The sequence below is a fragment of the Roseicyclus mahoneyensis genome, assembly GCF_003148775.1.
Taxonomy (GTDB): Bacteria; Pseudomonadota; Alphaproteobacteria; order Rhodobacterales; family Rhodobacteraceae; genus Roseicyclus; species Roseicyclus mahoneyensis.
This window is the reverse complement of the sequence record NZ_QGGW01000002.1, coordinates 223,981-280,595: the sequence shown is the minus strand read 5'-3', so window position 1 is coordinate 280,595 and position 56,615 is coordinate 223,981. Positions and strand designations below refer to the sequence as shown.

Below are 56,615 nucleotides of genomic sequence, written 5' to 3'. Positions count from 1 at the left end.
ATTCGTGTGCGTAATGCCGCAGCTTATCTGTCGCGCCGTGGGCGCCTTGGACAGATAGGAAAACAGCATCGGATCGTCATCAGGCGCCTGCATGTCCAGGCTGTCCCAGGCGATGCTGCTGGACCTAAGCCGCGGCGGCGTTCCGGTCTTGAGGCGGCCCAGCGGCAAGTCGAGGTCGCGCAGGCGTTGGGCCAGCCGATTCGACGGACGGTCGCCCATCCGGCCCCCTTCCAGCTTGCGATCGCCGATGTGGATCACCCCGCGTAGAAACGTGCCCGTTGTCAGCACCACGGCGCCAGCACGAAGCTCGGAACCGTCACTCAGACCTACGCCTTCGATCCGCCCGTCCCGCAAGATCAGATCAGCAACCTCCCCCACAAGGATGGTCAGGTTTGGCTGTTGCCCAAGCAAATCCTGTATGGCGGCCTTGTAAAGCGCACGGTCCGACTGCGTGCGCGGTCCGCGCACGGCCGGGCCTTTGCGCCGGTTGAGCAACCGGAACTGGATGCCAGACCGGTCGGCGGCCAGTCCCATAATGCCGCCCATGGCATCAATCTCGCGAACAAGGTGACCTTTTCCAAGGCCCCCGATCGCCGGATTGCACGACATCACGCCGATCGTGTCCGCCCGCATCGTCACTAGCGTCGTGCGCGCACCGGCACGCGCAGAGGCATGCGCTGCCTCGGCCCCGGCATGGCCGCCGCCGATCACGATGACGTCGAATGGCGTCTGTTTCACGTGAAACACTCCGTCACTTTCCGATGCAGAATTGCGCAAAAATCTCACCCAGCACAGCCTCTACATCCATGCGCCCGATCAGCGAGTCAAGCGCGCGCGCCCCATCGCGCAGATGCAAGGCAAGGATCTCGGCACCTTCGATGCCCGCGTGAAACACAAGGTCCGCTTCAGCCAGCGAAGCCCGCGCCCGCATAATTGCCTGCCTATGCCGCTCATGGGACGCGATGGCCGTATCGGAAACACGGTCCGCCAGCGCCGCCGACACATCGGCAAGGAGACGATCGATGCCCTCGCCTGTGAAGGCGGAAATGCCACGGCCTGTGATGTCGCTCTTGGTCTCATACCGAAAATCTATTGCTACGCCGGGATCGAAACCATGCGTTGGCTCCACGCCATCCTCCAGCAAGATGCGCAGATCTGCGGCCGCCGCCCGTTCCCGGGCACGGGCAACGCCGATCTTTTCAATGACATCGTCGCTATCCCGAAGCCCCGCCGTGTCCAGAAAAGTTACCGGCAAGCCGTCGAGATCGACACGCACCTCAAGCACATCGCGGGTCGTGCCGGCAATTTCGGATGTGATCGCGATATCGCGTCCTGCGATACGATTGAGCAAGGTAGACTTGCCCACATTGGGCTGGCCGATGATCGCAACCTCGAACCCATGCCGCAACCGTTCTGCCCCACTGAACCCGGAAATCTGTTCATCAATCGCACCCAAGACGCTGCCGATCAAATCGCCGACCTCGGGCGAAACATCGACCGGCACTTCCTCGTCGGCGAAATCGATGGTCGCCTCGATCAAGGCCGCCGCGCGCAACAAATCAGCCCGACAGCGATCCGCAAACTTTCGCATGCGGCCGGAAAACAGACCTTGAGCCTGCTGACGCTGTGCCTCGGTTTCGGCGGCGATCAGATCCGACAATCCTTCGACCTGCGCAAGATCAAGATTGCCGTTCATCAGCGCGCGGCGTGTAAACTCCCCAGGCTCTGCCACACGCGCCAGCCCAGTCTCGGCTATGGCGCGTTCAACGGCGCGAATTACAGCGATACTTCCGTGTAGCTGGAGTTCAACCGTATCCTCCCCAGTAAAGCTGCGCGGTGCGTCGAAACGCAAAACAAGCCCCTCGTCGAGCAGCAGCTCTGACGCGTCCCGCAAGGTCCGAAGCGCAAACTGACCCGGTCGCGGCAAATCGCCCGCAAGGCACGTTGCGACCTGATGCGCATCAGGACCCGAAATGCGGATGACGGCGACGCCCGACTTCCCCCGGGCCGTCGCCAGGGCGAAAATCGTCTGCATCGCCGGCGTCCCTTATGTGTTCATCGAGTCAAAGAACTCGGAATTGCTCTTGGTCTGTTTGAGTTTGGAAATCAGAAACTCGATCGCGTCGGTCGTACCCATCGGGTTCAGGATGCGGCGCAAAACGTAGGTTTTCTGCAGATCGACCTTGTCGACAAGCAGCTCTTCCTTTCGAGTGCCGGATTTGAGGATGTCCATGGCAGGAAAGACCCGCTTGTCGGACACTTTGCGGTCCAGCACGATCTCGCTGTTGCCGGTGCCCTTGAATTCCTCAAAGATCACCTCGTCCATCCGGCTGCCGGTGTCGATCAGTGCGGTCGCGATGATGGTCAGTGATCCGCCTTCCTCGATGTTGCGGGCAGCGCCAAAGAAGCGCTTGGGACGTTGCAGCGCATTGGCATCCACACCACCGGTCAGGACTTTGCCCGACGACGGCACAACCGTATTGAAGGCGCGGCCCAATCGCGTGATCGAATCGAGCAAGATCACGACGTCGCGCTTGTGCTCGACAAGTCGCTTGGCTTTTTCGATGACCATCTCGGCCACGGCCACATGTCGGGTCGCAGGTTCGTCGAAGGTCGAGGAAATCACTTCGCCCTTCACGCTGCGCTGCATGTCGGTGACTTCCTCAGGCCGTTCATCGATCAAAAGAACGATCAAGTAGCACTCCGGGTGGTTCGTCTCGATCGAATTGGCAATGTTTTGCAAGATCACGGTCTTGCCGGTGCGCGGAGGTGCCACGATCAGCGCGCGCTGGCCTTTCCCGATCGGCGACACAAGATCGATGATCCGAGCAGTGCGATCCTTGATCGTCGGATCTTCGATTTCCATCTTCAAGCGCTCATCTGGGTAGAGCGGTGTCAGGTTGTCAAAGGCGACCTTGTGGCGGGCCTTTTCAGGGTCTTCAAAATTTATATTTTGGACCTTTACCAGAGCAAAGTAGCGTTCATTGTCCTTGGGTGCGGTCATGACACCATCGACCGTGTCCCCGGTCCGCAGGGAATGCTGCCGGATCATGTCGGGCGACACATAGATGTCATCGGGCCCAGGCAGATAATTGGCCTCGGGCGAGCGCAGAAAGCCGAACCCGTCTTGCAACACTTCCAACACACCGTCACCGATGATGTCCCAGCCTTCTTCTGCTCGCTCACGCAGGATCTCGAACATCATCTCGCCCTTGCGCATGGTCGAGGCGTTCTCGATCTCCAGCTCTTCGGCCATGGCCAGAAGATCCTTGGGCGACTTGGCTTTCAGTTCGGCCAGCGTCAGCGTTGTTTTTGTCATGGAACTGTCCCGGCACAGGGGCGCGAGGCCATCCCGTGTTTCTGAGCAAGAAAGGAAAAACACCCCCGGACGGAGGCAAAATGAGCGATATGCGCCATCGCCGCCCCTGTCAAGCTTGGCGAAGTCAGTCACGTCACCCATAAAATAAAGAAGATTTATAGAAAGGGTGTAGTTGTCTTTAGGGGACTGGATAAGCGCGTGATGGTGGGTCCAGCGCCATCCATCCCCAGAGGCGCCAACAAGAATAATTGGTTCAGAAGGTTCTCACAGCAGAGCAAGTACACCTAATAAATGTATACATTACAGTAGTTTGAAATTGTTTCATCCATGAGTAATCTTGTGGAGACATGTGGAAAAGCCGCGAAATCGCATGTTCGGGCCGGCAAGCGGTGGAAAACCCATCCCCGTGGACAAGTTGCCGCGACGGCATCGGTTTCTTGGCCAAAGCTCCCCAAGGCAGCGCGCACGGAAACCACCAACACCATTGTCCCCGCCTCTGCCCCTCCGTTATGCACATAGCTATGGACAAGCTTTCTCCTCAAACCATCGCCACGCTGACGCTCGCATCGGCGTCTGACATCCGGCGACAACTCTTGTTACAGGTCGGGATCAGGCATGTCGTCCGTCCGGTCCGTCTTGACGAAGACGCGATTCGTGCCGCTTTGCAGGCCGAGGGCGTGGGAGCGCGCGACATGGCGGATGCATTGGCAGAGGCAAAGGCGCGTAGGGCCGCGCGCGACGGATTGACGCTGGGGTGTGATCAAATCCTTGCCCTGAAATCCGAAGTCCTTGCCAAACCCACTGACCGTGCCGATGCGCAGGCGCAGCTCGAACGTTTGTCAGGGCAGACCCACCAACTTTTTTCCGCTGCCGTTCTCTATGAAGACGACAGAGCCGTCTGGCGCCATGTCGGTGTGGCAAGGATGACCATGCACAGCCTAACCCCGGCGGAGATCTCGACCTATCTGGACAGTGCCTGGCCTGGCGTAGCCTCATCAGTCGGCGCGTATCAGGCGGAAGCTCTTGGTGCCCGGCTGTTTTCCCGCATCGACGGAGACTGGTTCAGTGTGCTGGGGATGCCATTGCTCGACATATGTTCCTATCTGCGTCTGCGCGGCTGGAGGTTTGAATGATCCGCCCCACCATCCCGTTGGCCGGCGTCATCGGTGACCCGATCAGCCATTCATTGTCGCCTCGCTTGCATGGCCACTGGCTTCGGCGCTACAATCTCAAGGGCCATTATGTGCCCCTTCACATCAACCACGCCAATCTAGCCGACGCGCTGCGACTTTTGCCTGAGATGGGTTTCGTTGGGGTCAACGTGACCATTCCTCACAAGGAATACGTTCTTTCCCTCGCCTCGCATGTCACTGACCGCGCGGCGCTGATCGGCGCGGCCAACACTCTTACCTTTCTGGGCGATGGTCGGATTCAGGCCGACAACACCGATGGGCAGGGATTTTTGTCGAACATCCGCCAAAGCCTTCCCGGTTGGACGGCTGCAGCGGGCCCGGCGCTTGTTCTTGGGTCTGGTGGCGCGGCCAAGGCAATCGTGTCGGCGCTGATCTCGGACGGCGCGCCTCAGGTCTTTGTCGCGAACCGTACACGGGCGCGGGCGGAAGGCCTCAAGGAACAATTCGGCGCGCGCGTCGCTCCGCAGGACTGGACGCATTTGGGCGCTCTCGTGGGCAAGGCTGCCCTGATCGTGAACACCACCTCGCTTGGCATGACCGGCCAACCGCCTCTCGAACTCGACCTCTCGCGCCTCAGGCCGCCGACCGTTGTCACCGATATCGTCTATGCCCCTTTGGAAACCGACCTTTTGCGTCAGGCACGCGCGGCGGGATGCGAGACTGTCAACGGTCTGGGCATGCTGCTGCATCAGGCGGTGCCGGGGTTTGAGCGCTGGTTTGGCTACACGCCGCTGGTCGACGAAGATCTGCGCAAAGCCGTTCTCGGGTCATGAGTTTTCGCCTCGCCCTGACCGGTTCCATCGGGATGGGCAAAAGCACCACAGCGGACATGTTTCGCAGTCTTGGCATTCCTGTTTGGGATGCGGATGAGACGGTGCATCGACTTTACGCCCGCGGTGGCGCGGCCGTCGGTCCGGTGGCGGCGCTTGTTCCTGATGCACTGCAGGACGGAATGATCGACCGCGGCCGTTTGCGCGCGGCGATCCGGAAAGACCCTGACCTGCTTGTAAGGCTCGAATCCATCGTGCACCCCCTGGTGGCTGCGGACCGGGGGGCCTTTTGCGCCGAACATGCCGCGGCACCTTTGATCTTGCTCGATATCCCGCTGCTGTTCGAGACTGGCGGCGAGGCGGCCGTGGATGCTGTCCTTGTCGTCAGCACAGATCCGCAAACTCAGCGTGCGCGGGTTATGGCGCGTCCCGACATGACCGAGGATCTGTATTGGCAGATTCTGTCCCGGCAGGTGCCCGATGCGGAAAAACGCAGTCGGGCGGATTACCTGATCGAGACGAACACTCTAGAACAGACACGCACCTCCGTGGCAGAACTGGTCGAAAGATTGACGTCAGGGGGCGCGCAGGATGCGTGAGATCGTTCTTGATACCGAAACCACAGGTCTTGATCCGTTCGACACGCCCGCGCACCGGATCGTGGAAATCGGTGCGGTCGAATTGTGGAATCAGGTCCCGACCGGCAAGACCTATCACCAATATATCAACCCCGGCCGCGATATGCCGCCCGAGGCCTTCGCGGTTCACGGCATCGGCGAGGAGTTTCTGGCCGACAAGCCGCGCTTTGCCGAGATCGCACAGGCTTTTGTGGAATTCATCGGCGAAGCCACGCTGGTGATACACAACGCCAGCTTCGACATGCGGTTTCTGAACGCGGAACTGGAATGGGTGGGGTTTCCGACCCTGCCGACCGACCGCGCCATCGACACGCTTGCCATCGCGCGCCGCCGGTTTCCCGGATCACCGGCATCATTGGATGCGCTGTGCCGCCGCTTTGGCATCGATAATTCGAACCGGACCCTGCACGGCGCGCTTCTGGACTCGGAGATTCTGGCCGAGGTCTATCTGGAACTGACGGGCGGTCGTCAGCCCGATTTCGCGCTGGCCCCACAAGGTCAGCATGGTTCGGGCGCGGCGTCGTCCGGCCAAGCGGAGTGGCGACCCCGCCCCCGGTCCATACCTCTGCCCGCGCGTCTGAACGATCAAGACCGGGCCGCCCACGCGGCCTTTGTGGCCGAACTGGGGGACGGTGCGATCTGGTCGCGGTTCGACTGACCGCGCCTCAGGCGTCTGCCTTCCGGGTGGTTGCCCGCTGGGCCAGCTGCTGACGATAGAGCGCCAGGAAATCGATCGTATCGAGGTTAAGCGGCGGATAACCGCCATCGCGCGTCACGTCCGACACGATGCGTCGCACGAAGGGAAACAGCATCCGCGGGCATTCAATCAACAGGAACGGATGCATCTGTTCAGCTGCGATATTCTCGATCTTGAAGATTCCGCCGTATTCCAGCTCCATAAGAAAGATGGCTTGGGGCGTTGCTTCCCGTGTCTTGCTTTCGATCTTCAGCTTCATGATGACGTCGTACTGGTCATCGGCCTCCCGCTTGCGCGCGTCCAGCGCGACCTGCACCTGAATGTCCGGCTGAACCTGCGCATTCACGGATTTCTGTGCGGCAATATTCTCGAACGACATGTCGCGCACGAACTGGCCGAGGATCTGCATCTTGGGCAGGACGGGCTGTGTCGCCGCGCCCTCGGGTTGCACGGGTGTTGCGCCGCCATTGGTCTCTGACATCGGTTTCTCCAAAGCTCATCGAAAACGTTGGCCGGGGTCTATCAGCCCCGGCGGCCTGCCTCAATGGCATGTGTCCCCCGATTTCATCGCTGTGTCCAACCCGAGGGCCCGCGCGCCTGCGCGTCGTCGCCCTCAACTGTGTAGGTCGTGTCGATCACGTTGTCGGCATGGGTCGGGGCATGATGGGGCGGTCTGTGACCGAAGGATTGCACCGTCACCCGTTTGCGAATCTGGCGCAGCAAAACGGAGCGCACCGCCGGAACCAGCAGCGCAAAGCCCATTGCATCGGTGAAGAACCCCGGCGTCAGCAAAAGCGCCCCGGAAAACAGGATCATCGCGCCATGGGCCAGCGGGATGGTCGGATCGTTCAATGTATCAAAGCTGCGGCGCAGCTGGTCCAGCGCTTGCGCGCCTTGGGACCGCACCAGCATCGTGCCCGCAATCGCGGTCACCACGACGATGGCCAGCGTCGGCCATAGCCCGATCAGGCCGCCGACCTGAATGAACAGCGCGATCTCGATCAGCGGCACCAAGAGGAACGCGAGAAACAACCACATGCCGACGGCTCCTTTCGAATACGGACGGTTTGGCGCGGCCTCGGTCATGGACTTGACCGCACCCCTGCCTTACATATGTGCCCTGCGACCCCGAATAGAACCCCGTCCGCGCGTGCGAGGATTTCCGATGAATTCGTCTCTTCTGTCCCTGCTGGTTCTGGCCGGCATCGCGATCTTCCTGATCTTGCGCCTGCGCAGCGTTCTGGGAACCCGGGAGGGGTTCGAGAAACCGCCCGTGGTCCGCGCCGCCGCCCGTCCGGATCCGCGCCGTGATTTCGAGGTGATCGAGGGCGGGCCCGACCGCGACATCACCGATCACGTCGATGACGGCACCGAAAGTGCCAAGGCGTTGGCGGCCATGAAGATGGCGGAGCCCGGCTTTACCGTCACCGAATTCCTGCAAGGCGCCCGTGGTGCTTATGAGATGATCCTCATGGCCTTCGAGAATGGCGATGTCGACGATCTGCGGCCCTTCCTGTCGGCCGATGTGCTCGAGACCTTCGAAACGGTGATCCGCCAGCGGGAAGAACAGGGGCTTACCATTATGGCCTCGTTCATCGGCATCCGCGAACTGGTTCTGGAAAGTGCCCGCTTCGACCGCGCCACCAGTGTGGGCGAAGTGACTGTGCGTTTCGTGGGCGAACTCACGTCGGTGGTCAAGAATGCCGCGGGTGAGGTGGTCGAGGGCGATCCGAACGAGATCAAGCGCCAGCGGGATGTCTGGACTTTCGCCCGCCATATGGGCGCCGACAACCCGAATTGGGAACTGGTGGCTACCGACGGATGAGCCATGGATGGGCGGGGCGCGATCCTTGGCCTTTGTCTGGCCGCACTGAGCTGGGCCGGGCCTGCCGTGTCTGACGAACCCGTCACCCTTCTATCGTTTTCCGATCTCCACGGCTGGTCCGACGATGACCACAGCGCTGCCCTTGCGGTCTTTCGAAACACTTGCGCCGACATGGAAGGTGATGATTGGCAGGCGCTTTGCGCCATCGCCGACACCGCACCTGACGCACGGACGTTTTTCGAGCTTTTCTTTCGCCCGGTCCTGATCGGCGGCGACAACTTGGCCTTGTTCACGGGCTATTACGAGCCGGAACTGAACGGCTCGCTGCGTCGGACCGGTGTCTACCGCTACCCGCTTTACCGGACCCCGCCCGAGGCGCAATCAGGCGTCTGGCGCAGCCGCCGCGAAATCGAAGAAGGCCGCCTGCTGGAAGGGCGCGGCCTGGAAATCGTATGGGTCGATGACCCGGTTGAGCTTTTTTTCTTGCAAATACAAGGCTCTGGACGGGTCAGGTTGCCCGATGGGTCAGTGATCCGGGTGGGGTATGGTGGGCGCAATGGCCACCCCTACCGCTCGATCGGGCAAGAACTTGTGCGCCGAGGCGTCTACCAGCCGCATCAAGTCTCGGCGCAGGTGATCCAGAATTGGGTCCGCCGCAACCCGTCCGAGGGGCAGGAGCTATTGTATCACAACCCGTCCTATATCTTCTTTCGCGAGGTGCAGATTTCCGACCCCTCCATCGGGCCTCTGGGTGCGATGAACCGATCCATCACACCCCTGCGCTCCATCGCCGTCGACCCGGCGTTTACCCCGCTGGGCGCGCCTGTCTGGATCGAGAAAGGCGGCGCCGGCCCCATGCACCGGCTGATGATCGCCCAGGACACCGGTGGCGTGATCCTCGGCCCGCAGCGCGCAGATATCTTCTTTGGCTTTGGGGATGCTGCGGGCGAGGCCGCGGGAACGATCCGTGATCCCGGCCGGATGGTGGTACTCTTGCCGATCGAACTGGCCCATCAGCGCGTTCCGGACGCCTGAGCGATGGCGCGACGCGGCAAACGTGGCCTGAGTGCCGAGGACAAAGCGTTGTGGGACCGGGTCAAACAGACCGCCTCGCCGCTTGATGCCCCGTCCCGCAGCCTTGTGATGCCGCTTGATCCCCCACCGCAGACACGCATTCCCGATCTGGTCGGACCGCGCGACAGGTTGCCTGCGTTTCGCATCGGGGAACGCGCCGGACACAAGCCGCATCCGCCGCACCCGGAGCAGGATCTTTCGGCGCGGATCGCCCATGCGCCGGTGCGGATGGACCACGGCGCCTTTCGCAAGATGCAGCGCGGCAAGCTGAAACCCGAGGGGCGCATCGACCTTCATGGTATGACGCTCGCACAGGCCCATCCGGTGCTGATCCGCTTCATCCTTGACGCACATGACGATGGCAAACGGCTGGTTCTGGTCATCACCGGCAAGGGCAAAGACCGTGAGACGCCCGACCCGATCCCGATCCGGCGCGGTATCTTGCGCCATCAGGTGCCGGGCTGGCTCCATGCGCCACCGCTTGGGTCGATCGTGCTTGATATTCGCGAGGCTCACCAGCGTCATGGCGGAGGCGGCGCCTACTACGTCTATTTGCGAAAGCCGCGCTAGGGCGCCAAAGACAGCGGTTGCAAGATCACCTGTGTCGCGTTGCGCACCGTCAGGACAGTTCCGGGCAAGAGCCCGAGGTTTCGGGCCGCTTCGCCCTGCAGCGACAGATCCACGGCGGCAACCTGTTGCAATAGCTGGATCATCGCGGGTGAGGTCGCGGCTGCGAAATGGTTCAGCCCATCCCGCGCGCCGCCCCTGAATTCCGAGATGTCGATGAGCGTGACTGCCAGATCGGCCACATCCTCCACCGTGCCCAGATTGCCGAGCCGCGACCGCTGCCCCGTGATCGCGGCCGAGATGCGCAGCGCCCGGTCGCGCTGCGAAGTGAAAATGACGAAGGGCTGCGGTAGCGGGTCGATGCGCATCGCCTGACTGCGGAACAGGTCGATGTCGATGTCGGGCGACATCAGGATAACGCCAGATATCCGGTTCAGCACATCGGTGTGGCCACCGATCCGCAGTTGACGCAGTGCCTCCATCGTGACGGATGACCCCAGAGAATGGGCGACCAGAACAATCCGGTTGGAACCGGCTGCCACGATCTCGCGCAAAAGCGTCTCCAGCCCGTCTCGGGCAAAAAGTGCGCTATCGCGGTCAAAGGCATAGCCCAGCGCGTTTCCGGCGCTGGGCCAAGCGAAATGCACGGCCACGCCGGGAATGTTGAAATCATGCCGGATCTGCGCCGTGCGATACAGCCCATCGGCGAAGGTATTGTTGAAGCCATGGACAAAAACCATCACCTCGCGCTGATCGGCGGGGCGCTGAGCCAGTTCGCGTCGCAGTTCTGCTCCAAAGTCCGAGGGCCCTGCCAGGGCCTCGGCGCGTGTGACCATGAATTCCGTCATCGGATCGGGGGTAGCCCGGCTGCGGGCGCGCACCGGTTCCACCGCGCCAAGTTCGCGCTCGGGGGGAATACTGACATCGAAGCTGACGAAACTCAGCCCTTCAAGCCTGTCATTGCCCCAATCGCCATTCTCAAACACGCGCGTGCTGGCTACCAGAACGGGCTCGCTGGTACCGACCCCGGCCGCGCCGGGCACCAAAGCGATCATCGCCCGACCGGCGCATCCCGCCAGGACAAGGCAAAAGATCGCAAGGGCAATCGGACGAAAGGCGGCGCTGCGCATCATGTGCCGTGCATAGCGTGATCCGTCACAAAACGTAACGGCTCAGATCAGCGCTGCGCGTCAACTCGCCGAGGTTCGCCTCGACAAATGCGGCATCGACCACCACAGCCTCCCCCCCCCTATCGGGCGCGGTAAAGCTCAGCTCTTCGAACACGCGCTCCATCACGGTGTAAAGCCTGCGCGCGCCGATGTTCTCGACGCTTTCATTCACCTCGGCCGCGATCTTGGCCAGTGCCGCGATGCCGTCCTCGGTGAAACTCACGGTGACCTCCTCGGTCGCCATCAGCGCCGTATATTGCCGGGTCAGCGCGTTGTCCGTCTCGGTCAGGATCCGCACGAAATCCCCCTCGGTCAGCGGGCGCAGCGTCACCCGGATCGGCAGACGGCCTTGCAGTTCCGGCAACAGGTCCGAGGGCTTGGCGATGTGAAAGGCACCGCTCGCGATGAAGAGGATATGATCCGTTTTCACCGGCCCAAGCTTGGTCGAAACGGTTGTGCCCTCGATCAAGGGTAGCAGGTCGCGCTGCACGCCTTCGCGGCTGACATCGCCGCCCCGCACGTCTTGCCGTGTCGCCACCTTGTCGATCTCGTCGATGAAGACGATCCCGCTTTGCTCCACTGCCTCAAGCGCGGCCTTTTTCACCGTCTCGTCATCGAGAAGATTGTCGGCCTCCTCATGGATCAGCAAGTCGTAGCTGGCCGCCACGCTCAGCCGTTTGCGCACCATCCGCTGCCCGAAAGCTTTGCCGAAGATATCGCCAAGGTTCATCATCCCCCCGCCCATGCCCGGCGGCTGACCAGGGATCTCGAAACCCTGCATCGGGTTCGAGGTATCGGCGATCTCGAGTTCGATCATGGTGTCGTCCAACTCGCCCGCGCGCAGCTTGCGGCGGAACATCTCGCGGGTCTGGTCGCGGGCGTCCTTGCCGGCCAGCGCCTCGATCACGCGGTCCTCGGCGGCGGCATGAGCCTTGGCCTTGACGTCATCGCGCATCAGGTCGCGCACCATGACCTGGGCTGCATCGACCAGATCGCGGATGATCTGTTCCACGTCACGACCGACATAGCCCACTTCGGTATATTTCGTGGCCTCGACCTTGATGAAGGGCGCACGGGCGAGTTTTGCGAGACGGCGCGAAATCTCGGTCTTGCCCACGCCGGTCGGCCCGATCATCAAGATATTCTTGGGGTACACCTCTTCGCGCAGGTCATCGCCCAGTTGCTTGCGCCGCCAGCGATTGCGCAGCGCCACCGCGACGGCGCGTTTGGCGTCCTTTTGCCCAATGATGAAGCGATCAAGCTCCGAGACGATCTCGCGCGGGGTAAGGTCGGTCACAGCGGGGACTCCCGTGTCATGAGGTCATAAGGCGGCAAGCGGTCCTTGCCGGGAAACCGGGGCAGGGCGCGCATGACGCCGCGCCTGAGCGCCTCCCATTGCGCGCCGAGCAACACGAGGCCCGCGCCCAGTATCAAGATGATGAAAAACGCCTGCCCTTCGGCCACCGTGATGGCCAGCGCCACGACATAGCCGACCCCGGCCACAAGGAACGACCGCCGGTCGATCACCACGGCAAACAGCGCCATCAAGGCCAGAAACCCGGCCAGCAGCAGCTGCCCGCCGATCCCGCCCGCATCGAACAACGTCAGCGCAACCGTGTTCACGATGGCAGGCGCCGCGATCACATGCAGCCAGAACCCCGAGGCCGCCCGCCGTGTCACCCGGTGCGGGTCCGACATGTCGAAGCCAAGTGCGATGATCAGGCCGATCAGACCCAGAACGATGGTCAGAACGGCAAAGGGGCCACCCGCGCTGAGCAAAAAGATATCGCGCAGGCTGTCGGGGAAAGATCCCCCCAGCGTGGCGAGGCCAAAGGCGGTGGCAAAGACCGCCAGCGCAATCAGCGCAACGGTGAAGGGCACGCGGAACATGAGGTAGTATACCGACAGCAGCACCGCCACGATGGCTGCCGCCGTGGTCAGGGCTCCGGGCGTGTTCATGTCGAGCATGGCGGCGAAGGCGAACCCGAACTGACCCGCCAGCAGGCCGGACATCACCGACAGCGCGATGGACGGCGCGACCATGCGCCGTTTGAGCGTGAAATACCGGGCCAGCCCGATCACGGCGCCCATGCCGACGACGGCATAGACAATGCCGAGGATATAGCCCTGTGTCGTGCCCAGCAGGGTCATCCCCGTAACCCCGGCATAGCCGAGATAGAGGATGGTCAGGCCGACCACGATAAAGATCTCGTTGAATCCCTTGAACAACTCGAACGGCTCGTCCAGCCCGTCGATATGTTTCCGGACCCCGGAGCGGTGTTCGGACAAGACCACCAACGCAGCCGCCTGCGCCTCGGTCATCACGCCCGCGGTCACGGCCGCGCGGATATCGTCGCGGGTCAAGCCGGTCATCTGGCGATCCGTTCCACCGTCAACCTGCCGTTGGTGTAGACACAGATGTCGGCCGCAATCGCCATGGCGGCGCGCGCGATGGTCTCGGCGTCCTTGTCGGTGTCCATCATCGCTCGCGCGGCGGCGAGCGCGTAGTTGCCGCCCGACCCGATGGCGGCCACGTCATGTTCGGGTTCCAGCACGTCGCCAGCACCCGTGATGATGTAAAGCTCGGCCCCGTCGGTGACGATCAGCATCGCCTCCAGCTTTTGGAGGTATTTGTCGGTGCGCCAATCCTTGGCCAGTTCCACGCTTGCGCGCTGCAACTGGCCCGGCGTCGCTTCCAGCTTTTTCTCCAGCCGTTCCAGCAAGGTGAAGGCATCAGCTGTCGATCCGGCAAAGCCCGCGACCACGTCATAGCCGCCGGGCGAGAGCCTGCGCACCTTGCGCGCGCTGCCCTTGATCACGGTCTGGCCAAGGCTGACCTGCCCGTCACCCGCGACGACCACCTGACCGCCCTTGCGGACGCCGATGATCGTGGTGCCGTGCCAGCCGGGGAAATCGCTGTCTGCCATGGGGCCTCCGCATGCTTTCGGACCTATATGGAGGGCGGGTGCGCGGCTCGCAACCGCGCTCCCGTCACAGCCACCCCGGCCAGCCGCGCCGCCTTGGCACGCGTACGGCGAGCATCGGCATCAGCCATGGCCCGCGGAACCTGTCCAGATCAAGCGCCTCGAACACGCCCACGGTCTCCTCGCCGTTGATCTGCGTCTTCACGGCGGCACGATTGTAGAAAGGGGCATCCAGCATCGCCTTGACCTGCCGGGGTTGATAGCCGCTATCTGCCCGCGTTTCGCGCCGGACCATCCAGCCGGGGCGCTTAAGCTTGGCCTTTGGCGGCATGGCGATGGCGCGCGGCGTTCCGTCCTCGGCAAAGCCGATGGCGGCGGCAAGCTCGGTGCCGTCCCGGCGCTGCGCGTCGTAGAAACAGGCCGCGCCGTCCTTGAGAGGAAACCGTCCCCAGGTCCAGTAGCTGAAATCGGCTTCCAGCGCGCGGGTGCCGAAATTCGCGTCGAAATAGCCGTGCCCGGTCCACGTCCAGCCCGGCCGGTTCAGCCGGACCTCGATATCGGCCTTGGGCGCGAAAGGCCGCCAGACATGGGCGCCATCGGGTGTCAGCGCCATTTCCACCTGCGTCAGCGCCGAGGGCCGCACGATCACCTCGCCCGTGATGCGCTGAGCGTGGGGGGTCGACACCTCCTCGATCTCGATGCGCAAGTGATCTCCTGCCCAGACCATCGCCGACGGCCCGATCTGCAAGCGGTCGCGCGACAGGCCGAGCGCGTTCTGCCCGCGGTCGGTCATCGTCCAGCGCCCCCCGCGGCCGTAGGTCACCACGTTCAGACAGCAATGATTGGCGGGGTTCTTGCGCCCGCTCCATCGATACCAGGGCGAAAATACCGAGCCTATGAAGCCGATGATCGAGATCGCGCGTTCCCCGTCATCGCTGATCCCGTCGACATACCACCAGGCGTAGCCGTCGGCCGGGACGTCGAGGTCGAAGCAAGGTCGCTCAAGATCGCCGCGGCCGCGTGGCTCCCTGAGAGGCAGGCCATGGGTATTCCCGCCCCCGGATGCGCCCCGCCCCCCGCCAGATAGAGGCCCCTGAGCCGGGTCCGCGCCGTGGGCCGCTGGAACGTCGCCATCATCCCATGTGGGGAAAGCCCGTAAAGGGAACCGTCCGACCCCGGAAAGACCAGATCGAAATCCCCCGGCATGGTCAGCGCCGTGATGTCCGGCGTCGGCGAAAACCTCAGCCCCATCCGGGCCAGCGCGTCGAATGTACGTGTCTTGCATGTGTAGGCGTCCTCCGGGCGCGACGGGTGCCCGGGCGGGCCATTCAGGATGATCTCGAACCGCTCGAGGCCGGTTGGCGTCTCGCCACCCCGGTCTTGTGCGCAGACATAAAGCGTGCCGTCCGCAGGCATGCGCCCGGCGGCCAGATCGTCGAATTCGCGCTTGGGATCGGCGCAGAAAAAGACGTTGTGATGTGCAAGCTTCACCCCGGCAGGTTCGGCTGCAAAGCCCCAGACAAAGGCTGACAGGCTGCGGTCTGCCACGCCCTTTCGCGGCACGGCTGCGGCGGGTCCATGGCCCAGATGCCCCTCGACCAGCGACTTGGGGTCGCCGTTGAACACGATCAGATCAGCGGGCAGGCGGGTGCCATCGTCCAGATGCACGGCGATGACGCGGTCGCCCTGCTGTTCGATCCGCGCGGCTTTGGCTCGATATCGGAACTGCGCGCCCTTGTCCTGCGCAAGGCGACACATCGCCTGCGCCAGACGGTTCATGCCGCCTTTAACGCGCCAGACGCCCCCCGCCTCGGACTGCCAGATCAGGGACAGCACGGCTGGGCTGCGGTAGGGCGAACCGCCGACGTAAGTGGCGTAGCGCCCGAACAATTGGCGCAGACGCGGGTCGGTGAACTGAGCCGCCAGCGTTGCGGCCAACGTGCGGCCGGGCGCCATGGCCGGGATCAGGCCGGGGTTCTTCAACACATGCGCGGTCAGGCCGGTCAGGCTTGGGCGCGCGGCTTCCATCACCGGACCTTCGAAGGCGTCGTAGAGGCGCTTGGCCCGATCCGAGAAACGTCTGAACTGTCGTTCGCCCTCGGGCCCGGCAAAGGCGCACACAGCTTTGGCGCTTTGCTCCGGATCGTGGAATAGGTCGAGGCTGGAACCATCGCGCCAATGGTGCCGCGCCAGAATCTCGTCGGGGATCAGGGTGACGTGATCGGACAGGCGCGCGCCGACATCGACAAAAAGCTTCTCGAAGATGCGCTTCAGGGTCATCACGGTTGGCCCGATGTCGATCGGCCCCGCCGCGCTGTCGCGGGTGCGCATCTTGCCGCCCGGCCCGGCGCCCATGTCAACGACCGTCACTGCCAGCCCCGCATGTGCCAACCTCAGAGCCGCCGACAATCCGCCGACGCCAGCGCCGATCACGACGGCTCGGACCGGGGCATCTGTCACGGCAATCTCTCCCACAAGTGTCAGTTTATATTGACAGTCAAAAGCCATTTGTCCACTCTAGTTTACATCAGTCCTGTCAACTCTGACGGATTCTTTTCCATTGAAGGGGGCGCGCATGCCTTTGAAACCCCGGATCGAAGCGGCCATCGCCAACGCCATCCGCATGGGTCAGGCAGGGTCAGCCCCGCCCCGCCTTGCCTCCGCTCTCGACTACGCGGTCAGCCCCGGTGGTGCGCGCATCCGTCCAACCATCTGCCTGTCAGTCGCCATGGCCTGCGGCGATGGCAAACCCGCCGTGGCGGATGCCGCCGCCACCGCGATCGAGCTGATCCATTGCGCCAGCCTCGTGCATGACGACATGCCCTGTTTCGACAACGCCGATGTCCGTCGTGGCAAGCCCTCGGTCCATCGCGCCTATGGCGAGCCACTGGCGCTGCTGGCTGGCGACAGCCTCATCATCATGGCCTTCGAGGTTTTGGCCCGCGCCGCCGCGCAGGACCCCGCTCGCGCCATCGACCTGATCCGCATCCTGGGCGAATCGAGTGGGATGCCCGGAGGCATTTGTGCAGGGCAGGGTTGGGAAAGCGAAAGCAAGATCGACCTCAGAGCCTATCACCGCGCCAAGACCGGCGCGCTCTTTACCGCCGCGACGCGGATGGGGGCTGCCGCGGCTGGTGAGGAACCCGATGCCTGGACCGAACTTGGCGCGCGCATCGGCGAAGCCTTTCAGGTCGCCGACGATCTGCGCGACGCGCTTTACGACGAGGCGACGCTGGGCAAGCCCGCCCATCAAGATGAGATCAACGGGCGCCCCAACGCGGTGTCCGAACTGGGCGTGCGCGGCGCGATTCGACGATTGGAGGATATCCTTTCGGGCGCGATCTCTTCGATCCCGTCCTGCCCCGGCGAGGCGATGCTGTGCGACATGGTGCGCAAGACCGCCGAGCGCCTGACCCCGGTTCTTCCCGCCCATCATCACGCGTGATTCATGGCTGTGGCCGACCAGACCGACCCTGACCGCCCGCGCCTGCGCGACCGGCTCTATGCATGGAAGACAGGTCTCCTGCGGTCGCGGCGGTTCCAGACATGGGCCGCGCGGACGCCGGTGGCCGCCCGCATCGCCCGCAAGGATGGTGAGGCGCTGTTCGATCTGGTTGCGGGCTTCTTGCACAGTCAGGTCCTGATGGCGTTCGTCCAGCTTGATCTGGCCGACCACCTGTTGACCCAACCCCGCACAGTCGAGGGGCTGGCTTTGCGCACCGGGATCAACCCCCACCGGATGCGCGTGTTGTGTCAGGCTGCCGCTGCGCTGGGCTTGATGCAACGGCAGCGCGATGGGCGTTTTGCGCTGGGCCGTCTGGGGGCGGCGCTGCCCGGTATTCCCGGGCTCGCGCAGATGATCCGTCACCACGATGTGCTCTACCGCGACATGGCCGACCCGGTCGCCTTCTTCCGCGATGCACCTGACACGGAACTTGCCGCCTTCTGGCCCTATGTCTTCGGCGCTGGTGGCCACATCGACCCGGACACCGCGGCAACTTATTCCGAGCTGATGGCGCAAAGCCAGACGCTGGTGGCCGAAGAAGCCCTGCGTGTCCTTGACCTCAAGAGCATCCGCACGCTGCTGGATGTCGGTGGCGGCACAGGCGCGTTTTTGTCCGCTGTAGGCAAGGCGTGGCCGGAACTCAGGCTTCATCTCTTCGATTTGCCGCAGGTGATAGACCCCGCGACAGCCCGCTTTGCCGAGGCTGGGCTTGCCGACCGCACCAAGACCACAGGCGGCAGTTTCCGCACCGATGTGCTGCCGGCAGGGGCTGACGCCATCAGCCTCATCAGGGTTCTCTACGATCACGCCGACGATACGGTGCGTCAGCTCCTGCTCAAGGCGCATGCCGCATTGCCCGATGGTGGCCGCATCATCATCAGCGAACCGATGTCGGGCGGCGACCGTCCCGACCGGCCAGGTGACGCCTATTTCGGCCTGTATTGCCTGGCGATGGGCACGGGACGGGCGCGCAGCGCTGCCGAGATTTCCACCCATCTGGAAGCGGCCGGTTTCACCGACATCCGCATCCGCAAGACCGCCCGCCCCTTCATCACCTCCGTCGTCGAAGCGCGGAAACTGTAAAGAAAGGCGGACAGTTGTGTCTATTGAGATTGACATAAGAGAGTGTCAGGTTAAACTGACAGTCAGAATGCCGCAGTGGTGGGATTCTTCCACATCCCACCCCTAGACCACTCGGGACCAACGACCTTGAGAACCTCCGCCGTCATCTTGCAAGGCCCCAAGACCCTAGGATTGGGTGAGGTGACGCTGAACGATCCGGGCCCCGGTGATCTGGTGGTCGCGGTTCGTCATTCGGGCATTTCCACCGGCACCGAGAAACTGTTCTGGTCCGGCCAGATGCCCCCGTTTCCCGGTATGGGCTACCCGCTTGTCCCCGGCTACGAGGCCGCGGGCGAGGTGGTCGAGGCTGCACCCGGCACCGGCTTCAAGCCCGGCGATACCGTTTTTGTCCCCGGCGCGAATTGCTACGGCGACGTCAAGGGCTTGTTCGGGGGCGCCGCGCATCGTCTGGTGACGGGCGCCGACCGTGTCGTGCGGATCGACCGCGCGCTGGGCGCCGAGGGCGCGCTTTTGGCGCTGGCCGCGACCGCGCGCCACGCGCTTGCCGGCATGAACACCAAGCTGCCCGAGCTGATCATTGGCCACGGCGTCTTTGGCCGCCTGCTGGCGCGACTGACCATCGCCGCCGGTGGCAAAGCCCCGACTGTCTGGGAAATCAACGAAGACCGCCAGTCAGGTGCCACCGGCTACAACGTCATCCATCCCGATGCGGATGAGCGCCGCGACTATGGCTGCATCTATGACGCTTCAGGCGTGTCATCCTTGCTTGACACTATGGTCGGCCGACTTGCCAAGGGCGGCGAGATCGTGCTTGCGGGTTTCTACCCCGAACCTCTGCAGTTTTCCTTCCCGCCGGCCTTCCTGCGCGAGGCGCGGTTCCGCATCGCCGCGGAATGGACGCGCGAAGACCTCGTCGCCACCCGCGACCTGATCGACCACGGTGCGCTGAGCCTGTCCGGCCTGATCACGCACACCACGACATCAGACCAAGCCAAGAGTGCGTATCAGACCGCGTTCGAAGATCCGGCTTGCCTGAAAATGATCTTGAACTGGGAGAACGCCGCATGAGCCTCGATATTCCGAACCTGCGCGATTACGACGCCAAACTGCGCGAAGAAGCCAACGAGCCGACGCTCGAGGTGCCGCAGGGCGAACCCACCAAGAAGACGCAGATCATCGCGATCTATGGCAAGGGCGGCATCGGTAAGTCCTTCACGCTCGCCAATCTCAGCTGCATGATGGCCGAGCAGGGCAAGCGTGTGCTGCTGATCGGTTGCGACCCCAAGTCCGACACCACCAGCCTGCTGTTCGGCGGCAAGGCCTGCCCGACGATCATCGAGACCTCGACGCTGAAGAAACTGGCGGGCGAAGAGGTCAAGATCGGCGACGTGTGCTTCAAGCGCTCGGGCGTGTTCGCCATGGAACTGGGTGGCCCCGAGGTCGGTCGCGGTTGCGGCGGGCGTGGCATCATCCACGGCTTCGAACTGCTGGAAAAGCTGGGCTTCCACGATTGGGATTTCGACTACGTTCTGCTCGACTTCCTGGGCGACGTGGTCTGCGGCGGCTTCGGCCTGCCGATTGCCCGCGACATGGCGCAAAAGGTGATCCTGGTCGCCTCGAACGATCTGCAATCGCTCTATGTCGCCAACAACGTCTGCTCGGCCGTGGAATATTTCCGCAAGCTCGGCGGCAATGTCGGCGTGGCCGGTCTGGTCATCAACAAGGATGACGGCTCGGGCGAGGCGCAAGCTTTTGCCGAACGCGTCGGCATCCCGGTGCTGGCTGCGATCCCGCAAAACGACGACCTGCGCAAGAAATCGGCGAACTACCAGATCGTTGGCACCGCGCAAAGTGAATGGGGTTCGCTGTTCGCGGCGCTTGGTGACAATGTTGCCGTCGCGCCGCCGATGAAGCCCGTCGCCCTGTCGCAGGACCAGTTGCTCGAACTGTTCGACGGCTCGGAAACCGGCGAAGGCATCGTGCTGGAGCCCGCAACCGACGCCGACATGCGCGGCAAGAACGCGGTCATCAAACCGTCCCTCGAAGTCATCTACGACGAGGCATGATCCGATGACCGAGGAAATCAGATACGACGACAGCGCAGCGGTGGAGGTGATCCGCGGCGAAGCGCAGGACGAGACACCCGTTTCCGCCCCGCAGGGTGGCGACGGCATGGGCTGTCACGCCGGCGCTGCCGAAATGGAAAAGGCGGCCCGCATGGCGGGCAAGTCCGACATCCTCGACCAATACGCCAAGGATTATCCGCAGGGCCCGCATGACAAGCCGCAATCGATGTGCCCGGCCTTTGGATCGCTGCGCGTCGGCCTTCGGATGCGCCGCACTGCGACCGTGCTGTCTGGCTCTGCCTGCTGCGTCTATGGCCTGACCTTCGTGAGCCATTTCTACGGCGCGCGCCGGTCGGTCGGCTACGTGCCCTTCAATTCGGAAACGCTCGTCACCGGCAAGCTGTTCGAGGATATCCGCGAGGCGGTCCACGACATGGCCGACCCTGATCGTTACGACGCCATCATCGTGACGAACCTGTGTGTGCCCACCGCGTCCGGCGTGCCGCTCAGGTTGTTGCCCAATGAAATCAACGGGGTCCGGATCGTCGGCATCGACGTGCCCGGTTTCGGGATCCCCACCCACGCCGAGGCCAAGGATGTTCTGGCCGGAGCCATGCTCAATTATGCCCGCAAGGAAGTGGAGGCTGGCGCCGTGCAAGCCCCCGTCTCGGGCAAATCCGATCGTCCGACAGTGACCCTGTTGGGCGAAATGTTCCCTGCAGACCCATTGGGTATTGGAGGGATGCTCGCGCCACTCGGTCTGGCGGCAGGTCCGGTCGTTCCCTGCCGTGAGTGGCGCGAGCTCTATTCTGCTTTGGACAGCAAAGTCGTTGCTGCGATCCACCCGTTCTACACCGCCGCGATCCGCGAGTTTGAGGCGGCCGGGCGCACCATCGTGGGCTCTGCCCCCGTGGGTCTGGATGGCACAGCAGACTGGCTTGATGCGATCGCCAACGCCTATGGCGTGACCGAGGACAAGCTGGCCGCCGCAAAGAACGCCTTCCTGCCCGCGATCAAGGCCGGTCTGGCCGCCAACCCGATCAAGGGCACGATCACGCTGTCGGGCTATGAAGGGTCCGAGCTGCTGGTTGCGCGTCTGCTGATCGAAAGCGGCGCCGAGGTGCCTTATGTCGGTACCGCCTGCCCGAAAACCCGCTGGTCCGCGCCCGATGTGGCCTGGCTGGAGGCGCAGGGCGTCAAGATCAAGTTCCGCGCCTCGCTCGAGGATGATTGCGCAGCGATGGAAGCGATCAAGCCTGACCTCGCCATCGGCACCACGCCCGTGGTGCAGAAGGGCAAGGAGATGGGCATCCCGTCGCTCTACTTCACCAACCTGATTTCCGCCCGCCCCCTGATGGGTCCGGCCGGTGCAGGCTCCCTGGGACAGGTCGTGAACGCCGCCATGGCGAACAAGGGCCGCATGGACCACATGCGCGAATTTTTCGCCGGGGTCGGCGAAGGCGATACCGCAGGCATCTGGGAAGGGTCGCCCAACCTGCGCCCCGATTTCCGCGCCGCCCACCAAAAGAAGCTCGACAAACTCGCCCGCGTGGCCAAGGCGGAGGAGATGATCTAGATGCTTATTCAAGATCACGACCGCGCCGGTGGTTATTGGGGTTCGGTTTACGCCTTCACCGCTGTCAAAGGGCTTCAGGTTATCATCGACGGGCCGGTGGGCTGCGAGAACCTGCCGGTGACATCCGTTCTGCACTACACCGACGGCCTGCCGCCGCATGAGTTGCCCATCGTCGTGACGGGTCTGGGCGAAGAAGAACTGGGCCGCGACGGCACCGAGGGCGCGATGAAGCGTGCTTGGGAATCGATCGATCCGGCGCTGCCCGCCGTGGTCGTCACCGGCTCCATCTCCGAGATGATCGGGGGCGGCGTCACGCCCATGGGCACCAACATCCAACGCTTCTTGCCGCGCACCATCGACGAGGATCAGTGGCAGACCGCCGACCGCGCGATGACCTGGATCTTTACCGAATTCGGCATGACCAAGGGCCGGATGCCGCCCGAGAAAAAGCGCGAGGAAGGCGATGCGCCCCGCGTCAACATCCTCGGGCCGATGTATGGCACGTTCAACATGCCGTCCGATTTGCACGAGATCCGCAGGTTGGTCGAAGGCATCGGGGCCGAGGTCAACATGGTCATGCCCTTGGGCAGCCATGTGGCCGAGATGCGCAATCTGGTGAATGCGGATGTGAACATCTGCATGTACCGCGAGTTCGGTCGCGGCCTGTGCGAGGTTCTGGGCAAGCCCTACCTGCAAGCGCCCATCGGGGTCGAATCCACCACAAAATTCCTGCGCAAGCTGGGCGAGCTGACGGGTCTGGACCCCGAGCCCTTCATCGAGCGCGAGAAGCATTCCACGATCAAACCGGTCTGGGATCTGTGGCGGTCCGTCACGCAGGATTTCTTTGCCACGGCAAGCTTCGGCATCGTGGCGAATGAAACCTACGCTCGTGGCGTGCGTCAGTTCCTTGAAACCGACATGGGCCTGCCTTGCGCCTTTGCGGTGGCCCGGATCGCCGGTCGCAAGACCAACAATGACGAGGTTCGCGCGATGATCCATGGCAAGCGGCCGCTGGTCCTGATGGGGTCGATCAACGAAAAGATGTATCTCGCCGAAATGGCCGGTGGGCATGGGCCAAAGCCCGTGTTCATGCCGGCCAGCTTTCCGGGCGCCGCCATCCGGCGCGCAACCGGCACACCCTTCATGGGCTATGCCGGCGCGACCTACCTCATTCAGGAAGTGTGCAACGGCCTGTTCGACGCCCTGTTCCACATCCTGCCGCTTGGCACCGACATGGACCGCGCAGATGCCACGCCGACGACACTGCGGCGCGACTTCCCCTGGGATGCCGACGCGCAGGCGCTGCTCGACCGGATTGTCGAGGAACACCCGATATTGACCCGCATTTCCGCCGCCAAATCGCTGAGGGACGCTGCCGAAAAGGCAGCGCTCGCAGGTGGGGCGGAGCGGGTCGTCAAAGATACCGTGCGGGCCCTCGCCCCCACGGGGTTCGATTTCAACGAGGGAGAGGAAAGATGACGGACTTCACCTCCGACCACCCGGTCGCGCGGCACAAACAGCCCAAGACCGAGTTCATGATCTACTTCGGGATCATTTTCCTGGCGACCTTGCCGCTGGCGACCATCACTTGGGCGCTCGCCGCGATCCGTCAGGGGGGCCTGACCGACAAGGGACCGATCAAGCGCGCCTGGAGCCAGGCGCGGATCATCACACCGATGATCTTTTCGGCCTGAATTTCGGGTCTGACCTGCCCGCTAGAGCCTGTCGTCAGACCACAGGTGGGCAGTCGGACCGCAAGACACACTCGGCGTGACGACCGGAGCCGATACTGAATTTGCCACATCCCGGGCGACCGGGGTGGGGCGAATGGCCGACAGGGCATGAGGCCTTGTCGGGGCCCGGCCGCGGGGTTCGCGGCATCGGTCTAACGTTCCGGAGGAAAGTTAAATGGCTGATAATTCCGACCTGTCTTTCACAGGTCTTACTGACGAGCAGGCTCAAGAGCTGCACGCGGTATACATGAGCGGGCTCTGGCTGTTTTCGGCCGTCGCCCTTGTCGCTCACCTTGCCACGTACATCTGGGCACCCTGGTTCTGAGAAGGAGCTAAATCATGGCTAAGTTCTACAAGATCTGGCTCATTTTCGACCCCCGCCGCGTGTTCGTGGCTCAGGGCGTCTTCCTGTTCCTTCTCGCGGCGATGATCCACCTGGTGGTTCTGTCGTCGGGCCTGAACTGGTTCGAGTCCGCAGCAGCAACCGCCGGCTTCGGCGGCTGATCTGACCTGCATCTGCGCCCGATGGGCGCGGAACAGTCTTGCTGCGGGCGGCGCGGATGTCGTCCCGCCCGCAGCGATCCGATTGATTTGACTGACGGCTGACCGGCACTGCCCGTTGACGCCGCCGAACGCGGAGACAGACGCATGGCTTTGCTAAGCTTCGAAAAAAAATATCGCGTCCGCGGAGGGACGCTGATTGGCGGCGATCTGTTCGATTTCTGGGTGGGGCCTTTCTACGTGGGCTTCTTCGGAGTGACGACAGCGTTTTTCGCCCTTTTGGGCACGATCCTGATCTTCTGGGGAGCTGCCATGGATGGCAACTTCAACCCCTGGACGATCAACATCGCGCCCCCTGATCTGAGCTACGGGCTCGGGTTCGCGCCGCTCATGGAGGGCGGTCTTTGGCAGATCATCACCTTCTGCGCGATCGGGGCCTTCGTGTCCTGGGCGCTGCGCGAGGTCGAGATCAGCCGCAAACTGGGCATGGGCTATCATGTTCCCATCGCTTTCGGCGTTGCGATTTTCGCCTATGTAACACTCGTGGTGTTCCGCCCGCTTCTGATGGGCGCCTGGGGTCACGGTTTTCCCTATGGCATCTTCAGCCACCTCGACTGGGTGTCAAACGTCGGCTACGCCTACCTGCACTTCCATTACAACCCGGCGCATATGATCGCGGTGTCGTTCTTCTTCGCGACGACCTTCGCACTTGCGTTGCACGGTGGACTCATCTTGTCGGCGGCCAATCCCGAAAAGGGTGAGGAAGCCAAGACGCCCGATCACGAGGACACCTTTTTCCGCGACTTCATCGGCTATTCGATCGGTACGCTGGGCATTCACCGCGTTGGTCTTCTGCTGGCGCTGAACGCTGGGTTCTGGAGCGCAGTCTGTATCATCATCTCCGGCCCGGTCTGGACATCCGGCTGGCCCGAGTGGTGGAACTGGTGGTTGACCCTGCCGATCTGGCCCGACGCCGGCCCGGTTCACACCTCCACCTATCTTGAGACCTACGGTGCGAATGCACCGGCAGTCGTCGGGGGGACCCAGTAATGGCCTACTTCGAATATCAAAACATCTTCACTCAGGTGCAGGTGCGAGGCGAGCCCGAGATGGGCATGGAACTGGCCGACAACATCCAGGGAGGAGAGCGCACCAAGACCGCGACCTTCTCCAACTTGGCCGGCTGGCTCGGCAATGCGCAGATCGGACCGATCTATCTGGGCTGGGCCGGTGTCATCAGCCTTGCCACCGGCACGCTCTGGTTCAACATCGTCGGTCTGAACATGCTGTCACAGGTCGGGTGGTCGATCCCCGAATTCGTGCGCCAGCTGTTCTGGCTGGCGCTGGAACCGCCGGGCCCGGAATGGGGCCTGCGCATGCCACCGCTCAATGACGGCGGCTGGTACATCATCTCGAGCTTCTTCTTGTTGATCTCGGTCATGATGTGGTGGGTCCGCACCTACCTGCTGGCGGCACAGCACAAGATGGGCAAACACATCGCCTGGGCTTTCCTTGCCGCGATCTGGCTCTTCCTCGTGCTGGGCTTGTTCCGTCCCATCCTGATGGGGTCTTGGTCCGAGGCGGTGCCCTACGGCATCTTCCCGCACCTTGACTGGACGACCGCCTTCTCGATCCGCTACGGAAACCTCTACTACAACCCGTTCCATGCGCTTTCGATCGTGTTCCTCTATGGCTCCGTCCTGCTGTTCGCCATGCATGGCGCGACCATCCTTGCCGTCTCCCGCTATGGCGGCGACCGGGAACTGGAACAGATCTACGACCGCGGCACGGCATCCGAACGCGCCGGCCTGTTCTGGCGCTGGACGATGGGCTTCAACGCCACGATGGAAGGCATCCACCGCTGGGCTTGGTGGTTCGCGGTCCTGACCCCGATCACCGGCGGCATCGGTATCCTTCTGACCGGCACGGTCGTGGACAACTGGTTCATCTGGGCCATCGAACACAACTTCGCCCCCGAATATCTCGGCGACTATGGCTATGAGGCCTATGGTACCTACGCCGACTTTGGCGGCATCGCGCCGGGAGGTAACTGAACCATGTTTCCCAAGTGGTTTGACAACTGGAACAAGGACAATCCGACCAACATCTTTGGCCCTGCCATTGCGGTCGGGGTAGCTGGATCGGCCGTCTTTGTTGCAGCGATGATCGTGGGCTTTGGCCAGCCATTCCCCACAGAAAGCCAACAGACCGGCCCGCGCGGTACGGGTATGCATGTTCAGGAGTTCGTCTCGGATCTTGCCGTGTATCCCGACGTCGAGGGGTTCTTTACCTCGGAACCGATCGTGCCTGCCGACGGTGCCGCCCTTATGGGCGACGCCGAGGGGGTGCCGCCGTCGCTGGCCAACCTGACGCCCGAGAACTACGAGCGTCTGGTCACGGCGATGCGCGACTGGACCGGAATTCCGGATCTTCTGGAGCCCGGCAACGACAGCTACCAGACGACGGTCGCTTACTCGATGATCGAGATGACCCAGAACATCAACCAGAACTGGGCGGCGCACGTTCAGGCCAACGCGGAGGTAGGGGTGACCTGTTACACCTGCCACCGCGGACAGCCGGTGCCGAACAACGTCTGGTTTCAGGTCAGCCCGGTCAATTCGAACGTGGCCGGATGGTCGGCGAACCAGAACCGGGTGACGATGGTGTCGAACTTCACCTCGCTGCCGTCCGATTACCTCGAGACCTACCTGCTGGCGGATGCCGACGGGAATTATGCCGCCATCAACGTGCATGACCTCGAAAGCCGCGTCGCCAACCAGCCGGGCGATCCGCTGATCCAGCAGACCGAACGTACCTATGCCTTCATGAACTACTTCTCGAACTCTCTGGGCGTGAACTGCACCTTCTGCCACAATACCCGTGCGTTCTACGACCCCAGCCAGGTGACCCCGCAATGGGCCACCGCGGGTCTTGGGATCATCATGGTTCAAGAGACGCTGGCCGAATACATCCTGCCGTTGCAGGACGTGCTGCCAGCGGAACGGCTGGGTCCGGTCTATGCCGATGTGCCGAAACTGGCCTGCCGCACCTGCCATCAGGGCGAACAGCAGCCGCTCAACGGGTTGAACGTGATCCGCAACTGGCCCGAACTGGCCGTTCTGGATGGCGAACCCGACTATTCGGCTTTCGAGTAGGGATGATGCGGGCCGCGGCCCATATCACTTGCGACCGGGGGCGCGGAATCGCCCCGCCCCCGGCTCAGACCAATCCTTGCGTCCCATCGCAAGTTTCCTGAAGCCGCGGGCAGGTTCAGACCCTGTTCGCGGTTCTTTCGTCTTCACTCCACCGGTTCGGGAGGGCCGCAGAATGACCGACAGACCCCACACCCCCGTTCTTGACCGCGTGACCTATCCGGCCGACCTGCGACGCCTGACCGATGCCGAACTCAAGCAATGCGCCGACGAGTTGCGCGCCGAGACGATCTCGGCCGTGTCGGAAACCGGCGGGCATTTGGGATCATCGCTCGGCGTGGTCGAGCTGACCGTGGCGATCCATGCGGTGTTCAACACCCCCTATGACAAGCTGGTCTGGGATGTTGGTCACCAGTGCTACCCCCACAAGATCGTCACCGGACGCCGCGACCGCATCCGCACCCTGCGCCAGAAGGACGGGTTGAGCGGATTCACCAAACGGTCGGAATCCGACTATGACCCTTTCGGGGCGGCGCATTCGTCCACCTCCATTTCCGCGGCGCTGGGCTTTGCCATGGCGCGCGAGATGGGGCAGGCGACGGGCGACGCCATTGCCGTCATCGGCGACGGGTCGATCAGCGCGGGCATGGCCTATGAGGCGCTGAACAACGCGGGCCATATCGGTCGGCGCCTTTTCGTCATCCTCAACGACAACGACATGTCCATCGCACCGCCCACCGGTGCGATGTCGAGCTATCTGGCCAACCTGTCCAAGAACTCGCCGCTGGCTGCCTTGCGCGACATCGCAGATGGCGTCGCGCAGCATCTGCCCGAACCTCTGCGTCAGGGCGCGGAGCGCGCGCGCGAGCTGGTCACTGGCCACCCCAAATCCGCGACGCTCTTTGAACATCTGGGCTTTACCTACATTGGCCCGGTCGATGGGCATGACATGGGGCAATTGCTCAACGTGCTTCGCTCGGCCAAGGCGCGCGCCACCGGCCCGGTGCTGATCCATGCCGTCACCGTCAAGGGCAAGGGCTATGCCCCTGCCGAACTGTCGGACGACTGCTATCACGGCGTGAACAAGTTCGACGTCGCGACCGGCGTGCAGAAGAAATCGACACCCAATGCGCCCGCCTACACCAATGTCTTTGGTCAGTGTCTGCTACGCCATGCCGAGACGGATTCTGCCATTGTCGGCATCACCGCTGCGATGCCCGGCGGCACCGGCCTCAACATCTTGCAAAAGGCGATGCCGGGGCGCGTTTTCGACGTGGGAATCGCAGAACAGCATGCCGTGACCTTTGCCGCTGGAATGGCGGCAGGCGGCATGAAGCCGTTCTGCGCGATCTATTCCAGCTTCTTGCAGCGCGGTTATGACCAAGTCGTGCATGACGTCGCGCTGCAAAACCTGCCCGTCCGTTTCATGATCGACCGCGCCGGGCTGGTGGGGGCCGATGGGCCGACCCACGCGGGCGCCTTTGACATCGGCTATCTCGCAGCTTTGCCCAACATGACCGTCATGGCCTGCGCCGATGAGGCCGAGATGGTCCACATGATGGCCACCGCCGCAGCCCATGACAGCGGACCCATTGCCCTGCGCTATCCGCGGGGGGAGGGCACCGGCGTGGCCATGCCGGAAAAGGGAGCAGTGCTGGAGATTGGCAAAGGCCGTATCCTGCAAGACGGCCGCGACGTCGCGATCCTGAGCTTCGGCGCACATCTGGCCGAGGCCACCGACGCTGCCCGCGCGCTTGAGGCGCGGGGGTTGAGCGTCACCATCGCCGACGCGCGCTTTGCCAAGCCGCTGGATGCCGATCTGGTGGACCGTCTGGTCGCCGGTCATTCCGCGCTTGTCACAGTCGAACAGGGCGCGATGCTTGGCTTTGGCGCCATCGTTCTCCACCATCTGGCGGCGACCGGACAACTGGACGGGGGGGTCGCGATCCGCACCCTGCACCTGCCTGACCGCTTCATCGATCAGGCCAGCCCTGCCGACATGTATGCCGATGCAGGCCTGACGGCACAGGATATCGCCGCCGCCGCGCTGGATGCGCTTGGCGTGGCAACGATCCACGAAAAAGCCCGCGCGTAACAGCGCGGGCCAACAGGCTTTCGGTGCGGTGCGTCAGGCGTCGAGAAAGATCACGCCGGCGTGGTCGCGGAGGTAAATCTGCAGCCAAGGGGTGAAACCCTTGGGGTTCTCGACCACCGTGCGCATCAGGTCGGGCAGGGGTTGCCAGATCGTGTCCATGACCTCGTCGGGATTTGGCGCAGGTTCCTGACCTTGGGGCATTTCGCCCACAAAGATATCCACAACTTCGTGTTCGATCAGCCCGCTGCCGACATCGGCGCGATACTCAACCGTATCGCGAAAAGTCAGCGCGATATCAACAATCCCCAACTCCTGATCCAGTCTGCGCGTTGCACAGTCCAATGCCGTTTCTCCCCAATGTGGATGGGTACAGCAGGTGTTGGCCCACAACCCAGGGGTGTGATACTTTCCCATGGCTCGCCTTTGCAGAAGCACTTTGTCGCCGCGCATCAGAAAAACGGAAATCGCCTTGTGCCGGATGCCCTTTTGATGGGCCTCCAGTTTTTCCACAGGGGTCAATATGCCGTTCACCCAGGCCGGGATCATGTCGGTCATACGTGTGTCGGGGCCACAAGGCCGGTCAGATGGGCAAGGTTCTTGATGCCGATCTTGATATGGGCAAGCGGGCGCGCCTTGACCAGCTCCTTGTTCATGTAGGCTTCGAAGGTCAGGCGCTGAACGTCGACATCATGGCACAGCGACACGAAGCGTTCCCGGCGTTCGTCGGATTTGTAATAGGCGTTTTGCATCGCGCCCAACACCTTGAAGACCGATTTATGCTCCCGCATGAACAGCTTACGGGCAAGTTGCAGGTCTTTGATCATCCCGGTCTGCAGCTTGGTCGCCGCTGCAATCGCAGCGACGCGGCCGCCAACCATGGCATAGTAGATCCCTTCGCCAGATGACGGTGCCACGACGCCCGCGGCATCGCCCGCCAGCACCACGTCGCGGCCGTTGTCCCATTCGTCCAGCGGGCGCAGCGGGATCGGCGCGCCTTCCTTGCGGATGGTCTTGCAATCGGTCAGGCCGGAGGCTTCGCGCAGATCGGCAGTGGCCTTCTTCAGATCCACCTCCTTCAGGAAGCTTCCCATCCCGATGCTGGCCGATTTGCCATGCGGAAACACCCAGCCGTAGAAATCGGGGCTGATGCGTCCGTCATAGATCACGTCGCAGCGGTCGGGGTGATAGTCCCCGCGGGGGCCGGGGGCCTCGACGATTTCATGGTAAGCGATGACATAAGGGATCTTGTCGCCGTCCTTGATTTCCGTGCGCGCAACGTTCGAGCGCGCGCCATCGGCGCCGATCACAAGCTTGGTGGTCAGTGCCCGATCCTCGCCGCTGGCCTTGTCGCGGTAGTGGACGTGCGTCCCGTCCTTGTCGCGGGTGATCTTGGTATAGGTGCCGGTCACGCGCTCCGCGCCAGCCGCTTGCGCGCGCACCCGCAGGAATTCGTCGAAATGCTCCCGGTCGACCATGCCGACAAAGCCGTTTTCGATCGGGATGTCGACGCGGCGGCCGGTGGGCGAGATCATGCGCGCAGTCGTGATCTTTGCGACCAGTTGATCGTCCGGAATGTGGAAATCACGGATCAGGCGGGGCGGGATCGCACCGCCGCAGGGCTTGATCCGGCCTGCGCGGTCGATCATCGCCACCTTGTGCCCGGAGCGCGCCAGATCCTCGGCGGCTGTTGCGCCCGAGGGGCCGCCGCCCACGACAACGACATCGTATTTCATGGTCATTCCCCCGGAACCGTCGCGCCGGTCTGGGGCGACATGGATGTTTTGCCCTCCATCACCCGCAGCGCCATGACGGCGGCTGCAAGGTAAAGAAGGGCCTCGAACGTGAACACGGCGCCAAAGGCCGAGGCGTCATCGGTAACAAGCCGCGCCAGATCGGCCAACGCGGCGCCCGCCAATCCGCCAAAGCCAGCGGCGATGGCCTGCGCGGCACCCCACAGGCCCATCCGCGTGCCTTCGCGCGCCTCGCGTCCCTCGCCGGCCAGCGCCATCATGCTGCCGATCGCCGCGACCGCGAACATGCCGTTGAAAAAGCCCATCGTGACGACAGCAGGCAGCAAGGGTGCGGTTGGCCCGATCTGGCCCAGCGCCGAAATACCCACAAGCGACGCCGCCGACCCGATGCAGCCAGCCACCACCCATGTCTTGAGCGTGAAGAGCCTGAGCGCGGTGCCCGCGATGCCGACCACGACCATGCCAAGAAAAACCCCGCCATTCTGCGCGCCCGACAGCGTGGTCGACTGGCCGGGCGTGAAGCCGAAGACGAGGCCGGCATAGGGTTCCAGGATCAGTTCCTGCATGAAATAGGCGGTCATGCTTAAAAAGACGAACAAGGTGAACATCCGGGCCTTGGGTTCGGCCCAAACCTCGCGCATGCCGTCAAGGAACGGGGCGCTCTGGCCTTCGGGCCGGGCGATGACGCGGCGCTCGATCCCATGGACGGCAAGGCAGGTGACGACAAAGGCGCCCAAGGTGACGACGCCGACGACTTCCATCAGACGCAGGGGCGTGTAGGGGTCGAGGAACTGGCCCGACACCCCCGCCGTCACGGCGATGCCGAAGATCATCATCAGCCATGTGATCGTTGCCGCGGCAGGGCGACGGTGCGGCGCGGTGGACGTGGCCAGCAGTGCCAGCAGCGACGTGCCCGAGGCGCCGACCCCCACGCCAATCGCGGCATAGGCAAGAACTGACACGATCAAGCCCGCCATCCAGGAGGTTTCCATCAGCACGACGCCATAGGCTGCTGTCAGCCCGCCCAGCGCAAGAATACCCATGCCGCCGATGATCCAGCGCGTCCGCTTGCCCCCGGTGTCGGATTTGTAGCCCCATTGGGGCCGGGTGATCTGGATGCCGTAATGCAGCGCCACCAATGCGCCAGGCAGGACGGCAGGCAGCGCCAGTTCCACCACCATCAACCGGTTGAGCGTCGAGGTCATCAAGACGACGATGGCCCCCAGCGCCATCTGCACAAAGCCAAGGCGCACGATCTGGAGCCAGGATAGCGTCACGGCCATGTCTCCAGCGTGCGGACGGCGAAGGCCGTGACCATCATGCCAGAGACATAAAGCGTGACACCGACCCCGTTATACCACGGCGCACGTCCTTTGGGGTCGCGGAGCAGAACCTGCATCGCGTAGGCTTGCGCGATCAGCGACACGGCGATGGCCAGACCATGCACCGGGCGATCCCAGACGAAGAACAGCAGGGCAAAGACGATGACCTGCGGCACGGCCATGACCACGCAAGCCAGTTTCGCGGCCCGTTCCGGGCCAAGCGTGACGGGCAGGGAATTGACGCCCATCTGCCGGTCGCCCTCCAGCGCCTTGAAATCGTTGAGCGTCATGATCCCATGCGCGCCGATGCCATAAAGGACGGCTACGATGATGACCGGCCAGGACGGCGCACCAGCGGCCAGAACGGCGGCGCCGGTGAACCAGGGCAGGCTTTCATACGACAGCCCGACAAGGCCCGGGCCCCACCATCCTGACCGCTTGAGGCGCACGGGTTCGGCCGAATAGGCCCAGGCGGCGGCGATGGCGACCAGCGTGGCGCCGAAACCCCATGGGCCGAGGGCCAAACCTATCAGCGCAGCCGCGACCGACATGAAGATTGCAATCCACAGGCCCCAGCGGCCCGGGATGCGCCCCGACGGGATCGGACGATGCGGTTCATTGATGGCGTCCACATGGCGGTCGCACCAGTCGTTCGCCGCTTGGCTCATGCCGCAGACGATGGGACCGGCCAGGATCACGCCCAAGATGACTGCAAGCCACTGCCCCGAAGGCGATACGCCCGCCGAGACTGCGCCACACAGGTAGGCCCACATCGGCGGGAACCATGTAATCGGTTTCAGCAACGTCAGGACCGCCCGTGGTTCGGGCAGGCTTCGGTGCGATGGGGTCGGGGTGAGGTCGGTCGTTACACTCATGAGTGTAAACATAGCCTGACAGTTTACGAGTCGGCAAGTGTAAAGGAAGGTAGACGCATACATCGCAGGCCCCGTCTGGAGGGCGGCAAAGACGCTGCGCAGATCAGGGAAAGGTCAGGCGCCGCTGCGGTCGTTGCGGTTGAGCAGACCGTATTTGCGCAGCTTTACATACAGCGATTGACGGGACAGGCCCAGCATCTCGGCGGCGGCAACACGGTTGTTGTCGGTCAGCTCCACAGCCGTCTCGATGCACATCTTTTCGACCACATCGGTCGTGGCCGCGACGATATCCTTGAGCGGAGCGGAGCCGACCAGATCCATCACGTTGCGCATTGCATCATCCGACACCGGGCCGGGGCCGGGGATCACCGAGGCGGTCGGGTCGCGCACCACCTCCATCCGCGAGGTGTCGCGGATCACGAAGGCAAAGCCCGACGTGCCACCGGCATTCAGATGCGTGGCCGACAGTTCCACCGAAAGTTGCGAGCCAAAGGCCCCTTCCAGTCGGGTTGCATACATCCGCATTTTGCCGGCGCGGGTCGCATTGTCGGTCAGCACCTTCAGGTCGACACTTCCGCGCGAGAGGAAATCGGCCAAAGACTTGCCCTTGACGTCGCTGGCGCTGCCCGCCTCGGTCAGGTTCAGGAACGCTTCGTTTACCGTCCGGATAATGCCGATGGCATCGGTGATGACCACGGCGTCGGGCCCCTCGCGGAACAGTTGCGCCAGCGCGCCGGACAACTCCGCGGCAACGCTCTCGGCGCTTTTCGCCGTCTCGATCCGGCACAAAAGCGATTTGTCGCCTGCCGCGCGGAACACGATCGGGTGGATCGCCACATCCAGCTTGCCGCGCCGCGTCTTGACCGGAACGGGACCGCTAGTGTCGTCGCTTGCCGACAGCACGAGGCCTTCGATGAACTCGCCCCGCTTGCGGCCGTCGAATTCCTGCGTGAAGGCGCTGCCGGTTAGGGTATCGGCATCCGCGCCCAGCACTTGCGCCGCCGCGGCGTTCAGGTCGACGATCCGCCCCGACGCGACATCGACCAGCACCAGCGCATCGCGCGACGCCTCCATGATGACCCGGTAGCGCGTTTCGTAGTCGCGGTGGGTCTCGTAATCCTTTTCCAGCGCCAGCTGTGCCTTGACCAGCCGGTGCTGGAGCTCAGCGATGGGGCGCAGGTCGCGGCCCAGCATCAAGATGATGTCGGGATTGCCCGTCTTGTGCAGCGTGTAGCGGATCGGGAATTCCCAGTTCGCGTTGTCGAAGTGGTTCACTTCGATCGCGTCGACCGTACCCTTCTGTCCTTTGCGATAGGCTTCCAGCTGGGTTTCGAGCTTGGGCAGGCTGTCTTCGGCCATGAACTCGCGGATATCGCGGTCTTTCCAGTGGTCAAGACGCCCGAGCGTAGGGTTGAGCGGGTTCACGATCACGGTTTTCACCGTGCCCTGCATGTCGAGCACGATGGCAAGATCTGCGGCTGTGGTCACGATCTCGCTGAACTGCTCCGGCGCGATGGCCGATGCCGAGGGCTGGCCGAGAAAATCCGTTACGCGCGTGTTCATGCGATCCATGTCCTCACCGCCGGTCATGACGTGGACCGGCATGGTCATTCGTTACAAGCGACGGGGCCTCCCACCCCGCATCGACAAGCCCGCACACCCGCAAGGCCGACCCCGCATCGCGCGCGACGTGGTCGGCCCCGGTGATCGCAAGGACATCAATGTCCCGATCCAGGACCGCGCCACCAACAAAGATAGGCGTCGCGCGCGCTGCGGTAAGGCGGATTGTGTCCACCAATTCCCTTGCCGATGCAAGCGTCCTGCGCCCTGCGGCGGTAATGCCGATCATCACATAGCGGCGCTTGCGCAGCATGTCCGCGATCTGGCGTGGGTGCTGGTCTATCGCGATATCGACCCTAAAGCCCATCCGCCGCCACTGATCGGCCAGAACGAAGGCGCCGAGTGTGTGGTGTTCGGGCTTTGGAATGATCAACAAGATGACCGGCGCCGTTTCGGCGACGCGCTGCCGGGTCTTGTCATGCCAGCCTAGCACGCGCACCGCCTCCTGCAGGCGGGCCGTGCCGATGGTCACATGGGCAAAGCTGATCTGATCCGCTGCCCAACGCTCGCCCATGATCCGGGCCACAGCGGGCAGGATGTGGTCGATGATGTCGCCGATGGGCACACCGTCTTGTCGCAGCCGCATCAGCATGTCGTGGCGTTTGTCTTCGTCGGACGACAAGAACGCCTCGAGCAATTGCTCGAGTTTGCGGCCCAAGCCGTCTCCTCGGCCGGGGCCGTCGGCTGCGAGGACGGCAAGCGCATGTTGCGCCAGCTGCCGGACCTCGGCCCCCCCGTTCGCCAGAGAGGCATGCACGCTGCTATACGAGTCGTCTTTCATGTGATGCCACCGCTTGCGCCCCCCTCCAACGTCATTCTGTGGTCTCGCGCCGGTCGGGCAGCAAATGGTTTGGGAGAGTGTCGCCCATCCCGTGTCTGCTGTCAAAGTAAATTGACATTATGTCGGTTTCAAGGTGAGGCACCGATCCTTTTTTCTCGGAGTTTTCCAATTTACCTAAGAAAAACTGCAGGAACGACATTACCCGCCTCCGCCCGGGGCACCATCTGAACGGCGGTTCAAGGTGTAAGTTTTAATTGACACTCTACCTGTGCGGGGGCTAGTTTTTGGTCATCGTCCAAGGAATCGAACACCGTATGCCCAGCGAGACCCTGACATCCGCACCGTCACGGCAGCTTTACACGCCCGAGGAACGCGCCCGGCGCGATGCCACGATATGGACAACTGTGCAGGGCGTGCTGGCCCCGGTGCAGTTCCTTGTGTTCCTCGTGTCTTTGGGGCTGGTGACCCGCTTCATGATCACCGGCGCGGGTTATGACGCTGCGACGATCTCCATCGTGGTCAAGACTGCCATCCTGCTGACAATCATGGTCACCGGCGCGATCTGGGAAAAGGTCGTGTTCGGTCAGTACCTGTTCGCCCACGCCTTCTTTTGGGAGGATGTGTTCAGCTTCCTCGTGATCGCATTGCACCTGACCTATGTCTGGGCGCTGCTTTCGGGATGGTCCCACGCCGACCAGATGTGGATCGCGCTTGCCGCCTATGCCGCCTACGTCATCAATGCCGCGCAGTTCATCTGGAAACTGCGCATGGCGCGGCTCGAAGGCTCCCGGCCGCAAGGAGCCCGCGCATGAACACCCCCGTCCATATCCCCGCCACCAGCTGCCGCGACACGCCCATCCTCAAGGAACGCGGCCAGCGCGAGGTGTTTTGCGGCCTGACCGGGATCATCTGGCTGCACCGCAAGATGCAAGATGCGTTCTTTCTGGTGGTCGGCTCGCGCACCTGTGCGCACCTCCTGCAATCGGCGGCCGGCGTGATGATCTTTGCCGAACCCCGCTTTGGCACCGCCATTCTGGAAGAAACCGATCTGGCTGGTCTGGCAGATGCCAATGACGAGCTCGACCGTGAGGTCGGCCGCCTGCTGTCGCGTCGCCCCGATATCAAGCAACTATTCCTCGTCGGCTCCTGCCCGTCCGAGGTGATCAAGCTGGACCTTGCCCGAGCGGCCCAGCGACTGACACAGATCCACGCGCCCCATGTGCGCGTGCTCAACTATTCCGGCAGCGGCATCGAGACGACCTTCACCCAAGGTGAAGACGCCTGCCTCGCCTCCATGGTCCCGGTCCTCCCCGGGACGGAGGCCCGCGAGCTTTTGCTTGTGGGTGCGCTGCCGGATGTTGTCGAAGATCAGGCCGTTGGCCTGCTCAAGAAAATGGGGATCGGTCCGATCCGCGTTCTGCCCGCGCCCCGGTCGTCGGATGCGCCCGGCGTCGGCCCCAACACCGTCTTCGCCTGTCTGCAACCCTTTCTGGGTGATACGGCGGCCGCGCTGGAACGGCGCGGCGCACGGATGATTTCCGCGCCTTTCCCCTTTGGTGAGGAAGGCACAACGCTTTGGCTGCGCGCTATCGCCAAGGAATTCGGCGTTGATGACGCCACCTTCGAGGCTGTCACCGCCGCGCCCCGCGCCCGCGCCCGCACGGCCATCGCCAATGCGTCTGAACATCTGCGCGGGAAGACAATTTTCTTCATGCCCGACAGCCAACTTGAAATTCCGCTTGCCCGTTTCCTGACCCGCGAATGCGGGATGGAGGCGATCGAGATCGGCCAACCCTATATCCACAAGGGTCTTGTCGGCCCGGATCTTGACCTGATCCCGGCGGGTCCCACGATCTCCGAGGGGCAGGACGTCGACAAGCAGCTTGATCGCGTCCGCGCCGCCCGCCCCGATCTGACCGTCTGTGGCCTTGGCCTTGCCAACCCGCTGGAGGCCGAGGGGTTGACGACCAAATGGGCGATCGAACTGGTCTTCACGCCCGTGCATTTCTACGATCAGGCCGGTGATCTGGCGGGCCTGTTCAGCCGCCCCCTTCGCCGCCGCGCCCTCCTGAAACTGGAGGAACGCGCATGAAACTGACTGTCTGGACATACGAAGGCCCGCCGCATGTCGGCGCCATGCGCGTCGCCACCGCGATGAAGGGTCTGCACTACGTCCTGCACGCGCCCCAGGGCGATACCTACGCCGATCTTTTGTTCACGATGATCGAACGTCGCGGCCACCGCCCGCCGGTCAGCTACACGACCTTCGAGGGTCGTGATCTGGGCGAGGATACCGCCGGCCTGTTCAAGAAGACCTGCCAGGATGCCTATGACCGGTTCAAGCCGCAGGCGCTGATCGTCGGCGCGTCCTGCACCGCCGAACTGATCCAGGATGATCCGGGCGGTCTGGCCGAGACGATGGACATTCCCGTGCCGGTCATCGCGCTGGAACTGCCGTCCTATCAGCGCAAAGAGAATTTCGGCACAGACGAGACGTTCTATCAACTGGTCAAGGCGCTGGCCGGTCCGGTGGAAAAGACGCCTCACATCACCGCCAACCTGATCGGTCCGCTTGCGCTGGGCTTTCGGCACCGCGACGACCTCGAAGAGGTAAAGGGCCTGCTCTACGAAATGGGGATCGGCATCAATGTCGTGGCCCCCTTCGATGCCACGCCCGCCGATCTGACCCGGCTGGGCGCGGCCCACATCAATATCTTGATGTATCCCGAACATGCGGAAACCGCCGCCCGCCACATGGAGCGGGTGTTGGGCATTCCCTACACGAAAACGGTCCCCATCGGCGTCGGTGCGACCCATGATTTCGTGGCGGAAGTGGCCCGGATCTGCGGTGTAGAGCCGAAAAAAGACATCTCGCGCCTGCGCCAGCCGTGGTGGTCGAAGTCGGTCGACAGCACCTACCTTACCGGCAAGCGGGTCTTCGTTTTCGGCGATGCCACCCACGTGATGACCGCTGCCCGCATCGCGCGGGACGAGATGGGCTTCGAGGTGGTCGGCCTTGGCTGCTACAACCGCGAATTCGCCCGGGCCGTGCGTCAGCTCGCCAAGGATTTCGGCCTCGAGGCGCTGATCACCGATGATTACCTCGAGGTCGAGAAGGCCATCGAGGATGCGTCGCCCGAGATGATCCTCGGCACCCAGATGGAGCGCCACATCGGCAAGCGCCTGGGCATTCCCTGCGCCGTCATCTCGGCGCCTGTCCATGTGCAGGATTTCCCCGCGCGCTATTCCCCGCAGATGGGCTGGGAAGGCGCGAACGTGATCTTCGACACCTGGATCCACCCGCTGGTGATGGGGTTGGAGGAGCATCTGTTGTCGATGTTCCGCGAGGATTTCGAGTTCCACGACGAGGCCGGTGCCAGCCATCATGGTGGGCATTCGCCGAAACCTGCGGAGGGGGGCCAGCCCCCCGCTGCTGCGCAGCCCCGCCGGGATATTTCTGAAACAGAGAAGCACGAACAGGCTGCGACGCTGACCGGGACCGATGTCATGGTCTGGCTCGCCGATGCCGAGAAGGAGCTGAAAAAGATCCCCTTCTTCGTGCGCGGCAAGGCGCGGCGCAACACCGAGAAATTCGCGGCAGAGCGTGGCGTAACCGAAATCAGCGTCGACACGCTTTATGAGGCGAAAGCCCATTATGCGCGGTGACGGCGATCATATCCCCGGCTACCGGGTCGTGATCGTCACGCTGGACAGTCACGCGGCTGGCCCGGCGGCGCGTGTGAGCGAACGGCTGGCTGGCGAGTTTCCGGGTCTGAATGTCAGCGTGCATGCCGCAGCCGAATGGGCCGAAAACCCCGCAGCGCTGGAGGAAGCGCGGATCGCCGTGCGCCATGGCGACATCATCGTCGCCAATCTTCTCTTCATCGAGGAACATATCACCGCCATCCTGCCCGACCTGCAGGCCCGGCGCGCCACCTGCGACGCGATGATCGGTGTGATTTCCGCCAAGGAAGTCGTTCAGCTGACCCGGATGGGCGATCTGGACATGATGAAACCCGCAACCGGCGCGATGAAGCTTTTGAAAAAGCTGCGTGGTACCAAGGAACCATCCTCGAATTCCGGCGAGAAGCAGATGAAGCTGCTGCGCCGCCTGCCCAAGATCCTGAAATTCATCCCCGGCAAGGCGCAGGACCTGCGCGCCTGGTTCCTGACCATGCAATACTGGCTGGGCGGGTCGGACGACAATGTCGAACAGATGGTGCGCTTTCTGGTGGGCAGCTATGCCAGCGACCGCGCCTTCAAGGGGGCTCAGGCGGCTGCGCCAATCGATTATCCCGAGGTGGGTCTCTATCACCCCGACCTGCCGGGCCATCGCATCACCACAAGCGCCGCAGACCTGCCGCAGCCGGAAAACCCGGTCGCAACTGTCGGCCTGCTGATGATGCGCAGCTATGTGCTGGCGTCCGACACCGCGCATTACGATGGCGTCATCCGCCGCATGCAGGCGGCGGGCCTTGCCGTCATTCCGGCTTTTGCGGGTGGTCTCGACAGTCGCCCGGCGATTGCCGCCTATTTCACCGAGGGTCGTGTCGATGCCCTCGTGTCGCTGACCGGTTTCAGCCTGATCGGTGGTCCGGCCTACAATGACAGCGCCGCCGCTGTCGCGGTTCTGAAGGACCTCGACGTTCCCTACATCGCGGCGCACGCGCTGGAATTTCAGACGCTGGGGCAATGGGCGTCTTGCGCAGGGGGGCTTGGCCCGGTCGAGACCACGATGCTCGTCGCCCTGCCCGAGATCGACGGCGCGACCAACCCCACGGTGTTCGGTGGCCGCCACGGTGCCGATGGCTGCGATGGCTGTTCGCACAACTGCCTCCGTGCGTCCGACACCAAGGCCATGGCACCCTGCATGGAACGCATTGACAGCCTTATCGAAAAGACGCGCCGCCTGGCCGTCCTGCGGCGCAAGGCGAATGCCGACAAGAAGGTGGGGATCGTCCTGTTCGGTTTCCCGCCGAATGCCGGTGCAGTCGGCACCGCTGCCTATCTGAGCGTGTTCGAAAGCCTGTTCAACACGCTGACCCGGATGAAGGTCGACGGCTACGAGGTCGAGGTTCCGGCAAATGTCGACGACCTGCGGCACGCGGTCCTGCGCGGCAATGCCAAGCAATACGGGCAGGAGGCGAATGTCGCCGCCCATGTCGATGCCGACACCATCGTGCGCAACACCCCTCCTTTGAAGGTGATTGAGGCGGTCTGGGGCCCCGCACCCGGAAAGATCCAGTCCGACGGGCGTGGCGTGTTCATCCTTGGCCAGCATTTCGGCAATGTCTTCGTAGGCGTCCAGCCAACCTTCGGTTATGAAGGCGACCCGATGCGCCTGTTGTTCGAGCGCGGGTTCGCACCGACGCATGCCTTCACGCAGTTCTACCTCTGGCTTCGCAACACCTATCGGGCCGATGTGCTGCTGCATTTCGGAATGCACGGCGCGCTGGAATTCATGCCTGGCAAGCAGGCGGGCCTTGGCGCGCGCGACTGGCCCGACCGCCTGATCGGCGAAGTGCCGAACGTCTATCTTTATGCGTCCAACAACCCGTCCGAAGCGACGCTGGCCAAGCGTCGGTCCAATGCCGTCACGATCACGCATCTGACGCCGCCGCTGGCATCTGCTGGTCTTTACAAGGGTCTGTCGGAACTGAAGGACAGCCTGACGCGGTGGCGCGCGCTGGCCCCCGATGCGCATGAGCGCGCCGATCTGGCCGCGCTGATCGCCACGCAGGCCGAGGCGGTCGATCTGACCGAGCGGAACCCCGACAAGCTTTGGCTGACGCTGCTGGAAACCGAAAACGCATTGATCCCCGATGGTCTGCATGTCGTCGGTCGCCCGATGGCCGAGGCTGAGTTGCAAGAACACCTGCGCGTCATGGCGCATACCGATCCCGAGACGCGGGCGCGCATCGAACATCTGCTGCGGCAGGAAACCGAACTGACCGGCCTGATGCGCGCGCTGTCGGGCCGGTTCATCGAACCCGTCCCGGGTGGCGACCTGATCCGGTCGCCCGAGGTTCTGCCGACTGGGCGCAACATCCACGCCTTCGACCCGTTCCGGATGCCGACCGCCTTTGCGCTGCAAGATGGCGCAAGGCAGGCGCAGCGGCTGATCGAGGCGGCAGGCACCATGCCGCACTCGGTGGCGCTGGTTTTGTGGGGGTCCGACAACATCAAGTCCGATGGCGGGCCGATTTCGCAGGCCCTTGCCCTGATGGGCGCCAAGCCGCGCTTTGATGGCTACGGGCGTTTGTGTGGCGCCGACCTGATCCCGCTGGTGGACCTGGGCCGACCGCGCATCGACGTCGTCATGACCCTCTCGGGCATCTTCCGCGATCTTCTGCCGCTGCAGACCCGGATGCTGGCCGAGGCCGCTTGGAAAGCCGCCACTGCCGATGAGCCGGTCGAGATGAACTTCGTCCGCGCCCATGCGCTGGACTATGCCGCCTCGATGGGCGTCAGCATGGAAGAGGCCGCGCTTCGCGTGTTCTCGAACGCCGAGGGTGCCTATGGCTCCAACGTCAACCAGCTGGTTGATTCAGGGGCTTGGGGCGAAGAGGACGAACTGGCGGACGCCTATCAGGCGCGCAAGTCCTTTGCCTATGGCATGGATGGCAAGGCGCACAAGAACGCGGGCCTGCTGCAGGCCACGCTCAAGGACGTCGATATCGCCTACCAGAACCTTGAATCAGTCGAATTGGGTGTGACCACAGTCGACCATTATTTCGACACGCTGGGCGGGATTTCCCGCGCAGTGAAGCGTGCCAAGGGCGGGATCGAGGCGCCGGTGTTCATCGGCGACCAGACCCGCGGCGAGGGCAAGGTGCGCACGCTCAAGGAACAGGTTGCGCTGGAAACCCGCTCGCGCAGCTTGAACCCCAAATGGTTTGAGGGCCTGCTCAAGCACGGCCACGAAGGCGTGCGCCAGATCGAGGCGCAGGTGACCAACACGATGGGCTGGTCGGCCACCACGGGCCAAGTCGATCCTTGGGTCTATCAGCGCCTGTCCGAGACCTTCGTGCTTGACGAAGACATGCGCCGCCGTCTGGCCGCGCTGAACCCGCAGGCCTCGGCCCGCATGGCCAACCGCCTGATCGAGGCGTTCGAACGGAATTACTGGCAACCCGATGAGGCCACTTTGGCCGCGCTTCAGGCTGGCGCGGACGAGCTCGAAGATACGCTCGAGGGTCTCAACGTGGCGGCCGAATAGGGAAGGACCGAACCGATGCTGGACGAAAGATCACCCCCCGCAGCCCGCGCCAACATGCGCGAGGCTGCAGGTCTGGCCGCACGCGACCTTGGCGCGCCCCCGGTGTTGAAGGGCGCGGACGGCGAAGGATCGCTGCAGGTGCACCTTGACCCCGACATGAAGATCGAGGGGGCGCAGGTCTTTGCCGTCTACGGCAAGGGCGGGATCGGGAAATCCACGACCTCCTCCAACCTCTCTGCCGCGTTTTCCAAGCTGGGCAAGAAGGTGTTGCAGATCGGCTGCGACCCCAAGCATGACAGCACCTTCACCCTTACGGGTCACTTGCAGCCCACCGTCATCGACATCCTCAAGGACGTCGATTTCCACGCCGAGGAACTGCGCCCCGAGGATTTCGTGACCATCGGATACAACGGCGTCATGTGCATCGAGGCCGGCGGCCCGCCCGCAGGCACCGGCTGCGGCGGGTATGTCGTGGGTCAGACGGTCAAGCTGCTGAAACAGCATCACCTGCTGGAAGACACCGATGTGGTGATCTTCGACGTGCTGGGCGATGTGGTCTGCGGTGGCTTTGCCGCGCCGCTTCAACATGCCGACCGCGCCGTGATCGTCACCGCCAATGATTTCGACAGCATCTACGCGATGAACCGCATCATCGCGGCGGTGCAGGCCAAGTCCAAGAATTACAACGTGCGGCTGGCGGGTTGCATCGCCAACCGCTCGAAAAGCACCGACGAGGTGGACCGCTACTGCGACACGGTGGGCTTCAAGCGCATCGGCCACATGCCCGATGTCGATGCCATCCGCCGGTCGCGCCTCAAGAAAAAGACCCTGTTCGAGATGCCCGATGACGAGGATATCGTGCAGTGCCGCGCCGAATATATCCGGCTGGCCAACCTGCTGGCCAATGGCACGGATGCGCTGGCCCCCGCGCCGCTGGAAGATCGCCACATATTCGAATTGCTGGGGTTCGATTGATGGTCGCAACGCCGACATATGGCGCGACGCGCGACCGGGTGGAGGAATACTTCGACCGGACCGCCACCACGACGTGGGAGCGCTTGACCTCTGACGCGCCGGTCTCGGGCATCCGCCAGACCGTGCGCGAAGGCCGTGACACGATGCGCGCGACCATGCTGGGACAACTGCCTGCGGATCTGACTGGCAAGCGCGTGCTAGACGCCGGTTGCGGGACCGGTGCGATGACCGAGGAACTGGCCCGTCGAGGGGCGGAGGTGGTCGCCATAGACATCTCGCCCGCGCTGGTCGAGATCGCGGCCAAACGCCTGCCGGTGGATCTGGCGGGTCGCGTCACCTTTACCTCCGGCGACATGCTGTCGTCGGATCTGGGCAGTTTCGATCACGTCATGGCAATGGATTCTATGATCTATTACGAGGCCCCCGATCTGGGCCGCGCGCTGGCCCATCTGTGCCCGCGCGTGCGGGGCAGCATCGTCTTCACAGTCGCCCCGCGCACGGCGTTCCTCTTGGCGTTCTGGACGGTCGGCAAGCTTTTCCCGCGCGCTGACCGCTCGCCCACGATGATCCCGCACAACCCCCGCCGTCTGTCGCATGAGGCGACCCGCCACGGCGCGACAGGGTCGATCCGTGAGGTCGCGCGTGTCAGCCGCGGCTTCTACATCTCGACCTGCCTGGAGTATCGGGCATGAGAAACCTGCTGAAGCGCATCTCGATCAATTATCTGCCTTTCGCCGATGCCGCTTCGGATGACTTCCCGTTGAGCCAGCTCTTGCGGCTGTCGTTGTTCCAGGTGTCGGTGGGCATGGCTGCCGTGATGCTTCTGGGCACGCTCAACCGCGTGATGATCGTCGAGCTTCAGGTGCCGGCCTTTCTCGTGGCCTCCATGGTGGCACTGCCGGTTCTGATCGCGCCCTTCCGCGCGCTTTTGGGCTACAAATCCGACACCTACAAATCCGCCATCGGGTGGAAACGCATTCCCTACCTCTGGTTCGGCACTCTGTGGCAGTTCGGCGGCCTTGCCATCATGCCCGCCGCCCTTCTGGTTCTGGGCGGGGATGTGACGCAGGTGCGCTATGACATCCCCTTTGCGGGTGAGGCGCTGGCCGGCATCGCCTTTTTGATGACCGGCCTTGGCATGCACATGACCCAGACCGCCGGTCTGGCGCTGGCCGCAGACCGCGCGACGGATGAGACTCGGCCGCGCGTCGTGGCGCTGCTTTATGTCATGTTCCTGATCGGTATGGGCGTGTCTGCCCTCGTGATCGGCTGGTTCTTGCGGGAATTCACCGCGATCGAGCTCATTCAGGTGGTGCAGGCCACCGCCGTCGTCACCATCGTGCTGAACGTCATCGCGCTGTGGAAACAGGAACGCGTGCGTCCGATGTCGCGCGCCGAACGTGAGGAGGTAACGCCCAGCTTCCGCGACGCCTGGGCCGATTACGCCTCGGGCGGCACGGCCGGGCGGCTTCTGGTCGTCGTGTTTCTGGGCACCATGGCCTTCAACATGCAAGACGTGCTGCTGGAACCCTATGGCGGCGAGATCTTGGGCCTGAGCGTGTCGGCCACCACGACGCTGACGGCGACCTGGGCGCTGGGCGCGCTGGTGGGCTTTGCGCTGGCCGCGAAATGGCTGGCCACAGGCATCAACCCCTACCGCATGTGCGCGCGCGGTATCCTTGCGGGTGTCGCGGCCTTTTCCGCCGTGATCTTTTCCAATCCCATGGCGTCGCCCGAACTGTTCTTTGCCGGTGCTGCCCTGATCGGCTTCGGTGGCGGCCTCTTCTCGGTCGCCACGTTGACGGCTGCGATGACCATGCCCTCGGGCAAGGCTGGTCGCGGTCTGGCACTGGGCGCTTGGGGGGCTGCACAGGCCACCGCTGCGGGCGTGTCAATCGCCATCGGCGGCGGATTGCGCGACCTGACCAATGCCGCTGCCATGCAAGGCACTTTGGGCGAGGCGCTGGCCAACCCCGCGACGGGCTATTCCGTCGTCTACCACATCGAAATTCTGCTGCTGTTCGTCACGCTTGTTGCCCTCGGGCCGCTCGTGCGCACGGCGACGAGCTTGAGGAACGGGGGGGCCGGGAAGTTCGGGCTCGCCGACCTTCCCACCTGAACCGCCGAACCCCGAGAGGACCCTACCCATGGTAAATGCATTCTTCGGCAACTTCGATCTTGCCAGCCTGTCGATCTGGATGTTCTGGATCTTTTTCGCGCTGCTGATCTACTACCTGCAGACCGAAAACATGCGCGAAGGCTATCCTCTGGAGAACGAGGATGGCACCGCCGCCCCCAACCAGGGCCCGTTCCCGGTTCCCAATCCCAAGACTTTCAAGCTGATGCATGGCCGTGGCGAAGTGACCGTGCCCTCGGCCGAGAACGAGGCCGCGCATCGCCGCACCGAACTGGCGCTGGAACGCAGCGGACCGGGCAATGGCTTTCCGATGGACCCCATCGGCGATCCGATGCTGACCGGTGTCGGTCCCGGATCTTGGACGCCGCGCCGCGACGTGCCCGAGCTTGATGGTCATGGCCATGCCAAGATTGTCCCGATGGGCCAGACCGAAAGCTTCCGTGTCTCTGCCGGCCGTGATCCCCGTGGTCTGCCGGCCGTTGCCGGTGACGGCGCAGTTGTCGGCACCGTCAGCGACATGTGGGTCGACGCCCCCGAGCAACTGGTCCGCTACCTCGAGATCGAGCTTGATGCGGATCATGGTGGCGGCAAGCGGCTGGTGCCAATGCAGTTCTGCCGCATCTGGGGCGGCAAGGTGAAGATCAACGCGATCTACGGCAAACATTTCGCCGCCGTTCCGGTGACGAAGTCGACCACGCAGATCACGCTGCTCGAGGAGGAAAAGATCTCGGCCTATTATGGCGGTGGCATTCTCTACGCCTCGCAGGACCGTATCGACCCGCTGCTGTGACCCAAAGACCCGGCGCGCGGCCAGACCCCGCGTGCCGGTCCTAACTACCGAGGAAGGAGAAACGACCGATGTCCAACAAACACCATGACGATTTCGCCAGTGAACCCGTCTGGGGCCTGCCCGAAGCCTTGCCTGCAGGCGAGAAAATCCTGTGGCAGGGGCAACCCGCGTGGTGGCCATTGCTCAAGGAAAGTCTCAGTCTTTGGTGGGTGGCCGGCTATTTCACCTTCCTGTTCGCCTGGCGCACCATCGGTGGCGCGGCCACCGAAAGCTGGACGGAAAGCGCAACCGCGGCCTCGTTCTTTCTTGTGCTGGGTCTGATCGTCTGCGCTTTGTTGCTGATCGTGGCAATCATGCAGGCAAAATCGACCGTCTACACGATCACCAACAAGCGGGTCGCCATGCGCATCGGCGCAGCCCTGACGATGACGCTCAACCTGCCGTTCCGCAAGATCGCCAATGCTTCGCTGGGCCTGCGCCCTGATGGTCATGGCAGCATCGCGCTGGACCTGATGGAAGATGACGGCGCGCGCCTGTCCTATATCATGACCTGGCCGCATGTCCGCCCGTGGCACATGAAGCAGACACAGCCCGCGCTGCGCTGCATCCCCGATGCCGGACGCGTCGCCGCGATCTTGTCCGAAGCGGCGGAAACCGCCGTGTCAGAGCCCGTCATCGAACGTATCCCGGCCGCCCGTGCCGTCGCAGCGGAGTAAGCGCCATGCCCATGCCCACTAGCTACAACCGCAGCTACACCAAGGCCGAACAGAAGCTGGTCGAACGCGACAAGGAAATGGTGCCCACCATCCTTGTCCGCGCGATGTTCGTGCTCTGCGTCTCGGTTCTCATCATCGTGGCCTATGCCCGGCTGACCGACCGGCCGCTCGAGGCGATGCCGCCGTCCGAGGCCGTGGTGCCGGTGGTGCAAGAACGCACCATCCGCATCTTCGGCCAGATGGACGGATCGGCCCGCGTGCTTGACGTGGACGGAACGGTGATAGCCAATCTTGGACCTACCGAAGGCGGCTTTGTCGCCGGGATCTACCGCGTGCTGGAGCGGGAACGGGGGGCCGTCGGCCGCCATGCGTCGGAGCCTATCCGGTTGGTGCGTTTTTCAGACGGACGCATCGGGCTTCGCGATGACCTGACCGACTTCCGGGCAGAATTGTTCGGGTTCGGGGCAAGCAACGAGGCGGTTTTTGCCCGCCTTCTGGAGGAATGACCCATGGGATGGCTCACGAAAGATTTTGAAACCGCACCCTGCGAAGTGGAGGTCAGCCACTGCTTCGACAGTCTGCACGCGCATGTGAAATTCCTGAACGGCGCCGTCATCAACCCCGGTGACGAGGTTCAGGTCCAAGGCCCGCCGGTGATGGCGCCCTATGGCGAGATCGTGCGCGAAGAGCGCATCGCCCGCATCACCCGCGCCAGCAAGCTCGAACAACTCTGGACCCGCATGACTGGCGATTTCGAGTTCATGGAACTTTGCGAATTCTCTTTCAGCGAAGAGATCATGCCCCACGCAGCGCCCCGCGCGGCCCACAAGGAAGGAGTCCCGGCATGAAGGACATGACCCATTCCGCCGACGCCGCCACTGTCGAAGAGGCGCTGGCCGCCGACAACCATCAAGGCGTGGTTGACAGCGAGGGCGCGACTGCGCTGGCCATGCAGAACACGCTGCTGACGCCGCGGTTCTACACCACCGATTTTGACGAGATGGACCGCATCGATGTCTCCTCCGTCCGCGAGGACTGGGACAAGCTGATTGCCCAGATGAAAAGCGACCCCAACAAGGGCCATTTCAAGAAGAACGAGGACTGGGATCACGTCGACTGGGACGGGATGGAGCCCAAGCTGAAGCGGGAATTCATCGACTTTCTGGTGTCGTCGTGCACTGCCGAGTTTTCGGGCTGCGTTCTCTACAAGGAGATGAAGCGGCGCGGCAACAACGAGGATATCGTGACGCTGTTCCAGCTGATGGCGCGCGACGAGGCGCGGCATGCGGGCTTCATCAACGACGCGCTGCGCGAGGCGGGCATCGCGGTGAACCTCGGCTTTCTGACGCAGAAGAAGAAATACACCTACTTCCGGCCCAAGTTCATCTACTACGCCACCTACCTGTCGGAAAAGATCGGCTACGCCCGCTACATCACGATCTACCGCCACCTCGAGGCGAACCCCGAACTGCGGTTCCACCCGATCTTCAAGTGGTTCCGGGAATGGTGCAACGACGAGTTCAGCCATGGCGAGGCATTCGCCCTGCTGATGAAGACCGACCCGAAATTGACCCAGAGCTTTGCGAACAAGCTGTGGATCAAGTTCTTCCTGACGGCGGTCTATTCCACGATGTATGTGCGCGACCACCAGCGGCCAGCCTTCCACGCGGCGCTGGGCGTTGACCCCGATTGGTATGCCCATGAGGTCTTCACCAAGACCTCGGAAATTTCCAGGCAGGTGTTCCCGATCACGCTCGATATCGACCATCCGCGCTGGCAGAAGGGGCTTGAGGCGCTGCAACGCGCCAATGTCGATCTGGCCGATGCCAAGCAGACCGGCAAGGTCTTCAAACGCATGGGCGCGACGGTTCGGGCGGCGGCGGCTTTCATCGGCCTGTTCACCATCCCGGCGGTCAAGCATCAGGTTCCCGTCTCTACCCGGCTGGAGCCGGCCTACTGATGCTCACCTCGCCCTGGATCGCCGCCCTTGTGGCCCTGTTTCTCTGGTGGTTCTCCACCGGGGCGATCCTGATGACCGTGCGGCGTGTCGATCACGAAGGGGCCAAGGCGCGGCTTTGGGCCGTGCTTTGGAACCTGCCTTTCCTGATCCTGGGGGGCTTCGGCTTTCTCGACACGCTGGGCAACGCATCTGTCATGGGCGTCTATGTCGCCTTCCTGTCGGCGCTGGCGCTGTGGGGCTGGATCGAACTGGCGTTCCTGACCGGAATCATCACCGGCCCGGTGCGCCAGCCGCTCAAGGACGGCGTGCCGGAATGGGAACGCTTCATCCGCGCATGGGGCACCATCGCCTATCACGAGATGCTTTTGGCCTTCACGCTACTGGGCATGATCGTCGCAAGCTATGGAGCGGACAACAAGTTCGGCATGTGGACCTTTGCGCTGCTGTTCGCGGCGCGGGTCTCGGCCAAGCTGAACCTTTATCTTGGGGTGCGGCAGATCAATGTCGAGTTTATCCCCGAACACCTGAACCACCTGCCCAGCCATTTCCGCATTGCGCGGATGAACTGGCTTTTCCCGATCTCGGTCACCGGCCTCAGCTTTGCGGTGGCCTGTTTCCTCGAACGCGTCTGGTTCACTGACGCGCAGGCCGATGTGATCGGTTTCGCCCTCTTGAGCGCGCTCGCCGCGCTCGCCCTGCTGGAGCACTGGTTCATGGTGCTGCCGCTGCCCGATGCCAAACTCTGGCGCTGGATGCTTCCCGAGCGTGCCGCGCCCAACCAAGCCATGAAGACAAGCGAGGATGCCCGATGAACTTTGACAAGCTGTTCCAATCCCAGCTCGATCAACTCAAGCAGGAGGGCAATTACCGCGTCTTTGCCGAACTTCAGCGCCAGTGCGGGAATTTCCCCCGCGTGAAGAACCATTCGCATGGCCAGGAAGAAGTCACCGTCTGGTGCTCGAACGACTATCTGGGCATGGGGAACAACCCCAAGGTCATGCAAGCGATGATCGACACGGTGCAGGAATGTGGCACCGGGGCAGGCGGCACGCGGAACATCTCGGGCAACGCGTGGCATCACAAGCAGCTCGAGGCCGAACTGGCCGACCTGCACCAAAAGGAATCGGCGCTCCTGTTCACGTCCGGCTATGTGTCCAACTGGGCCGCGCTGTCGACGCTGGGCGCGCGTCTGCCCAATGCGGTGATCGTGTCGGACGAGTTGAACCACGCCTCGATGATCGAGGGCATCCGCCATGCGCGCTGCCAAAAAGCGATCTGGAAACACAACAACCCAGAGGATCTGGATCGCAAGCTGGCCGCCCTGCCGGCCAATGCGACCAAGATCGTGGCCTTTGAATCCGTCTATTCGATGGATGGCGATATCGCGCCGATCAAGGAAATCGTCGAGGTCGCCGAAAAGCACAATGCCATGACCTATATCGACGAAGTGCATGCCGTCGGCATGTATGGCCCCCGTGGTGGTGGCGTGGCCGAGCGTGAGGGTCTGATGGACCGCATCACCCTGATCGAGGGTACGCTGGGCAAGGCTTACGGCGTCGTCGGCGGCTACATCACCGGCAGCAACGCGCTGGTCGATTTCATCCGCAGCTTTGCCAGCGGGTTCATCTTCACAACCGCCCTGCCGCCCGCCGTGGCTGCCGCCGCCACCGCCTCGATCCGTCACCTCAAAGACAGCAGCTACGAGCGCGAGATGCAGCAGCGTCAGGTCGCCCGGTTGCGCGCCCGACTGGATGCCGAGGGTATCCCCCATGAACGCAACCCGTCCCACATCATCCCGGTGATGGTGAAGGACCCGGTCAAGTGCAAGATGCTGTCCGATATCCTGATGGACCAGTTCGGCATCTATGTGCAGCCGATCAACTATCCCACCGTGCCCAAGGGCACCGAGCGGCTACGCTTCACGCCCGGCCCGCTGCACACGGACGAGGACATCGAATACCTCGTTCTGGCGCTCAAGACCCTTTGGAAGCAATGCGCGATTGCCCACGCCGTCGCGTGACTGCTTCAAAAAAGCACTGGACCCCGCCGCAAATGACATAGTTATGTGCGGCGGGACCATTCTGAAGGGAGACTACCCCATGAGTCGCAAATACGTGCTTGCTGCGGCGGCAACGCTCCTCTGTGCTCCGATGGCATTCGCTCAGGACGCAACCGGTGACGCCGCAGCGGGCGAAACCGCCTTTCGTCAGTGCGTGGCGTGCCACGTTGTCGTGAACGAAGCCGGCGACACGCTGGCTGGCCGCAACTCGCGCACCGGCCCGAACCTCTATGGCGTCGCGGGCGCAGTCATCGCCCATGTCGAGGATTTCCGCTATTCGCCGGGCCTGACCGCGCTGAACGAGGCCGGGACGATCTGGACCGAGGAAAACTTCGTGGCCTATGTCCAGGACCCGACCAGCTACATTCGCGAAGCGTCCGGAAACAGCAGCGCGCGCGGGTCGATGGCCTTCCGCGTCCGGTCTGAGGAAGAGGCGATCAACCTCTACGCCTATCTCGCGTCGCTCGCAGCGGAGTGAACCGGACAAGGTTCACCTGACGGCAAGACAGAACAGGGCGCCCCAACGGGCGCCCTTTTTCATGACCCGGTGACGAAGCGGTCGATTTCCCCGGCGACGCGTGCCGGGGCTTCCTCATGGGAAAGATGGCCGATGCCGGGCAGGACGACCAGTTTCGCGTTGGGCATTGTCGCCGCCGCCGTTTCAGCGACCCGGACAGCGACCGCGCCGTCCTTTTCGCCATGGATGAACAAGGCGGGCGTGATGATCTGCGGCAAAGCGCGGTTCAGATCCTCGAGCGACCATTGCGCCATCATCGCAAGCGTACCGTCGACATGCGCGCGACGCTGGATCAGCCGGGCGTAATGCGACAGCCCGATCTCATCCAGTTCGGTCCCGGCAGAGGACAGGATGGACCGGACCTGCTGCGTCGACCGCGTCCCTTGCGAGATGAGGAGGCCGGTAAGCGGGTTCAACGCCAGCATCTTTGCCATGACCGGAAACAGCCAACCGGCCGCACCGCGAAAATTCTCCAATGCGCCGTTCACAATGACCAGATGGCGGGGATGAAGTCGACCCTGACGCGCCAGTTCGAGACAAACTGCGCCGCCAGCAGAATGGCCGATGACAAGATCCGGCGCCCACCCTTCCTGCGCGCAGAGATTGGCGATATCCGCCGCAACATCCCCCAGCCGCGCCCGGCCCCTCGGGCTGCGGGTCCAGCCATGGCCGGGCAGGTCCAGCGCGATGACGCGGTGCGATGTGTTCAGATGGCCGATCAGCGCCGCCCAGGAATGGCTTGACGCACCGGCCCCGTGCAGCAGCAGAGCGTCTGGACCTTTGCCCGTCACCTGCACATGCCAGCGGTGCGGCTTGGACGGCACGATGCGGCTGACGGACCGGCCCGGCCAGTCGTCGGGGGGCAGATCGCCCTTCATGCCGGGGTCAGCGACGCGTCGATCGCCGCAGACAGGGCACGCGCATCGGCGCGCGGCAGTGGCAGGTAGGGTACGCCCATGTCACGGGCCAGCGCGCCAAGGCTCGCTGTGGGCCGAACGCCTGTGTCGATCACGATGCCCGGCCAGCCCCGCGCCCGGATCGCTTGGGCCATGGCGGTCGCGTCATCGGCGGCCTGTGCCCGGTTTGCGGCCCCCGAAAGATCGACATTCGCCCGTCCGTCGGTCAAAAGCGCCACTGACGGCGTCATGCCCTTGCCCTGCGCCAGCAGCGCAAGCTCCAGCGCGGCCCTGAGCCCTGCGGCCAGCGGCGTCCCCCCGCCGCCGGGCAATTGCGACAGCCGCCGCTTGGTCTGAACCAGCGACCGCGTGGGTGGCAACAGAACCTCGGCCCCCTCGCCGCGAAAGGCCACCAGCGCCACATGATCGCGCCGCGCATAGGCCTGACCCAGCAGCAGCTCGATCGCGCCCTTAGCCTCGCCCAGACGCGCCAGCGCGGCGGAGCCCGAGGCGTCGACGACGAAGATGATCGCGCGGTCCGAAGTTTCCTCGAACTGGCGCAGGCGGATGTCGGACATGCGGATGTGCAGCCGGTCATGCTGATCGGCAAGTTTGCGCCGCATCGGTTGCCACGGTGCCGCCGCGCGCAGGGTCGCCACCAGATCGACCCGCGCATCGCCACCGGGGCGGCCCGCGCGCGAGGGCAGAGGGCGGCCCCGATGGTTGCCCTTCTTTGCAGCCCCGGTGCCGCTGGCCGACTGGCTGGCGCGCACGGCCCGTCCTGCGGCGAGGCGCGCGAGAAGGTCGGGGGGCAGCATCGCCCTCGCGGCTTCCAACAACATCTCGGCCGGGGGTAGGTCGATCCGGTCCTCATCGTCGGTCTGGTCGGGATTGTCTTCCGGGTCGTCGGGCTTGTCCGGTTCCGCCTCGTCTTCGGGGGCGCTGTCTTGCTGCGCTTCGGGGATCTGCGTGGCACGTGGAGCCAGCACAAGTTCGACGGCAATCATCAGATCGGCACTCTCGACCCTGTCCTCGCCTGACAGGGCCGCGCTGGCGCGCGCGACGGCTAGCGCCTGCAGCGGTGCGCGCAGCGATCCGATCCCCAGCCGTGTCGCCACCTCAGCCAGTTCGGCGATGGCGCTGTCGGGCATGGTCACGCGCGGCAGGAGGGCCCGCGCCTCCGCCAATGCCTCGAGGTCCAGCGCCAGATCCGGAGAGTCCGTCAGACCCTGTTCCGCCAGATCGATATGAATCGCCAAGCGATCGGCCAGTGCCGAAGCCAGCGTTTCGTCAGGCTCCGCCCCCTCGTCGAGCGCGACAAGCGACAGGCCCTTTTGCGCATCGAGTGCCGCGGCCAGCCGCGCGGCAAGGCCCGCCTTCACCCGCTCGGCCATCGGCATCATCAGAACGGCGGGTTGGCCCAACAGACCCTTGGTGCGCACGACGCGACCTTCTGCCAAGGTCGCCGACAGATCGACGCCGCCGAACAGCGCGTCATCACCGATACCGGGATGCAATCGGCGCAGCGTGTGACCCTGCAAGGCCGCATAGAGTGCATCTTGAACCCGGTCGCGCACAGGCCCGACCCGTGCGCGCAGCCAGATCCCGCCCATCGCGGCGGGGTCGAGCACGAAGCAAGCCAGCGCAAGGTTGACCCGTTGCCAGCGCTCTTCGCCCGCGCTCACCCCAGAACCTCCTCCACCACGCGTTCGACACGGGTGGTCGATCCGGCCTCGTCCAGCGGATCGCGGCGCAACCGGTGACGCAAGGCCGATGGGGCCACGCGGCGCAGGTGGTCGCGGGTGACGCTGGTGTCGCTGTCGAAGGCCGCCAGCGCACGGGCGGCCCGCAGCAGGGTCAGTTCGCCCCGCAACCCGTCAGACCCCAGCGCGACGCACAATTCCGCACAATCGCGCAGCCGGTCCTCGCCCGCCTCGACTTGGCCAAGTGCGCCCCGCGCCATCACGATCTGTGCGCGCAGATCCATATCGGTGCCGCGCCAATTGGTCAAAAAGCTGGTAGGGTCGCGGTCATATGCGTCGCGGCGGCGGATCACTTCGATCCGTGTGTCGATGTCCTTGGGCGAGGTGACTTCGACCGACAGACCGAACCGGTCCAGAAGCTGCGGGCGCAATTCGCCCTCTTCCGGGTTGCCCGAACCGACCAGCACGAAGCGCGCCGCGTGGCGGATCGACAGCCCCTCGCGTTCCACGACGTTCAGACCCGATTGGGCGACATCGAGCAACAGGTCGACCAGATGATCCTCCAGCAGATTGACCTCGTCGATATAAAGATATCCCCGATTGGCCCGCGCCAGCAGACCCGGTTCAAAGGCCTTTTCGCCCAGCGTCAGAGCCTTTTCGATGTCGAGCGCGCCGACCACCCGATCTTCGGTCGCGCCCAGCGGCAGGTCGATCACAGGCGTCGGTTTCTGCACCACCTCACGATCCGTCACCTTGGCCCAATCGGGGATCTGCCCTTCATGCTCTGAGTTCACCGGGCAACCCGCCACGGCCGCGATCGGGGGCAGCAGGGCCGCCAAACCGCGCACGGCGGTGGATTTGCCGGTGCCCCGGTCGCCGAACACCAGAACGCCACCGATGCCGGGGTCGATGGCGGTCAGGATCATGGCCTGCTTCATATCCTCCTGCCCGACGATGGCGGAAAAGGGAAACGGGCCCATGGCGGCAAAGTCCTTCATTCGGCGGCAACTTTCATCTGATTGGTCATGGAGGTCGGCCGCCGGGTCAAGTCCGGCATGACCCCGCCCCAAGTGCCTTCGACGGCGTCGACGCGGAACCGGGCGTAAAGATCCTCGCGGAAGAGTTTGCCCTCGCGCACCTCGCGGATGGCATCGGCATGGGGGCCATCGGCGCGGGCAAAGGCGGCCATGGTCTGTGTGTCTGGCCAGATCGAGAACGTTGCCTGACGCACGAGGGGCAGCTCGCCGATTCCGACCTTGAACAGCACGTTCGGGTCTTTTCCGATGGCGCGCGAGATCGCCGGTTCCTGCTTCCAGAACCGGCCCGCGCTGCGCAGTCTGACAGTGGCGCGCGTCAGAGCGGCGACAGGGCCATCCAGCGTGATGTCCTGCGGCGTGAAGGGTGTCT

General features: G+C 63.5%; 56 protein-coding genes (2 of these 56 only partly in view). 35 read left to right on the top strand and 21 right to left on the bottom strand.

All coding sequences use genetic code 11. From position 1 onward, the window contains the following. The 3 genes in view from mnmG to rho are tightly spaced (at most 13 nt apart) and all read right to left on the bottom strand, a layout consistent with a single transcriptional unit that may run on beyond the window. Positions 1 to 738, bottom strand: partial view of a tRNA uridine-5-carboxymethylaminomethyl(34) synthesis enzyme MnmG gene (mnmG, locus tag C7455_RS06300; protein WP_109666840.1) — the start only. Its footprint begins 1,128 nt before the window's first position; the window shows 738 of its 1,866 coding nt (coding positions 1-738); the start codon lies at positions 736 to 738; its stop codon lies off the left edge, out of view. Positions 739 to 751: 13 nt separating this feature from the next. Beyond that, positions 752 to 2,035 (bottom strand): tRNA uridine-5-carboxymethylaminomethyl(34) synthesis GTPase MnmE, encoded by a 1,284-nt coding sequence (gene mnmE, locus C7455_RS06295; protein WP_109666607.1) that lies wholly within the window; start codon positions 2,033 to 2,035, stop codon positions 752 to 754. A 12-nt stretch (positions 2,036 to 2,047) separates the two neighbouring features. Further along, positions 2,048 to 3,319, bottom strand: coding sequence for a transcription termination factor Rho (gene rho, locus C7455_RS06290; RefSeq protein WP_109666606.1), 1,272 nt, complete (start codon positions 3,317 to 3,319; stop codon positions 2,048 to 2,050). Positions 3,320 to 3,840: 521 nt separating this feature from the next. On the opposite strand from rho, the gene C7455_RS06285 reads away from it, so the two are divergent. From C7455_RS06285 to dnaQ, 4 genes are read left to right on the top strand one after another with little or no spacing between them, the layout of a single operon-like run. Then, positions 3,841 to 4,452 (top strand): Maf family protein, encoded by a 612-nt coding sequence (locus C7455_RS06285; RefSeq protein WP_170119011.1) that lies wholly within the window; start codon positions 3,841 to 3,843, stop codon positions 4,450 to 4,452. Then, positions 4,449 to 5,285, top strand: coding sequence for a shikimate dehydrogenase (locus C7455_RS06280; RefSeq protein ID WP_109666604.1), 837 nt, complete (start codon positions 4,449 to 4,451; stop codon positions 5,283 to 5,285). The genes C7455_RS06285 and C7455_RS06280 overlap by 4 nt, the downstream gene beginning before the upstream one ends. Then, the gene (gene coaE / locus C7455_RS06275) at positions 5,282 to 5,881 is read left to right on the top strand and encodes a dephospho-CoA kinase (protein ID WP_109666603.1); all 600 of its coding nucleotides are present in this window, start codon (positions 5,282 to 5,284) and stop codon (positions 5,879 to 5,881) included. Before C7455_RS06280 ends, coaE begins: the two co-directional genes overlap by 4 nt. Further along, the gene (gene dnaQ, locus C7455_RS06270) at positions 5,874 to 6,578 is read left to right on the top strand and encodes a DNA polymerase III subunit epsilon (RefSeq protein WP_109666601.1); all 705 of its coding nucleotides are present in this window, start codon (positions 5,874 to 5,876) and stop codon (positions 6,576 to 6,578) included. The genes coaE and dnaQ overlap by 8 nt, the downstream gene beginning before the upstream one ends. 7 nt (positions 6,579 to 6,585) lie before the next feature. Here dnaQ and secB read toward each other — a convergent pair whose 3' ends face one another. Continuing rightward, a complete protein-coding gene (gene secB / locus C7455_RS06265; protein WP_109666599.1) occupies positions 6,586 to 7,098 on the bottom strand; it encodes a protein-export chaperone SecB in 513 nt (170 codons plus the stop codon). An 83-nt stretch (positions 7,099 to 7,181) separates the two neighbouring features. Continuing rightward, positions 7,182 to 7,655, bottom strand: a complete 474-nt coding sequence (locus tag C7455_RS06260) for an FxsA family protein (protein WP_109666597.1) — start codon at positions 7,653 to 7,655, stop codon at positions 7,182 to 7,184. A 127-nt stretch (positions 7,656 to 7,782) separates the two neighbouring features. Between C7455_RS06260 and C7455_RS06255 the strand changes: the two genes are divergently transcribed. The 3 genes from C7455_RS06255 (at position 7,783) to C7455_RS06245 (ending at position 10,086) form a co-directional block, all read left to right on the top strand. Further along, entirely contained in the window at positions 7,783 to 8,442 is a 660-nt protein-coding gene (locus C7455_RS06255) for a Tim44/TimA family putative adaptor protein (RefSeq protein WP_109666595.1), read from the top strand. A gap of 3 nt (positions 8,443 to 8,445) precedes the next feature. After that, positions 8,446 to 9,477, top strand: coding sequence for a murein transglycosylase A (gene mltA, locus C7455_RS06250; protein WP_109666594.1), 1,032 nt, complete (start codon positions 8,446 to 8,448; stop codon positions 9,475 to 9,477). 108 nt (positions 9,478 to 9,585) lie between these two features. Continuing rightward, positions 9,586 to 10,086: a Smr/MutS family protein gene (locus C7455_RS06245; RefSeq protein ID WP_342767620.1), complete on the top strand. Its 501-nt coding sequence runs from the start codon at positions 9,586 to 9,588 to the stop codon at positions 10,084 to 10,086. On the opposite strand, the gene C7455_RS06240 is transcribed toward C7455_RS06245, so the two are convergent. The 6 genes from C7455_RS06240 to crtD all read right to left on the bottom strand — a co-directional run bounded on the left by C7455_RS06240 (position 10,083) and on the right by crtD (position 16,684). Then, positions 10,083 to 11,216: an alpha/beta hydrolase gene (locus C7455_RS06240; protein WP_109666591.1), complete on the bottom strand. Its 1,134-nt coding sequence runs from the start codon at positions 11,214 to 11,216 to the stop codon at positions 10,083 to 10,085. The genes C7455_RS06245 and C7455_RS06240 overlap by 4 nt on opposite strands. A 22-nt stretch (positions 11,217 to 11,238) precedes the next feature. Continuing rightward, positions 11,239 to 12,549, bottom strand: coding sequence for an ATP-dependent protease ATPase subunit HslU (hslU, locus tag C7455_RS06235; RefSeq protein WP_109666589.1), 1,311 nt, complete (start codon positions 12,547 to 12,549; stop codon positions 11,239 to 11,241). Beyond that, positions 12,546 to 13,625: a hypothetical protein gene (locus C7455_RS06230; RefSeq protein ID WP_109666587.1), complete on the bottom strand. Its 1,080-nt coding sequence runs from the start codon at positions 13,623 to 13,625 to the stop codon at positions 12,546 to 12,548. The genes hslU and C7455_RS06230 overlap by 4 nt, the downstream gene beginning before the upstream one ends. Further along, a complete protein-coding gene (gene hslV, locus C7455_RS06225; protein ID WP_109666585.1) occupies positions 13,622 to 14,179 on the bottom strand; it encodes an ATP-dependent protease subunit HslV in 558 nt (185 codons plus the stop codon). Before hslV ends, C7455_RS06230 begins: the two co-directional genes overlap by 4 nt. 64 nt (positions 14,180 to 14,243) lie before the next feature. Then, the gene (gene crtC, locus C7455_RS06220) at positions 14,244 to 15,116 is read right to left on the bottom strand and encodes a carotenoid 1,2-hydratase (protein ID WP_109666837.1); all 873 of its coding nucleotides are present in this window, start codon (positions 15,114 to 15,116) and stop codon (positions 14,244 to 14,246) included. Next, entirely contained in the window at positions 15,071 to 16,684 is a 1,614-nt protein-coding gene (crtD, locus tag C7455_RS06215; RefSeq protein WP_109666583.1) for a 1-hydroxycarotenoid 3,4-desaturase CrtD, read from the bottom strand. Before crtD ends, crtC begins: the two co-directional genes overlap by 46 nt. A 67-nt stretch (positions 16,685 to 16,751) precedes the next feature. Here crtD and C7455_RS06210 point away from each other — a divergent pair, with 67 nt between their 5' ends. From C7455_RS06210 to dxs, 13 genes are all read left to right on the top strand, one after another. Further along, positions 16,752 to 17,621 (top strand): polyprenyl synthetase family protein, encoded by an 870-nt coding sequence (locus tag C7455_RS06210; protein WP_109666582.1) that lies wholly within the window; start codon positions 16,752 to 16,754, stop codon positions 17,619 to 17,621. Between the two features lie 3 nt (positions 17,622 to 17,624). Then, positions 17,625 to 18,764 carry a methyltransferase gene (locus tag C7455_RS06205; RefSeq protein WP_109666580.1) on the top strand — a complete coding sequence of 380 codons (1,140 nt, stop codon included), beginning with the start codon at positions 17,625 to 17,627 and terminating at the stop codon, positions 18,762 to 18,764. Between the two features lie 126 nt (positions 18,765 to 18,890). Next, positions 18,891 to 19,832, top strand: coding sequence for a chlorophyll synthesis pathway protein BchC (gene bchC, locus C7455_RS06200; protein ID WP_109666578.1), 942 nt, complete (start codon positions 18,891 to 18,893; stop codon positions 19,830 to 19,832). Continuing rightward, positions 19,829 to 20,830 carry a chlorophyllide a reductase iron protein subunit X gene (locus C7455_RS06195; protein ID WP_109666577.1) on the top strand — a complete coding sequence of 334 codons (1,002 nt, stop codon included), beginning with the start codon at positions 19,829 to 19,831 and terminating at the stop codon, positions 20,828 to 20,830. Before bchC ends, C7455_RS06195 begins: the two co-directional genes overlap by 4 nt. Positions 20,831 to 20,834: 4 nt before the next feature. After that, complete coding sequence (gene bchY / locus C7455_RS06190) at positions 20,835 to 22,406, top strand: chlorophyllide a reductase subunit Y (RefSeq protein ID WP_109666575.1); 1,572 nt, start codon at positions 20,835 to 20,837, stop codon at positions 22,404 to 22,406. After that, complete coding sequence (bchZ, locus tag C7455_RS06185) at positions 22,407 to 23,885, top strand: chlorophyllide a reductase subunit Z (protein WP_109666573.1); 1,479 nt, start codon at positions 22,407 to 22,409, stop codon at positions 23,883 to 23,885. It begins immediately after the preceding gene. Beyond that, complete coding sequence (gene pufQ / locus C7455_RS06180) at positions 23,882 to 24,100, top strand: cytochrome PufQ (RefSeq protein WP_109666572.1); 219 nt, start codon at positions 23,882 to 23,884, stop codon at positions 24,098 to 24,100. The genes bchZ and pufQ overlap by 4 nt, the downstream gene beginning before the upstream one ends. A gap of 214 nt (positions 24,101 to 24,314) precedes the next feature. Beyond that, positions 24,315 to 24,464, top strand: coding sequence for a light-harvesting antenna LH1, beta subunit (gene pufB / locus C7455_RS06175; protein ID WP_109666570.1), 150 nt, complete (start codon positions 24,315 to 24,317; stop codon positions 24,462 to 24,464). Positions 24,465 to 24,478: 14 nt separating this feature from the next. Beyond that, a complete protein-coding gene (pufA, locus tag C7455_RS06170) occupies positions 24,479 to 24,643 on the top strand; it encodes a light-harvesting antenna LH1, alpha subunit (protein WP_109666569.1) in 165 nt (54 codons plus the stop codon). Positions 24,644 to 24,787: 144 nt separating this feature from the next. After that, positions 24,788 to 25,690, top strand: a complete 903-nt coding sequence (pufL, locus tag C7455_RS06165; protein ID WP_109666567.1) for a photosynthetic reaction center subunit L — start codon at positions 24,788 to 24,790, stop codon at positions 25,688 to 25,690. Next, complete coding sequence (gene pufM / locus C7455_RS06160) at positions 25,690 to 26,694, top strand: photosynthetic reaction center subunit M (protein ID WP_109666565.1); 1,005 nt, start codon at positions 25,690 to 25,692, stop codon at positions 26,692 to 26,694. Before pufL ends, pufM begins: the two co-directional genes overlap by 1 nt. Positions 26,695 to 26,697: 3 nt before the next feature. Next, complete coding sequence (gene pufC, locus C7455_RS06155; RefSeq protein WP_109666564.1) at positions 26,698 to 27,795, top strand: photosynthetic reaction center cytochrome PufC; 1,098 nt, start codon at positions 26,698 to 26,700, stop codon at positions 27,793 to 27,795. A gap of 172 nt (positions 27,796 to 27,967) precedes the next feature. Further along, entirely contained in the window at positions 27,968 to 29,887 is a 1,920-nt protein-coding gene (gene dxs / locus C7455_RS06150) for a 1-deoxy-D-xylulose-5-phosphate synthase (RefSeq protein WP_109666562.1), read from the top strand. 33 nt (positions 29,888 to 29,920) lie between these two features. On the opposite strand, the gene idi is transcribed toward dxs, so the two are convergent. The 6 genes from idi to C7455_RS06120 form a co-directional block, all read right to left on the bottom strand. Beyond that, positions 29,921 to 30,442, bottom strand: a complete 522-nt coding sequence (idi, locus tag C7455_RS06145; protein ID WP_109666561.1) for an isopentenyl-diphosphate Delta-isomerase — start codon at positions 30,440 to 30,442, stop codon at positions 29,921 to 29,923. Beyond that, entirely contained in the window at positions 30,439 to 31,620 is a 1,182-nt protein-coding gene (locus C7455_RS06140) for a geranylgeranyl diphosphate reductase (RefSeq protein ID WP_109666835.1), read from the bottom strand. The genes idi and C7455_RS06140 overlap by 4 nt, the downstream gene beginning before the upstream one ends. A gap of 2 nt (positions 31,621 to 31,622) precedes the next feature. Further along, on the bottom strand, positions 31,623 to 32,915 hold the full coding sequence (locus C7455_RS06135; RefSeq protein WP_109666834.1) for a BCD family MFS transporter: 1,293 nt from the start codon (positions 32,913 to 32,915) through the stop codon (positions 31,623 to 31,625). Beyond that, positions 32,912 to 33,835: a chlorophyll synthase ChlG gene (chlG, locus tag C7455_RS06130; RefSeq protein WP_109666560.1), complete on the bottom strand. Its 924-nt coding sequence runs from the start codon at positions 33,833 to 33,835 to the stop codon at positions 32,912 to 32,914. The genes C7455_RS06135 and chlG overlap by 4 nt, the downstream gene beginning before the upstream one ends. Before the next feature lie 114 nt (positions 33,836 to 33,949). Next, positions 33,950 to 35,446 (bottom strand): transcriptional regulator PpsR, encoded by a 1,497-nt coding sequence (gene ppsR / locus C7455_RS06125; RefSeq protein ID WP_342767619.1) that lies wholly within the window; start codon positions 35,444 to 35,446, stop codon positions 33,950 to 33,952. Then, positions 35,412 to 36,236: a cobalamin B12-binding domain-containing protein gene (locus C7455_RS06120; RefSeq protein WP_109666558.1), complete on the bottom strand. Its 825-nt coding sequence runs from the start codon at positions 36,234 to 36,236 to the stop codon at positions 35,412 to 35,414. Before C7455_RS06120 ends, ppsR begins: the two co-directional genes overlap by 35 nt. Before the next feature lie 314 nt (positions 36,237 to 36,550). Between C7455_RS06120 and bchF the strand changes: the two genes are divergently transcribed. The 15 genes from bchF (at position 36,551) to C7455_RS06045 (ending at position 52,570) form a co-directional block, all read left to right on the top strand. Then, positions 36,551 to 37,048 (top strand): 2-vinyl bacteriochlorophyllide hydratase, encoded by a 498-nt coding sequence (bchF, locus tag C7455_RS06115; protein WP_109666556.1) that lies wholly within the window; start codon positions 36,551 to 36,553, stop codon positions 37,046 to 37,048. Next, entirely contained in the window at positions 37,045 to 38,328 is a 1,284-nt protein-coding gene (locus C7455_RS06110) for a ferredoxin:protochlorophyllide reductase (ATP-dependent) subunit N (RefSeq protein WP_109666554.1), read from the top strand. The genes bchF and C7455_RS06110 overlap by 4 nt, the downstream gene beginning before the upstream one ends. Continuing rightward, positions 38,325 to 39,902: a ferredoxin:protochlorophyllide reductase (ATP-dependent) subunit B gene (bchB, locus tag C7455_RS06105; protein ID WP_109666552.1), complete on the top strand. Its 1,578-nt coding sequence runs from the start codon at positions 38,325 to 38,327 to the stop codon at positions 39,900 to 39,902. The genes C7455_RS06110 and bchB overlap by 4 nt, the downstream gene beginning before the upstream one ends. After that, positions 39,892 to 43,455: a magnesium chelatase subunit H gene (locus C7455_RS06100; protein WP_109666551.1), complete on the top strand. Its 3,564-nt coding sequence runs from the start codon at positions 39,892 to 39,894 to the stop codon at positions 43,453 to 43,455. The genes bchB and C7455_RS06100 overlap by 11 nt, the downstream gene beginning before the upstream one ends. A gap of 54 nt (positions 43,456 to 43,509) precedes the next feature. Continuing rightward, positions 43,510 to 44,430, top strand: a complete 921-nt coding sequence (bchL, locus tag C7455_RS06095; RefSeq protein WP_109666549.1) for a ferredoxin:protochlorophyllide reductase (ATP-dependent) iron-sulfur ATP-binding protein — start codon at positions 43,510 to 43,512, stop codon at positions 44,428 to 44,430. After that, the gene (gene bchM, locus C7455_RS06090) at positions 44,430 to 45,122 is read left to right on the top strand and encodes a magnesium protoporphyrin IX methyltransferase (RefSeq protein ID WP_109666547.1); all 693 of its coding nucleotides are present in this window, start codon (positions 44,430 to 44,432) and stop codon (positions 45,120 to 45,122) included. The genes bchL and bchM overlap by 1 nt, the downstream gene beginning before the upstream one ends. After that, positions 45,119 to 46,549 carry a PucC family protein gene (locus C7455_RS06085; protein WP_109666546.1) on the top strand — a complete coding sequence of 477 codons (1,431 nt, stop codon included), beginning with the start codon at positions 45,119 to 45,121 and terminating at the stop codon, positions 46,547 to 46,549. Before bchM ends, C7455_RS06085 begins: the two co-directional genes overlap by 4 nt. A 28-nt stretch (positions 46,550 to 46,577) precedes the next feature. Further along, positions 46,578 to 47,357, top strand: a complete 780-nt coding sequence (gene puhA, locus C7455_RS06080) for a photosynthetic reaction center subunit H (protein ID WP_109666544.1) — start codon at positions 46,578 to 46,580, stop codon at positions 47,355 to 47,357. A gap of 68 nt (positions 47,358 to 47,425) precedes the next feature. Beyond that, positions 47,426 to 48,073, top strand: a complete 648-nt coding sequence (gene puhB / locus C7455_RS06075; RefSeq protein ID WP_109666542.1) for a photosynthetic complex putative assembly protein PuhB — start codon at positions 47,426 to 47,428, stop codon at positions 48,071 to 48,073. 5 nt (positions 48,074 to 48,078) lie between these two features. Further along, entirely contained in the window at positions 48,079 to 48,579 is a 501-nt protein-coding gene (gene puhC / locus C7455_RS06070) for a photosynthetic complex assembly protein PuhC (protein ID WP_109666541.1), read from the top strand. A 3-nt stretch (positions 48,580 to 48,582) separates the two neighbouring features. Continuing rightward, positions 48,583 to 48,921, top strand: coding sequence for a hypothetical protein (locus C7455_RS06065; protein WP_109666539.1), 339 nt, complete (start codon positions 48,583 to 48,585; stop codon positions 48,919 to 48,921). Next, the gene (acsF, locus tag C7455_RS06060; RefSeq protein ID WP_109666537.1) at positions 48,918 to 50,033 is read left to right on the top strand and encodes a magnesium-protoporphyrin IX monomethyl ester (oxidative) cyclase; all 1,116 of its coding nucleotides are present in this window, start codon (positions 48,918 to 48,920) and stop codon (positions 50,031 to 50,033) included. The genes C7455_RS06065 and acsF overlap by 4 nt, the downstream gene beginning before the upstream one ends. Next, positions 50,033 to 50,845: a putative photosynthetic complex assembly protein PuhE gene (puhE, locus tag C7455_RS06055; RefSeq protein WP_109666536.1), complete on the top strand. Its 813-nt coding sequence runs from the start codon at positions 50,033 to 50,035 to the stop codon at positions 50,843 to 50,845. Before acsF ends, puhE begins: the two co-directional genes overlap by 1 nt. After that, positions 50,842 to 52,053, top strand: coding sequence for a 5-aminolevulinate synthase (hemA, locus tag C7455_RS06050; RefSeq protein WP_109666534.1), 1,212 nt, complete (start codon positions 50,842 to 50,844; stop codon positions 52,051 to 52,053). The genes puhE and hemA overlap by 4 nt, the downstream gene beginning before the upstream one ends. A gap of 130 nt (positions 52,054 to 52,183) precedes the next feature. Then, positions 52,184 to 52,570, top strand: a complete 387-nt coding sequence (locus tag C7455_RS06045; protein WP_245904242.1) for a c-type cytochrome — start codon at positions 52,184 to 52,186, stop codon at positions 52,568 to 52,570. A gap of 59 nt (positions 52,571 to 52,629) precedes the next feature. Here C7455_RS06045 and bchO read toward each other — a convergent pair whose 3' ends face one another. The 4 genes in view from bchO to crtA are tightly spaced (each overlapping or abutting the next) and all read right to left on the bottom strand, a layout consistent with a single transcriptional unit that may run on beyond the window. Continuing rightward, positions 52,630 to 53,487, bottom strand: a complete 858-nt coding sequence (gene bchO / locus C7455_RS06040; protein ID WP_109666531.1) for an alpha/beta fold hydrolase BchO — start codon at positions 53,485 to 53,487, stop codon at positions 52,630 to 52,632. Next, complete coding sequence (locus C7455_RS06035) at positions 53,484 to 55,190, bottom strand: magnesium chelatase subunit D (RefSeq protein ID WP_109666530.1); 1,707 nt, start codon at positions 55,188 to 55,190, stop codon at positions 53,484 to 53,486. The genes bchO and C7455_RS06035 overlap by 4 nt, the downstream gene beginning before the upstream one ends. Next, positions 55,187 to 56,206, bottom strand: a complete 1,020-nt coding sequence (gene bchI, locus C7455_RS06030; protein ID WP_425450625.1) for a magnesium chelatase ATPase subunit I — start codon at positions 56,204 to 56,206, stop codon at positions 55,187 to 55,189. The genes C7455_RS06035 and bchI overlap by 4 nt, the downstream gene beginning before the upstream one ends. Further along, positions 56,203 to 56,615 carry the 3' portion of a spheroidene monooxygenase gene (crtA, locus tag C7455_RS06025; protein ID WP_109666528.1) on the bottom strand. It continues 325 nt past the right edge of the window, so the window shows 413 of its 738 coding nt (coding positions 326-738); the start codon falls outside the window, past its right edge — the gene reads right to left on this strand; the stop codon is at positions 56,203 to 56,205. The genes bchI and crtA overlap by 4 nt, the downstream gene beginning before the upstream one ends.

Coding starts and splice junctions, on each gene's coding strand:
- bchB (WP_109666552.1), top strand. CDS start 38,325: ATGAAACTGACTGTCTGGACATACGAAGGCCCGCCGCATGTCGGCGCC.
- C7455_RS06285 (WP_170119011.1), top strand. CDS start 3,841: ATGGACAAGCTTTCTCCTCAAACCATCGCCACGCTGACGCTCGCATCG.
- mnmE (WP_109666607.1), bottom strand. CDS start 2,035: ATGCAGACGATTTTCGCCCTGGCGACGGCCCGGGGGAAGTCGGGCGTC.
- puhC (WP_109666541.1), top strand. CDS start 48,079: ATGCCCATGCCCACTAGCTACAACCGCAGCTACACCAAGGCCGAACAG.
- bchL (WP_109666549.1), top strand. CDS start 43,510: ATGCGCGAGGCTGCAGGTCTGGCCGCACGCGACCTTGGCGCGCCCCCG.
- coaE (WP_109666603.1), top strand. CDS start 5,282: ATGAGTTTTCGCCTCGCCCTGACCGGTTCCATCGGGATGGGCAAAAGC.
- secB (WP_109666599.1), bottom strand. CDS start 7,098: ATGTCAGAGACCAATGGCGGCGCAACACCCGTGCAACCCGAGGGCGCG.
- C7455_RS06085 (WP_109666546.1), top strand. CDS start 45,119: ATGAGAAACCTGCTGAAGCGCATCTCGATCAATTATCTGCCTTTCGCC.
- pufA (WP_109666569.1), top strand. CDS start 24,479: ATGGCTAAGTTCTACAAGATCTGGCTCATTTTCGACCCCCGCCGCGTG.
- C7455_RS06230 (WP_109666587.1), bottom strand. CDS start 13,625: ATGACCGGCTTGACCCGCGACGATATCCGCGCGGCCGTGACCGCGGGC.
- C7455_RS06100 (WP_109666551.1), top strand. CDS start 39,892: ATGCGCGGTGACGGCGATCATATCCCCGGCTACCGGGTCGTGATCGTC.
- pufL (WP_109666567.1), top strand. CDS start 24,788: ATGGCTTTGCTAAGCTTCGAAAAAAAATATCGCGTCCGCGGAGGGACG.
- C7455_RS06120 (WP_109666558.1), bottom strand. CDS start 36,236: ATGAAAGACGACTCGTATAGCAGCGTGCATGCCTCTCTGGCGAACGGG.
- puhA (WP_109666544.1), top strand. CDS start 46,578: ATGGTAAATGCATTCTTCGGCAACTTCGATCTTGCCAGCCTGTCGATC.
- rho (WP_109666606.1), bottom strand. CDS start 3,319: ATGACAAAAACAACGCTGACGCTGGCCGAACTGAAAGCCAAGTCGCCC.
- C7455_RS06110 (WP_109666554.1), top strand. CDS start 37,045: ATGAACACCCCCGTCCATATCCCCGCCACCAGCTGCCGCGACACGCCC.
- C7455_RS06210 (WP_109666582.1), top strand. CDS start 16,752: ATGCCTTTGAAACCCCGGATCGAAGCGGCCATCGCCAACGCCATCCGC.
- puhE (WP_109666536.1), top strand. CDS start 50,033: ATGCTCACCTCGCCCTGGATCGCCGCCCTTGTGGCCCTGTTTCTCTGG.
- acsF (WP_109666537.1), top strand. CDS start 48,918: ATGAAGGACATGACCCATTCCGCCGACGCCGCCACTGTCGAAGAGGCG.
- C7455_RS06205 (WP_109666580.1), top strand. CDS start 17,625: ATGGCTGTGGCCGACCAGACCGACCCTGACCGCCCGCGCCTGCGCGAC.
- bchY (WP_109666575.1), top strand. CDS start 20,835: ATGACCGAGGAAATCAGATACGACGACAGCGCAGCGGTGGAGGTGATC.
- C7455_RS06260 (WP_109666597.1), bottom strand. CDS start 7,655: ATGTGGTTGTTTCTCGCGTTCCTCTTGGTGCCGCTGATCGAGATCGCG.
- dnaQ (WP_109666601.1), top strand. CDS start 5,874: ATGCGTGAGATCGTTCTTGATACCGAAACCACAGGTCTTGATCCGTTC.
- pufB (WP_109666570.1), top strand. CDS start 24,315: ATGGCTGATAATTCCGACCTGTCTTTCACAGGTCTTACTGACGAGCAG.
- bchZ (WP_109666573.1), top strand. CDS start 22,407: ATGCTTATTCAAGATCACGACCGCGCCGGTGGTTATTGGGGTTCGGTT.
- C7455_RS06195 (WP_109666577.1), top strand. CDS start 19,829: ATGAGCCTCGATATTCCGAACCTGCGCGATTACGACGCCAAACTGCGC.
- pufQ (WP_109666572.1), top strand. CDS start 23,882: ATGACGGACTTCACCTCCGACCACCCGGTCGCGCGGCACAAACAGCCC.
- crtD (WP_109666583.1), bottom strand. CDS start 16,684: ATGGCTTTTGACTGTCAATATAAACTGACACTTGTGGGAGAGATTGCC.
- C7455_RS06045 (WP_245904242.1), top strand. CDS start 52,184: ATGGCATTCGCTCAGGACGCAACCGGTGACGCCGCAGCGGGCGAAACC.
- bchF (WP_109666556.1), top strand. CDS start 36,551: ATGCCCAGCGAGACCCTGACATCCGCACCGTCACGGCAGCTTTACACG.
- chlG (WP_109666560.1), bottom strand. CDS start 33,835: ATGAGTGTAACGACCGACCTCACCCCGACCCCATCGCACCGAAGCCTG.
- bchM (WP_109666547.1), top strand. CDS start 44,430: ATGGTCGCAACGCCGACATATGGCGCGACGCGCGACCGGGTGGAGGAA.
- C7455_RS06280 (WP_109666604.1), top strand. CDS start 4,449: ATGATCCGCCCCACCATCCCGTTGGCCGGCGTCATCGGTGACCCGATC.
- puhB (WP_109666542.1), top strand. CDS start 47,426: ATGTCCAACAAACACCATGACGATTTCGCCAGTGAACCCGTCTGGGGC.
- C7455_RS06245 (WP_342767620.1), top strand. CDS start 9,586: ATGCCGCTTGATCCCCCACCGCAGACACGCATTCCCGATCTGGTCGGA.
- mltA (WP_109666594.1), top strand. CDS start 8,446: ATGGATGGGCGGGGCGCGATCCTTGGCCTTTGTCTGGCCGCACTGAGC.
- hslV (WP_109666585.1), bottom strand. CDS start 14,179: ATGGCAGACAGCGATTTCCCCGGCTGGCACGGCACCACGATCATCGGC.
- idi (WP_109666561.1), bottom strand. CDS start 30,442: ATGACCGACATGATCCCGGCCTGGGTGAACGGCATATTGACCCCTGTG.
- C7455_RS06255 (WP_109666595.1), top strand. CDS start 7,783: ATGAATTCGTCTCTTCTGTCCCTGCTGGTTCTGGCCGGCATCGCGATC.
- bchI (WP_425450625.1), bottom strand. CDS start 56,206: ATGAAGGACTTTGCCGCCATGGGCCCGTTTCCCTTTTCCGCCATCGTC.
- pufM (WP_109666565.1), top strand. CDS start 25,690: ATGGCCTACTTCGAATATCAAAACATCTTCACTCAGGTGCAGGTGCGA.
- bchO (WP_109666531.1), bottom strand. CDS start 53,487: ATGAAGGGCGATCTGCCCCCCGACGACTGGCCGGGCCGGTCCGTCAGC.
- pufC (WP_109666564.1), top strand. CDS start 26,698: ATGTTTCCCAAGTGGTTTGACAACTGGAACAAGGACAATCCGACCAAC.
- ppsR (WP_342767619.1), bottom strand. CDS start 35,446: ATGACCATGCCGGTCCACGTCATGACCGGCGGTGAGGACATGGATCGC.
- dxs (WP_109666562.1), top strand. CDS start 27,968: ATGACCGACAGACCCCACACCCCCGTTCTTGACCGCGTGACCTATCCG.
- hemA (WP_109666534.1), top strand. CDS start 50,842: ATGAACTTTGACAAGCTGTTCCAATCCCAGCTCGATCAACTCAAGCAG.
- C7455_RS06240 (WP_109666591.1), bottom strand. CDS start 11,216: ATGATGCGCAGCGCCGCCTTTCGTCCGATTGCCCTTGCGATCTTTTGC.
- C7455_RS06140 (WP_109666835.1), bottom strand. CDS start 31,620: ATGAAATACGATGTCGTTGTCGTGGGCGGCGGCCCCTCGGGCGCAACA.
- C7455_RS06065 (WP_109666539.1), top strand. CDS start 48,583: ATGGGATGGCTCACGAAAGATTTTGAAACCGCACCCTGCGAAGTGGAG.